Below are 47,596 nucleotides of genomic sequence, written 5' to 3'. Positions count from 1 at the left end.
TGCAACAAATGCTTCAAATAAATTTATAGAATCTTTGCGAGCGCAAGTCCCTGAAGGTTATAGGTTCATCTTAAATCTGAGGTCAGGCGCGCTGAAAGAGGCTAATACCCTGTTTACGCCCGGACCGCCGCAGCTCGCAATGGAGAAATGGATGCCAAGAGCAACGAGAGCGCTTATCCTAGTTGAAGGTCATAGGGGAATTGGTCTGCGATACGTCCAAGCGGCCCAGAGTCTTGGTTACCATCCAATTACCCTGTCGGCTGATCCTGCTCGGTATGACTACCTTGCGGCGGAAAGTGTCGAGACAATCCGTGTCGATACAGACAATCTCGATGCGCTGATTCACGAATGTTCGCGGCTACGTGCGACGTATGACATTGCTGGCATTACTGGCTTTGCGGGCGACGACGAGTCGATCTACGCGACAGTTGGCAAGCTCTGCCTGCATTTCGATCTACCGGGACCGAACCCCGCATCGATTGAACAATGCTGCGACAAATTTACTCAACGTCAGCTCCTCGCGGAGGCCGGCATTCCAATACCTGCTTATCGCTTAGCAGCGAATGCAGCGGAGGTTGAAATCTCTGCCGCCGAGATCGGCCTGCCGGTGATTCTGAAGCCAGTCATAGGCAGCGGCAGCATCGGTGTGCGATTATGCAGCACCGTCGATGAGTTAGCCGAACATACCACCTACCTATTGGGTGGGAAGCATATTTGGCGATCTTCACCGAGGATACTTGTTGAAGAATACGCGAATGGTCCAGACTACGGCGCTTACGCAATGGGAAATGAAATCGTTGGGATAGAGGCTGCTGTATATGGCGGCCAGCCGCATTTCGTCTGTAGTGAAGGAACCTTCCCAGCCCCGCTCATTGATGACGAGTACAAACTTATGGCCGATGTTTCGCTGAGTTGCTTGCGATCTCTCGGCCTTGGCTGGGGGCCAACCAGTATCCAATTCCGATGGACGACACGTGGTCCAGTCGTTATTGAAGTCAACCCGCGGCTTGGTGGTGGTCCTCAACCGGTTCATCTGGCTTACGGAGTCGACCTCGTCACCGAACACATCAAGCTTGTCATCGGTCGCGAATGTAACCTGCGCAAAAGCCATTCACATATCGCGGCCTGGCGCTCATTGTTTCCTGATCGCGATGGCATCCTCGATTGGATCCATGGCGGCAGTCAGGCTGCTGCTGTACCGGGTGTCGCCGAAGTCAAATTTTATGTTGAGCCCAAGACGCCGATCATCAGGAAGGGCGATTACCGAGACTCCATGGGGTACATTATCGCCGTTTCATCCAACCGTTCTCGGACAAAGTCGATACTCCAGCAAGCCATCGACCTAATCGACTGGTCGATCACACCATTTCCGACTGAACAGGAACAATAATCGGTTCCTCGTCTCTCCGCACCAGCGCAGATGTCCCAGCCAAAGAGTGATCGTTGCCGAACATTGGTGCGATTGAGAGCACGAAAGAGATGCGGAGCCATAGCTATACTTTGCGATCCGTGGCGAATCGCGATCGGTTGATTTTTGCTGATTCACAGAAGCCTCGTGCTTTGCTTTCCGCGACACGATCGTGAGTGGCGACTGATTACCTGCGCTCCAAAGGGGCTTTGCGCGAGCTAGGCTTCGCTTGATCAGGCGGCCGCCACCTGCTGAACAAGTCTCTCGGAGACATCTTGCAGCCAGATGACGTCGATATGGAAACTGCATTTGACCATGGCCGCTGGGCGTTCAATCGTCTGACTTCTCTAGCCGCGAGTTGAACAACAAGCACAGGACGATCAAGCCTCAGCGACCGGATTGTGCTGGCCAGTCTTAGCGGAGGCTGTGTCATTGTTGCGCGAATGCAAACCTCAAAAATCAATGGAGTAGACTCATGACGATCCCAAAGGGTGTACAGGCATTTCCACGCACTGAATACCTGCGCCGGCTGTCCGCCGTGAAGGCTGAAATGGAGGGACGCGACGTGGACGTACTGCTCGTTTTGGACGCTTCCAATATCACTTATCTTTCAGGCTATACCACGCCGTCCGGATATGTTCCTCAGGCGCTTGTGATTGACGGGGTGGCTGAGGAGCCGACATTCATCCTTCGTCGTTGCGATGCGCCGGCGGCCATGTACGAATGTTTCATGGAACAGGATAAGATCATCGGCTACCCGGAAGCGCTCATTGGCAATCTAGCCAACGACGGATACGATGCCGTCATCGACTTCCTGAATGAAGCTGGTCTCGCGAAACGGGGGCTGGGTATCGAGATGTCGAGCCTGCCTGCAGCGACATCGGAAAAGTTCAAGTCACGGCTGCCTGAGGCTCGCGTTGTAGACTGCACCAAGCTTGTCAGCTGGCTCCGCCTAGTCAAATCCGATCTCGAAATAGAAGTCATGCGGGAAGCCGCCGCCATTTCCGACGCCGCGATGAAGCGCGCCAGCGAAGTCATACGTGCCGGTGTAGCGGAAGCCGACGCGGCGGCAGAGATCGCGGCGGCGTTAATCCGGGGAGCGAATGGAAAGCCGGGAACGGCGCTGAAGGCCTTCTATCTCTGCGCCTCGCCTCGGATAGGTACCTGTCACATTCCGTGGACGGGGGACGTGTTCCGCGACGGGTCCCAGATCAATCTCGAACTCGGCGGCACTCGCCATGGATATTCCGCGGGCCTCATGCGTACTTTCTCGATCGGCGCCCCGTCCGAACGCCTGCGCCGCATTCATGAGGCCCAGGTCGAAGGCCTTGAGGCGGCACTCGCCGCAGTCCGGCCGGGATCAACGTGCAGCGAAGTGGCCAACGCGTTCTACAAGACGCTCCGCAAACACGGTTTCGAAAAGGAAACGCGCTGCGGCTACGCGCACGGCATTGGCTGGCTCGAACCGACTGCAAGCCTCCGGGATGGCGACACGACTGAGCTGAAGCCGAACATGACCTTTCATTTGATGCTGGGCAACTGGATTGAGGACGACTTCGGTTACGTGATCAGCGAGACATTCCGGGTCGCCGGCACCGGCGCTGAGGTAATCACAAACACGCCGCGGAAGATCTTCGAAATCTGAACGGGCAATCGTGTCCGGTCGCCTATCTATTCGATCGTGTTGATGTCAGGCGCTTCTAAGTTGTCCGAATCGCCGGCGTTTTGATGTCCTCCGGAGGGTCTTGCTTCTCTCCGGATTGGCTCTTGGGATTAGAAGAATGGCGGAAAGATCTGTTCGGCGTCTGATTCAATGATGCGATCAGCACGTGGACCGTAGCGAACTCCCTCCGAAGGACTTCTGTCCGCCAGTTGGCGGATTTGAGGTGACACTAGTTGCGATGGCTTCTGGAGCGATTGCGGTCAAGCTTGTTAGTGCTTCATGTCCTATTCGATTGTTCGATCGGTTGGCGACCATCTCCTCGTCCTGACTTGGCTTCGGCTGTGCCGCGGGGGACTGGCCGGTCGTGTTGGCCGGCAGGTCATCGCGTGCGCGACGTGGCTTTGATGGAGCTACGAGCCCGATGGCTGCGATCGCGGCTGGTCTCGCGGCGCACCGCGACGATTTCCAGATCCGTGCCTTCCTCATCGAACAGGCGCATGGCTTGGCCTCGTGCCACGGCAATACAGTACCGGAGGGAAGCCGACTGTCCGCCGCATCTCAAAACCAGGAAGCCGCTTATCTGCGAATTCTGTTAATCCAGGCGGCCAGCTTCGGCGCATGGCTGCAGAATGCCGCGCCGCGGCTTCATCGCAGCAAGCTCGCCACGGCACTGGCTATCGCTGAAGCGCCAAAGTCCCGACAGCGATCGAAGGCTTCGCTGTGCCGATCGCCGCGACCAGGAGATCATCGGCGCGACGCCGGCACGCTCATCAGGCGACGGCAGTTCGCCTCGTTCTGGCTGATCTCCTCGATCTCCTGGCTGACCGTTTCGATGAGCTCGTCGAGCCACAGCCAGTCCTCGTAGAGTCCAACGATCGGATCGCTCATGCGCGGCGATATCTCGTCGGCACGGTTCTCCAGGATTGCGAACTGCGAGTTGCGAAGTGCTCTCGCGCCGGGCAGCACGGCAATACCGTGCTGCGCAATGGCTGGACATTCGGCAGCACCGAAACGAGGTGACGGCCATCTAAACCGCCACCCCCCAGTGCGCGAGAAGCATGGAGCGAATATGAACGCACCCGGAATCTGTTTGACCCAAATGGTTGCCTGGCAACCTATCCGCTAATGAGATTAACGGTGCGTGCGAATTCCCCATCAAGGCCATGACACGCGAGCCGACCAAAAGGGCCGGATACATATGAGCGACTTCCGCTATCCTCCACGCCTCACTTGCGATCAGCAGCCGGTCCATACAATTGGGTCAGGTGGCCGCAAGCATGGTGTCTTGCCGTTTCCAGCGAAGTTCGGTGGCGTCCAGCCACGTGCGAGGCATGATCACCGCCAGTCTTCTGGCAAGCGCGACAATGGCTTTTTGCGTCCCTCGCCGATTGGCGACGTTCTTCGCCCCGGCCTTAAACCACGACCAATTTGCCAACGCGTCAGCGGGACTGGGCGGCCTCGAAGGCAACGACCTCTTCATGCCTAGGCCCGCAGGGGGACATGCATTCAACGCGCTCCCTTTCTCCCTGCTGAAATTACCCGGTCATGGCCGACTTCATTATCTCCGGAGGGACAACCCCGGTCGCCTACGAAACAAGATCGATCACGACCAAACAATTGCCCTAGCCACCTGACGGCGATCATCGATGCTGTGATTTGCGACAATGACGCTGCTTCCCGGACCCTTTTTCGATCGCAGCCTGATTATGCTCGATGTCGGAGGGAAATCCTAGCTTCCGCCGCCCCGTGACTAGTGCCATCGCCGAGGCCGCGGTCCACGCTGTCATGGATGATCTGGTCAGAGAGGGCCTCACGATCTTAATTCGGTGGGCCGGGCCGACGCGCGAGGACGCAGACATCCAAGGGTCAGTTCCGTAACCGACTTGCCCCACGGCGACCTAGCATGTGCTGGCCGGGACCGACCTCTGTGCTGAAAAGCGAGCCTCGGGTCCATCTCGTTACTAGATGTCGATGATACACAAAAGGCATTTGACGAAATCGTGCTGCGGAATGATGCTCGCTTAAATAAGGCACTAGGACAGAAAAAGCTGGGAACTAATAGATGTACAGCGTCGACACTTTCCGACATCTCCAGGAAGAAGCCACGCAATGGCGCCGCTACCTGCACCAGAATCCGGAACTGGGATACGAGGTGCACAATACGGCGAAGTTCGTTGCTGAGAAGCTGGCCTCCTTCGGTATCAATCACATCGAGACGGGCATCGCCGAGACCGGCGTGGTTGCCCTGATCCAGGGTGAGGGCGGGGAGGGGCCGACGATCGGACTGCGCGCCGATATGGATGCCCTGCCGATCCTGGAAGCGTCGAACAAGGCCTGGTCCTCGCGGATACCCGGCAAGATGCACGCGTGCGGCCATGACGGCCACACCGCGATGCTATTGGCGGCTGCAAAACACCTCGCCGCGACGCGCAACTTCAAAGGCTCAGCGGCTTTGATCTTCCAGCCCGCCGAGGAAGATGGACGAGGTGCTTTGAAGATGGTCCAGGAAGGAATCATGGAGCGCTTCAACATCTCCCAGGTCTACGGCCTGCACAACTCACCCGGCACTGACATTGGCCAGTTCGCCATCCGGGAGGGCGGTATGATGGCGGCGCTTGACGAGTTTGACATCATCGTCAAGGGGAGGGGCGGGCATGCAGCTTCGCCCCACAGGACTGTCGACCCTGTGGTCACCGCCGCACAAATCATCGTTGCCCTCCAGACCGTGGTGTCCCGCAACACCGACCCCACTGACGCCCTCGTCGTTTCTGTCACGAAGTTCACGGCGAGCCAAGCCTACAACGTCATCGCGGACCAGGTCGAAATGGGTGGGACTGTCAGGAGTCTGACCTCCGCCGTGCGCGATCTGGCGCAGCGGCAGATCAGGTTATGCGCCGAGGGCGTGGCCCACGGGATGGGCGCGGAAATTGAGTTCAGGCATCGGCGGCTCGAACCCCTTACATTCAATCACACGGCCGGAACACATTTCGCGATCACCGCAGCCCGCGGCCTCGTGGGCCATGACGCCGTAAACGACAACGTCAAGCCTTCGATGGGATCCGAAGACTTTGCCTACATGCTGGAAGCGCGGCCGGGCGCGATCATCCTCTTGGGGAACGGCTCGACGCCGGGCTTGCACAATCCCGCTTACGATTTCGACGACGAGGCGATCCCGTATGGCGTGGGCTATTGGGTAACCCTCGTCGAGAAGATTCTGGCGGCCTGACTTGTCGGGTTACGGCTCGTGAACCGGGCTGAACGGCGAGAGATGCTTCAGTTGACCGTGAAACGCGCAGGACAGGACCGCGTCGGCACCGCCACGTAGATCACTTCGCGAAGTCTCGATTGCGGCCGTCCGCTGGGTCGGCGAAAATTGCATATTCAATTATGCTCAACATTAAAAAAGGGGAATGGCCATGAGCTTCTCTATTATCATTAACCGCAGGCGTTTCCTGCAGGCAGCATCAACCGCCTTGGCTGCCGGCGCACTTCCTTCCATTGCCAGTAACAAGGCATCGGCGCAGACTCCTGGCGAACTGCGCGTCCTTGTCTACGGTGGCGATACCGGAAAGGCGATGATTGAGGCCTATGTAAAACCATTTGAAGCCGAAACAGGCATTAAGATGACCCCGATTACCGATCAGGGCGACCGGGCATCGATCGAGATGATGGTTGCGCAGAATAACGTCACCGTCGATGTTGTCACCGCTAACCAGGGATCTTCGTTCGAGTTGTCCCAAAAGGGTCTTTTTGAGCCGATCGATTATTCTATTTACAGGAATGAAGACCTAGACGGGCTCGCCGACTTCGCAAAGCAGCCGTTTGGCGTAGCTAACGTAGTTTATGCGTTCGTCATGGTCTACAATACCGAAAAATTCCCAGCGGGTAAGCTGCGGCCGACCACATGGGCGGAATTCTGGGACGTGAACAGTTTCCCGGGTGTCCGCAGTCTTGTCAGCGGCCAATATGGTTCAGAAGGCCCTTGGGAGGAAGCCCTTCTCGCCGATGGCGTAAATCCAAAGGATATATATCCTATGGACCTAGATCGTGTTTTCAAAAGTTTGGACAGAATAAAGCCCGATATTCGCAAATGGTGGGGAACAGGGTCCGAAATCCAGCAGATGATGCATGACAAGGCAGTAGATCTTGTAAATGCCTATGATGGTAGGGCCGGCACGTTGATCAAGCAGGGAGCACCGCTTGAAATTAATCGTAACCAGGCGAAAATAACTTGGGACTACTGGCAGATTGTGAAGGGGTCTCCTAACGCGCACGCTGCGCAACAGTTTGTCGCATTTACCGCGCGCGCCGACCGTCAGGCAGCATTTTCACAACTCATGCCGTTCGGCCCGAGCAACCTCAACGCGTTCAAGGTTCTACCGGAAGATATTGGGCGCTCGCTGGCCAGCCACCCCGACTACCTGAGGTCAAGTGTGCTAATCGACTCGAAATGGTACGCCGAGAAGGGATCGGACGGGCTCACGAACACCGAAAAGCTGGTCCAGCGCTGGAACGAGTGGATCCTGCTTTAAGCCCCTGTCGGCCTTTTGCGACGGCATTTACCGATGACGTGCCGCACCGAACCAGCACGTCATCGTTCGGCTTGGAGTGACGAACATGAATGCACCAGTCAGAACGCTGCATCCGCTAGCTAAGGATAGACCATTGGAGAAACTCGCTCTTTCCGAGCAAATCGAATTTCGGAACGTCACCAAATTATACGGTCAGGTCATTGCGGTCAGGAGCCTGTCGTTGACCGTTGGGCGCGGCGAGTTCCTCACGATCCTTGGTCCGAGCGGTTCTGGCAAGACGACGACACTCATGCTGCTGGCGGGGTTCGAGGCGCCTACCGAAGGTGATATCCGCATCGCTGGGAAGTCCGTCGCCTCGGTACCTTCCTATCGGCGCGATCAGGGCGTCGTCTTCCAAAGCTATGCGCTCTTCCCGCACCTCACCGTTCGCCGCAACCTTGAATTTCCGCTCGAGATGCGCGGCATCAGGTCGGCTGAGCGGGCCGCGAGAGCCGAACGCATCCTGTCACGTGTCCATTTGGACGGCTTGGGTGACCGCATGCCATCACAGCTCAGCGGTGGGCAGCAGCAGCGCGTGGCGCTCGCCCGGGCCCTCATAGCCGACCCTCCAATCTTGTTGCTAGACGAGCCGTTGGGAGCACTAGACCGTAACTTGCGTGAGCAAATGCAGGGTGAGATCAAGGGGCTTCACAAAGAGTTCGGAATCACTACGGTGTGTGTCACACACGACCAGGAGGAGGCGCTCACGCTTTCCGATCGGATCGTGGTGATGAACGCTGGACGAATTGAGCAAACTGACACGCCTGAGGCGCTATATGACCGTCCTGTCTCCCGGTTTGTCGCGAATTTCCTTGGGGACGCCAACATCCTCGATGATCCGTCATTCGCTGTTGAGTCGGATACGCCGCAACCGGACGGCACCGTCGCGATGATCCGGCCGGAACGTATACGGATCTCCGCCCCTGGCGCCACGAAGAGTGCCGACGCCGATCAGCGCCAGCATGTCGCCGGCACCGTGACCGATATGATCTATGCCGGCCCGCTGCGAAGATACCATGTGGCTGTCGGCGATAACGACGTGGTCATACGCGAACACGTCGCCGCGGGGCGTCAGATCTTCCAGATCGGGGACACCATTCAGCTCGACTGGTTGAGATCGGACATCCGCTTCGTCACGACGTGATCTCAGGGGACTCGCAGATGTTGACTTTACAAAAGCTTACGCGGGCCTCTGTTGTGCTGACCTTTCCGGCGCTCTGCCTCCTGCTACTCGTCTTTGCCATACCGATCGTCCAGCTCTTCTTAAACAGCATCAACGCCCCCGCGCTCTCCCTCGTCAATTACGTGACGTTCTTCGTGCATCCTGCGAACGTTCGCGTCCTCATCCAGACCATCGAGGTAAGCATCGTAGCCACGGTCATCTGCGCTATCATCGGCTACCCGACGGCCTACCTGATCACGGCTGCTTCGAAGCAGGTCCGGTCTGTCTTGGTCATCCTCGTCCTGATCCCGTATCTCACGAGTTCGCTGGCCCGAACCTACGCCTGGGTCATGATCCTAGGTGACCGCGGCCTTATCAATAACCTGCTGCTCGATCTGCGCGTCATCACCAGTCCTCTGCCTCTGATTTACAACCGTATGGCCATGTATATCGGCATGGTCCACATCATGTTGCCGATCATGATCCTGCCGCTAGTGAGCGTGATGCTCGGCATCGATAAGTCGCAAGTGGCAGCCGCGCGCAGCATGGGCGCGCGTCCGTTCTCGGCCTTCTGGCGCGTGTTCTTACCGCTCAGTCTGCCCGGCTTACGCAGTGGTGCGTTGCTCGTCTTCATCCTGAGCCTCGGATTCTACATCACGCCCGCAGCCCTTGGTGGCCTGCGCGATGCCATGCTCTCGACTTTCATCGCGGCTGAGGTGCAAAGCTCATTCAATCTCGGCCGGATAGGGGCAGCGTCATTTATTCTCCTCGCGATCGCGATGACGGTGCTCGCCGTCCTCAGACTCAATCCGGCCGGCCCCAAAGGCAATGCTGCGTCGGATCGGCGAAACCGTTTTCCCGCAGCGGGGGCCTTGGTGCGACATCTCACTGAGCTCGGCACGCTTCGGCGGGCGCGTCGCTGGAACATGCATCTTTACCGCGCTGGCGACGCCACCCATGTGTGGAGGTTCATAGGGATCACGGTAGTCATATTCACCCTACTCTTTCTCCTCTTCCCGGGCGTGGTGGTGATCATCGTGTCTTTTAGCGCCGGAACGCAGTTGGAATTCCCTCCATCCGGCTTTTCCGTGCAATGGTATCGTTCGTTTTTTGCCGATCCGTCGTGGAACGGGGCCGCGCTGAGCAGTTTCGAAATTGCAATCTCGGTAACCATAATCTCGACCATACTCGGCACGCTGGCCGCCTATGGACTCAGTCGCAGCGCGCCAATGCTGCGCAACGTGCTCACGTTGGTCCTCCTAGCACCGATCACCTTTCCGGTGATCGTGGTCGGCATCGCAGCCTACCTTGGTCTGGTATCCTTCGGCCTAGTCGGATCGAAGACAGGCATCGTCTTGGCGCACAGCATTGGCGCTATGAGCTATGTCGTAGTTGTCGTCGCGGCAACGCTGGCCAACTTTGACATTAGTCTTGAGCAAGCCGCTAAGAGCATGCGGGCCGGGCCGTTCCGGACATTCATGAGGGTGACTCTGCCTTTGATCCGGCCAGGCATCCTCGGCGGGGCGGTTTTTGCGTTCCTCCATTCGTTCGACGAAGTGGTCATATCCTTGCTCGTCAGCGGTCTATCCATACGCACGCTTCCCTTAAAGATGTGGGAAAACATCCGGCATGAAATCGACCCCACCGTCGCCGCGGTGGCGTCGCTGCTGATGCTTCTGCCCGTGCTCTGGCTCGTCGCCATGTACTTCATCTGGTGGCGGTCAAGATCCAGAATGCAAGCTGCCTCAGCCCGCATGCTCGCCGCGGTCTGAATCCGCACTACTCGTTAGGGCTCCCGGGCAGTGCCAGCGTGTCAACCGCACGGCATGTTACGCGCCTTGGGGCCGCGGTCACTCTGCGCCTGACCATTCAGAACTCTATAGGAAGAAACACGATGACAGAAATCGAACCTACCGTTGCCGTAACAATCGCTCGTGCGTTGTCGCGCCACGGCGTGAAGTTCATATTCGGTCAGAGCCTTCCTTCCGCCGTGATCCTCGCTGCGGAGGAAATCGGAATCCGTCAAATCGCCTACCGCCAGGAGAATATGGGTGGTGCGATGGCCGATGGTTTCGCGAGGGCCTCGGGACAGGTCGCGGTGGTCACCGCCCAGAACGGTCCAGCAGCGGCACTGCTCGTTGCACCGCTGGCCGAGGCCCTGAAGGCCAGCATCCCCGTGGTGGCTCTCATTCAGGAGGTAGAGCGACTGCAGGTGGATAAGAATGCCTTTCAGGAACTCGATCACCTGGCGCTTTTCGCATCCTGCGCCAAGTGGACGCGCCGTATTGGCACCGCGGATCGGGTTGACGACTACGTGGACGCCGCGTTCGTGGCTGCGGCGAGTGGCCGGCCGGGGCCTGCCGTCCTTTTACTGCCGGCTGACCTGCTCCGCGAGACAGCCCAGCCCAGCGCCCACAAGCGCGAGGCATGCCTCAGCGCCTGGCCCCTCGACCGGACCCGGCCGTCGGATGCCAGCATTGCCGAAGCGGCTTTCCTAATCGCGAAAGCCCATTGCCCGGTGGTCATGGCGGGTGGGGGCGCCCTTTCCACCGGCGCGCCATCGGCTCTGGCGAACCTTCAGGAATTTGCCTCGCTCCCTGTATTCACGACGAACATGGGGAAGGGTGCCGTCAATGAATTCCACCCCCTTTCATTCGGCGTGCTCGGATCCCTCGTAGGGCCAACATCGCTTGGCCGCTTCACGCGGAGCTTGGTCGAGGATGCCGACCTGATCCTGCAAGTTGGAACACGAAACAACCAGAACGGCACCGACAGCTGGCGCCTCATTCGTCCGGGTACAAGGATCATCCAGATCGACCTTGACCCGCAGGAGATCGGGCGCAACTACGAGGCAGTCCGCCTCGTCGGGGATGCAGCAGAAACCCTCAAAGCACTCACGCAGGCCCTCAAGACCCAAGATCTCAAGGCAAGGTCACAGGCGCGCCCCGGTCTGGCCGAGCGGATTGCCGATGCCTGGCGCCAGTTCGAGACGGTCAGGGCACCCCTTCTAAAGCAGGCAACCGCAGGGATCAGGCCAGAACGCGTGATGGCGGAACTGCAGAATCTGCTCCAGCCAGAGATGATCATCACTGCTGATGCAAGCTACTCATCGATGTGGGTCGTCGGTCATCTGCGAGCGCCACGGGAAGGGACGCGCTTCCTCACACCCCGTGGGCTCGCCGGGCTCGGATGGGGCCTTCCGCTCGCCATTGGAGCAAAAGTCGCGCGGCCTTCGGCACCTGTTGTGGCGCTTGTCGGGGACGGCGGCTTTGCCCATTCCTGGGCCGAATTGGAGACGATGGTCCGCATGGGAATTCCGGTGACGGTCGTCGTCCTGAACAACGGCATCCTCGGCTTCCAGAAGGACGCAGAAACCGTGAAGTTTGGGGCCTATACCACAGCCTGCCATTTTGCAGCGGTTGATCACGCGGCGATTGCGCGCGCCTGTGGCTGCGAAGGGATAAGAGTCGAGGACGCTGCGGCTCTGCCGGAGGTCCTCAAGCGAGCCCTCGTCGCCGAGCGGCCGACACTCATCGAGGTGATGACGGATCCCGATGCGCATCCTCCGATTTCGCTGTTTGCCGGGACCCTGGATCACTGAGCGGAATGGCGTTACGTGGGCAACCGATGGAACAATAAGCCGGAAGGCGCAAACCGGGGCCTGTTCGGCGCCGACGACGAAGTCGGGCGCCTCAACCTGATCACGGATGACATCCGACTGAAAGCGGCCGCCGAGATCAGGACCGGCCGGGCTTTCTGCCTCAGCTTGCCACTGGATCTCCCCGGCGGGACTGCGCTCAATCCGAACCGCAAGCCGCCGCGTCGTCATGTGGCGATACGCAAGCAGGGACTGCCGGCGGTGAACTATCCCCTATATCTGGAGAACACTCATTACATTGACGCGTCCTGCGATGACAGCGTGACACTATTCACACAATATTCGACGCAGTGGGACGCCCTTAGCCACATCGGGCAGCATTTCAACACCGACGATGACGGCACCGCTGAGATCGTCTATTATAATGGCTTCAGGGGCGGCACGGATGTTCTTGGACCCGATGCCGAAGGCGGAGCTCGCGCGCGCCGATTAGGCATCGACAAGTTCGCCGAGACCTGCGTCCAAGGTTGGGGCGTGCTGCTTGACCTAGGCAGGATCTATGGACGGGACCGAACCCTGGTCGGCTACGATGCCCTAGTGCGTGCTATGCAGACTCAGTCCGTTAAAGTCGAGGCGGGCGACATACTGTGCGTTCACACCGGATTCGCCAAACTTGTTGTCGACATGGACGGCAGCCCGGATCCGCGTGTTCTGCACAATGCCTGCGCCGTACTAGAGGGGCGGGACGACAGGCTGCTCCGGTGGATCGACGACTGCGGTATCGCCGCGCTGGTTGCCGACAACTTCGCGGTGGAGGCGTATCCGAATCGCGTACCGGACGGCTGCGACCACTGCGCCGGCCTGCCGCTGCACCAGCATTGTCTATTCAAGCTTGGCCTTGACGAGCTCTGGTATCTATCGGACTTGGCTGCGTGGCTAAGAGATCATAACCTTAGCCGGTTTTTCCTTACCGCTCCGCCTCTGCGCCTGCCCGGCTCGTTCGGCTTGCCGCTGACACCCGTCGCCACAGTGTAGGAGAAGTAGGTCGTGGACCAGGTTTCGCACGCGACCGCATTCGCCGGCAAGGTGGCTCTGGTGACAGGCGCCGCGCGGGGCATCGGACTTTCGATCGCCACCCGGTTTCTCAACGCCGGCGCCAATGTTGTGCTGGCGGACCTCTCCGAGAGTGACCTGAACGCCAGCATTTCGACCCTGTCTTCGGACTGTACTGGGCGGGCCTTGGCGGTGCGCGTTGATGTGTCCACAGACGCTGATGTCACGCGAATGGTCCAGGCTACATCGGCTCGATTCGGGCGGGTCGACATCCTGGTCAACAACGCGGGAATCTCTCCGAAACACGGCGGACGGAAGGCAACGGTTGAGGAGATGCTCGCCGTGGAGTGGCGTCAGGTTCTCGAAGTAAATCTGACAGGCGCCTTCCTCTGCTGCCGGGCTTGTCTTCCCCACATGCGGGCGGCGAAATGGGGCCGGATCATCAACATCGCATCGGTGGCCGGCCGAACGAAAACCGAGATTGCAGGAGCACACTATGCCGCGTCAAAGGCCGGCATGATGGCCCTTGCCCGCACCCTTGCGGTTGAAGTCGGCTCAGCGAACATCACGGTGAATTCCATTGCGCCGGGTCGCATCGAAACTCCGATGGCTGCCGCGGCTGGTGCCGAACTTAACCAGGCCTACGTCGCCAGCATTCCTGTCGGCCGACTGGGCACCGGTGACGACATCGCCGCTGCGGTCGCCTACCTGGCATCTGAAGACGCTGCCTTCCTCACGGGTGTCACGCTCGACGTTAACGGCGGCTCATTCATGATCTGATCCGCCTGGCGGCTGAATACTTACAAGACTTGAAAGTGGAGCTCTGGGTATGGGTGTACTTACCATGATGCCGGAGGGACTGGCCGTTCCTTCTCTTCTGATCGAACGCGCCTATGTCGCCGGCGAATGGATTTCGGGCGGACGTCGCTTTGACATGACCAATCCCCTCGACCGGCGCGGTCGTTTCGTCGGTCCCCGATGTCGGAAGGGATACGGTGGAGCAGGCCATCGACCCCGCGCACCGCGCGTAACGGGAATGGACCCGACGCACAGGCAAGGAGAGAGCTGGGGTCCTGCGCGCCCTCCATGACCTCATGGTCGCGAATGCCAACGATCTCGCGGCCGTCCTCACCGCCGAGATGGGCAAACCGTTCGCCGAAGCGCGCAGCGAGATCCTGTACGGCGCGTCCTACGTCGAGTGGTTCGCCGAGGAAGCAAGCGTCCTACGGCGACGTCATTCCCGGACATCAGGACGACAAGCGCATTATGGTAATACGCCAGCCGGTCGGCGTGGTCGGTGCGATCACCCCGTGGAACTCCCCGGATGAGATGCTAGCGAGGAAGGTGGCGCCAGCGCTTGCTGCGGCTGCGCCATCGTCTCCAAGCCCGCCGCCCAGACACCGCTCTCGGCGCTGGCACTGGCGCTGCTCGCCGAGCGCGCGGGACTGCCGGGCGGACTGTTCTCGGTGATCACTTCGAAGGACGCGGTCATGGTGGGCAAGGCGTTCTGCGAGAACACCAAGGTTCGCAAGATCACGTTCACAGGCTCTATGCAGGTTGGCCGCACGCTGATGCGGCAGGCTTCCGGCCGGATCAAGAACCTTGGCCTCGAACTCGGCGGCAACGCCCCTTTCATCGTCTTCAACGACGCGGACCTGGATGCTGCCGTCGAAGGCGCGATCCTGTCGAAACTCCGCAATGCCGGGCAGACCTGTGTGTGCGCCAACCGCCTCTACGTGCAGTCCGGGATCAATGATGCCGCCGCGGCGGCGTTGACGAAGCGCGTCAGGAGCCTCAAGGTCGGCGACGGCTTCGAGAAAGGCGTGGCGATCGGACCGCTCATCGAGGAGAAGGCCGCCGCCAAGTGAAGGAGCACATTGCCGACGCATGTGCAATGGGTGCTCAAGTCGTCGCCGGCGGCGAACCGCACGAAAGAGGTGGGCTGTTCTTCACGCCGACGATCCTGACCGATGTAACGCAGGAGATGAAGGTCGCGCGCGAAGAGACATTTGGGCCGGTCGCGCCTCTCTTCCGATTTGATACGGAAGAAGAGGTCATCAAGCGCGCAAACGCTACCGAGTTCGGTCTCGCGTCCTACATCTACACCCGCGATGCATCCCGGATCTTCCGTGTCTCCGAGGCGCTGGAATAGGGCATGGTCGTCATCAACACGGGGCTCATCTCCACCGAGGTTGCGCCGTTCGGTGGCATCAAGCAGTCCGGCATCGGCCGCGAAGGTTCGAGTACGGCCTCGAGGACTACACCGAGTTGAAGTATCTATGCCTGTCCCTCCAGGATCCCGGGCAGAGAGTTATCTCCTGCACTAAGCCGGGTAGGGACCGCGTTGCTGCAGGTCATGAGCGGTCTGGATGATCCCAAGCTGTCGACCTCGAGCGCGGGACGCTTGTTGCCGGTCCGGCCGGATTGCGTCTCCTCGAAGATCTACTCGCAGCCGGCGCGCATCAGAGCATCAGAGCATTGCAGGTCCAAGTTCTGGCCGTCGAAACGTGCGCGTAGCCGATCTGCATGTCCGGATTGAATCACAGAATTACAGAATCGATTCCGTAAGAGCTCACGTCCGGACATACAGACGTTATTTCGGCCGGATGCCGCCAACGCGCATGACGCTCCGCAGATGCCGGGAAACGGTCGCTATGCAGATATGCGGCTGGTTTGCTGCGGGGAGACAGCCGCGACGTCGCCGGGAAAGCCATCTGGCCTCACGATGGTGCCGCCTGCATTCGATATTTGACCGGCCGGCACAAGTGCGATCACATGGGCACGTGACCACCCGCAAGGGCGGCGCTGCCTCCGATGATGATGATATAGAATACTGCTCGAGGTTCCCCGCGTGACATCACATAGACCTCCTGCCTCCTTAGGCTTTCTCGAGCTTGAGCGCGGGCTCGCGCCGGGCGAGAAACCTCCGCAAACGTATCCCGGTTCCCTGCTCAATCCAGATACTTACGACTTTCCGATCATCATCGAGACAGTGGAGGGTGCTTGGGCGGATCGCGTCATCCGAGGCGATCCGTCGCTTGAACCGGCCTACGTCACGTCAGCGCAACGCTTGGTCGAACGGGGCGCCGTTGCCGTGATCGCCAACTGTGGGTTCGCCATCCGACATCAGGCAGCGGTGGCCGCGTCGGTGAACGTACCCGTGGCGCTGTCAAGTCTCCTGCTTATACCGACCCTGCTACGTCAGCTTCCACCCGGCGCCAAGCTCGCGGTACTGACTGCCGATTCCACGCATTGCAGCGAAGGCCTATTCGGGATCGACGACCCGGCCGAGCGTGCGCGGATAGTGGTCGGCGGTATCGAAGGTGGAAAGCTCCTGGATAACGAAATGCAGCGCCCGCCGCGGCGCACGCTAGTGTCTGAAATCGAGGACGATGTCACGGCGTGCGTCACGCGACTGAGAAGGAGATATCCGCACATCGCGGCTTTTCTGTGTGAATGTACCGCATTCCCTCTGGTGTCCCCGATCATACGCCGGTTGACTGGGCTGCCTGTTTTCGACACGGTGATGCTGAGCCGAATGTTATTCACCAGCGCGGCGTGGACCGAATCATTCGAAACCAATCAGCGGACCCTCGCAGAAATAGTGAAGGACCGGGATGAAGGCGCTTATCTGGATAGGCGAGTGAAAGTCTTCACGGCGTCGCGATGGGCACCAGCGGCCGGGTCGCCAGCTCCCTCAAGCGACGCCTGTCAGTCGACGTCGACCATGAGCGATGGCAAGACATCGTAGTTATAGCGTCACCTTTAAGCGTTGGCCGTGCAGGAAAATCTGTCGGGCGAGACGCTGCACATTTGGGGGAACGGCATGACATCACCCGCACCCTGATCCTTGTCTGGATTGGCAGAGGCAGGTGGAGTGGTTCGATGAACATACGGCTTCGGCCGCTCTGATCACGGAAATGAGGCGCGAATCGCCGCAGCTGATCGGCAAGCAGGCTCAGGAGCTGGAATTTCTAGGGCGATCACGGCCTGCAACCGAAGGTCAGACGCCGGTTCGTCGCCGCGACCGACAGCATTCATAGCAGTCCGATCTACTCCAATCTGGCAAAAGGACATTGTCCCGACCTGCCAACCAACTCTAGGTCGGCGATATCACCTATGCCGCGCTACCGGCCCGCTTCGTCTACGTCGCCGTCATTCTCGACGTCTGGTCGCGCATGATCGTCGGCTACGCCATCGCCCGCGCGATCGATGCCCCCCGACGGTCGCCGTTGCGCCGCAATCGAGCGCAGAAAGCCGCCGCCAGGCCGCGTCCAGCGGCTCCCGGCCCGCAACGATCGAGGATTAACACATCCGGCAGACGAGCAAAACCGCAGCCCGATCGGTGTAACCCTAGAGCGCACTCCAGATCGCGGTCAGTTTCTGCAGTCGAGCATTGCGACCAACATCTCATGTCGACCGCCGTCATCACCGCCGCCTCGCACTCGGCGCAGCACCGAAATCGGTTGGCGACGTCTCGGCTGCCACGCTGATGGGGCACCGAGTGGGCGCCGACTCGACGCGTGACCGGCTACGGGATGCCGATCCCGAAATACCGCTTGTGGGCCACATCAAGGATGCGATTGATCAAGCTCGAATAGCTGTGCCCAGCGGCGATTGCGGCTAGGACATATTCGGATTGCATACTGAGCCCAGGCATCGTGTTGATCTCCAGCACAAAGGGTTGGCCGGAGCGGTCGATCCGGACGTCGAGGCGTGCATAGTCCCGGCACTCGCAGGCACGGAAGGTTGCAATCGAAATATCCCGCAGCAAAGTCGCAAGACTGCTCCCGACTCGCGCCGGGCAAATCGTCGACGCCTGCTCGGCAGGCAGGTACTTCGCTTCCCAAGTCAAAAGGCCAATTTCGCGTTCGCCGAAGTCGATCTCTGCGAAGGGCAACACCTCGGGTTTTCCGTTTCCCAGCAGCGCGACATGGATTTCCCGCCCATCGATGTATTCTTCCACTAGCGCATCCTGCCCATATTGCCCAATGATCATTTCGACGGCTTGCGCCAGCTGAGAGGGCTCATGCACGAGTTGCAAACCGAAGCTGTTGTCTTCACGGCGCGGCTTCACCACAAGTGGGAATCGCAAATCGCCGGTGCTGTCGGTGCCGCAGCGCATGATGCGAAAGTTCGGCGTCGGCACGCCGCAACTGCGCATGAGCGTCTTGCTGATAACTTTGTCGTCCGTCAGTCCATGCCCGAGTGGGCTCGATCCGGTGTATGGAACGCCGGCCATCTCAAGCATGCCCGGAACGTGCGTGAAACGGTAATCTCCTTGAATCCCCTCCGCCAGGTTGAAAACAAATCCTGAAGGGCGGGCTTGCGGATCGGGTGGCATGAAGCGCTCGAGCGTATTGAGCAGTCCTTTGTCGCCTTCACACAAAAGCGTTTCATGGCCGCCATCTTGCAGTGCCGCCACCGCCCTTTCGACTGTCTCGCCGGGCGGCCAAGGCTGCGGGGGCTGTGGATAAGGCTGACCGAATCGGTTGATCACGCCTGTAAAATCACGATTCCGGACGACGGCTACTCGCATGACGTACTCCTTGATGGTTCGGTTCTGCACTTCATTCGCTCGGATTTGTTTTCTCGAGGGAACAGCCCGCTTTATCCGCGCTCGCCTTCACGGAGTCCTATGCAATCCGCGTGCCACCAAGAGACGGTGCGAATAAAGGGGCAAGCGCTATGTGTCTCGCGGCGCGCCCGCGCGGGACACTTGTGCCTATGCCGCCGCTTGACTTCTGCCGAGGGACCCAGCCCGAGCCAGGCGGCGAAATCGCGACCGCACTTGAAGGGTTCCATCGGTGGCGAAAATGCCAAGGGCAGCAATAGGGCCGACACCGGGCATGGTTTGCAAGCGCCGAGATGTTGCAGCTTGCTTGGACAGCATGTCGATCGTCTTCTTCAATGCCGCGAAACGGCTGCTCAACTGTTTGATTTGGTCAAGAGCGCTGCAGATGTCGCGGACCAGATCCGGCAGGTCTGCACTCTCGTCCTCGACGATCTCTGCCAGACGTGGCAGGTGGCCGATGCCTTGCGGAACAACATAACCGAACTCCTAGAGGTGCGCGCGCAACGCATTCACCCATTCGGTTCTCTGATTCACGAACTGCTCTCTGGTGCGAAACACGATAGCCCGGGACTGCTACTCCTTGGTCTTCGGTTCGACAAAGCGCGTTGTCGGTCGTTGCGCTGCTTCGACGATCGCCTCCGCTTCGGCGACGTCGTTCTTCTGCCGCTTGACGGACGGTTTGGGACATAGGCCGGGACAATCAGTCTTGGCTCATGGCCAAGCCGAGCCATCTGACAGGTCTGTAGTGGGAGCTGCCGCACGCTTCCATTGCCACGACACATGCCGGTTGACTCGCCATGAACTTGCAAAACTGCAGGCGCGACAGCTTCTTGCGGAATACAACCGATCCATCAGCTGCCGCCCCCTGCAGCTGAATGCCGTTCTTTCCCAGATCGACCCCAATGATAGTAACTTTTCCATCGATGCCTGCCTCTCCTTTGCGTGGCGCTAACACCACCAACTTGGCACATTGCGATGCCGTCGGAGAAGGCTGGCATCCACCCCATCAGTAAAATGGGACAGCCATGGTGCTGGTCGCGCGGCTTGGCGCAGAGCATGTTTCTTGTGCTCACGCAGATCGTCCATGTTGATCTAGCGGTTGGCGCCATCCGTTTTCGTTGGTTTCGACAGCCAATGTCCTGACGGGGGCGGCATCTCTATGTTTTGGAAAGATGAGCACGACACAGGTGCGCCGGCGGATTTCCTCGTTGAGGCCGCCCTCGTCCATCTCGGCCTCGAGCACCTCCTGCATCCGCACGGATCACTTCGTGCGGACCTGCGGGGCTGGAAGCAGAATGTCTTTGGCGGCAGCGCTGGTCGATTACCGGGGAATCAACAGGTGCGATTTTCAGAGCTGCACCGTCGACAGAAAGCGTCCATCTGGGCGGGGAGAGTCGTTAGCCATCTACTTATTAGATGGCGATTATATCGAGTCTCTATTTGCCAATTCAGCAGCTGTCGAAGAAATCTAACTTAAGACTATAAAGGGGAACCGCCACACCAATTACCTTGTGCACGCGCTGGCCATCAGTTCCAAATGGGCGCGACGAGGTGCGGGAATGCGGCGTGGCGAGGCTTAAAGGAGGACCAGAATGATGTGGTCTATGAATCGCCGTGCGGTCGTCAAAGCAATGCTGGTGGGATCGGTTGCCCCGTGGGTCATTAACTCAAGGGCGTTCGCTTCGTCTTGTAGCGACCATATTGTGCGTGTCGGCTCGATGGGTGCTCCCGATTCCATGAATCCATTCGCCACCTGGAGTTCGTTCTGGCCGCTTGTCTTGTCCTACGATTCGCTGGTCGGCGTTGACGCCCAGCGACACCCTGACCGGAGGGGGTTTGCGAAGGCGTGGGCCGTTGCTGATGACGGGCTCACTTGGACAATCAAGGTATGGCCCGGCATGAAGTGGTCGGACGGCCAACCCGCCACCGCCAGAGACGCCGCGTTCACCTATAATTATCTGCTTGGCTCCGTGGGCAAGCCAGACGAGCTGAATATTGGCCAAAACAGCACAGACGGCATGGAACAAGTCGCATCCGTTACGGCCATTGATGACGAAACTCTGCGGATCGTGACCAAGGCTCCTACGCGCTGGCCAATTGACAACTTCGTTCTAATGGTCCCTGAGCACGTTTGGAAGGACATCGGCTACGCGGATGCGCGCAGCACTTTTCGCAACGACCCGCCGCTGGTGGGAACTGGGCCTATGATCGTTGCGGAGTTTCAGCAAGGCCAATTTGTGCGCCTTACGCCAAACGCGTATTTTCGCACTGAGCAGCCGAAGACGGCCGGGATGATTATCCACTTCTTCACCACGCAGGATCCAATTGCCCAGGGTCTGAAGAGTGGGAGCTTCGATTGTGGGGGCGTGACAACCGCACAGTGGGCTGCCTTCTCGAAGGAGAGCGATATCGGGGTCTATGAATCTCGCGTGGAGCAGCGGGACTATCTGGCATTTAATACGGCCTCCGGGAAGGGGGCGGGCAGCACCAAGGCCCTGCAGGATCCAGCGTTTCGCGACGCGATCGGCTATGCGATCGATCAGAAAGCGATCGTGGATCGCGCCTACCGCGGGCACGCAGACCCTGGTGTCGGAATTGTGATGCCGGTAGCCGCCGACTATTACTCAGACCTAAGCGACATCAGGCGCCGCTTCGATCTAGCCGAGGCGGGTCGTCGGCTAGACGCGGCCGGATATCGGGACACGAACGGCGATGGTGTCCGGGAGGACAAGGAGGGAAAGAGCTTACAGCTTGAGCTAATCACAGGAAAGGCTTCGGGTGTGAGCGAGATTCCGATTGCAGCCGTGCAGCTTGTTGCGGGCTGGCTGGGACAAATTGGCATTCCCGTGTCGGTGACCCAGCTCGATTCCGGTGCGCTCACAGCCCGCACGACAGCGCCGACGGACGGCGGCGGAAGCTGGGATCTGCTAATCGCCAGCAACTGGCTGTCTTCCTCGCCTCACGACCTGCTCGTCTTGGGCAGTAGCAAGTCCATCGGCCTCACTAACAGATCGTACTGGACAAATGAGAAGTTCGACGCGCTCCTGACTGAGGTCGACCGTACCGTCGACCTGAAGAGGAGCCAGGAGCTGGTCGATCAGGCAGCGCGCCTCATCTATGCTGAGGCGCCGTATATCATTCTGAGTCACCCCTTAACGCTCGGTGCCTATCGTAAGGACTGCTTCCAGGGCTGGGGACCGGAGGACGCGATATCGGATTGGAGCTATTTCCCGTTCGATCGGTTGAGGCCGATCTAACGTGGCTGGCAACGCACAGGAAGGGCGAACAAGCCGCATTGGGAATGTCCTGATCAGGGCGGCCATAACTCTTTCGATGGTGGCCACACTGAACTTCGTCCTGTTCAGGGTCATTCCCGGTGACCCTGCAGCGCTTCTGCTTGGCGGTGCTCGGATGAGCGTGTCCGCTGAACGGATCGAGGCGCAGCGCCAGAACTGGGGACTCGACCGGCCGCTTTTCCCGGACCAGATACTTGACTACCTGTCGGCAACTCTACATGGCGATCTCGGCTACAGCTTCAAGTTCAGGGGTAGACTTGTCTCTGACCTTATTTGGGAGCGCTTGCCGGCCACCATCGCCCTGGTTGGCTTGGCCCAATTAATCGCCATGCTATGCGGTGTCATGCTTGGGCTCTATGCGGGTTGGCGCAGAGGAGGAGCTGTCGACCGTATCGCCATGGGAGCATCTCTAGCGCTCTATTCTACGCCGTCTTTCTGGCTTGCTATGGTACTAGTAGTCATTTTTAGCACGGCATTGGGGTGGTTTCCGGGTTATGGCATCTATTCACCCGGCGCTAGCATAGGTTCAACTGATAAGATCCTAGACTACTTGCGACATCTCGCACTTCCGGTCGCCGCGGTAGCCCTTGGGCTGATCGGGCAATACGTTGTGGTCGCGCGTGCAGCGATGAGTGACGTCGTTACTGAGGACTACATGGTGACCGCACGCGCCAAGGGACTTACCAACGGTCAGATGCTGATGCGCCATGCATTTCGTAACGCAATGCTGCCGCTCGTGACCTTGATTACTCTCAATCTTGGCTACGTGGTCGCTGGTGCGATCACCGTCGAAGCCGTCTTCGCCTGGCCGGGAATTGGTGGTCTCACGGTCGAAGCGCTCAACGCGCGGGACTACCCAGTTCTTCAAGGGATATTCCTGTTGCTTGGTGTATCGATCGTTGTCGCGAACCTCCTAGCCGATCTTGCCTACGGCATTCTTGATCCGCGAATCCGGCAATGAGTGAAAGTATCGTGCGATATTCCTCGCGTAGCCGGGCGAGAGCGATCAAGAGCTTTCTATCCAATCTTCTTGGTCACGCCGGGGCTCAGCTCGGCCTGTTGTGTCTGGTGTTTTTCCTTGTCCTCTCTGCTGTGCCCAATATCCTCGTAGGTCCACTTGAGACCGTAGCCACCGCAACTGGTGATTTCCTCGTTCCACCATCAAGCCAGCATCTGCTGGGGACCGATGAGGTGGGGCGTGACGTGCTCAATCTGGTCGTCCATGGTGCCCGGATATCGCTCACGATCGCGCTGCTGGCGACCGTCATCAGCCTCGTCGTCGGCACTACGGTTGGTATCATTGCTGGCTACTACGGTGGCAGAGTTGACGTCTGGCTGATGCGGCTGACGGATTTCTTTTTCGTCATGCCGTCCTTCGTCCTTGCGCTGGTCATCACACCCGTGGTGCTCGAAGTAATGGGGCGGGGCAGAGAAATCCTCGGCTTCCGTCCTTCCCTCTTCGTGATCCTTGTCGTCATCGGCATAACAAGCTGGGCGTTTGTCGCCCGTATCGTTCGCAGTCAGACACTATCGCTTAAGGAGCGAACATTCATTGATCGCGCACGAGTTGTGGGCAGCAGCAATTTGAGCATCATGGTGCGGCATATCCTCCCCAATCTCGTTCCGCAAATCGCAGCGAATGGTGCGCTGGTCGTCGCTGGCGCAATCTATGTCGAGACGTCGCTCTCGTTCCTCGGGCTTGGCGACCCATTGCAGCCTTCATGGGGCACTTTGCTTTCGCTCGCTCAGCGCGCCGGTGCGGCCAGTACCGGAGCTTGGTGGTACCTCGGCGCCCCCGGGCTGTGCGCCCTCGCGGTTTCCCTTAGCTTCGTCCTGGTCGGCAATGCCCTCGACGACACGTTCAATCCACGGCAGAGGGTGATCCCATGACAAACCTCTCCCAAGACAAGGCATCGCTTTTGGAAGTCGACGGGCTTTCTGTTGAGTATCGGCTCAAGGGCGTTTCATTGCGAGCGATCGACCGCGTGAGCTTCGCGCTCCAGGCTGGAGAGGCCGTTGGCCTCGTCGGTGAATCGGGCAGTGGCAAGACTACCACCGCCATGGCGATCGCTGGTCTACTATCGCCCAATGCACGGGTCAGCGGCGGCCAAGTGCGCTATCGTGGTAACCTGCTGTCGATCGACAATGATGCGGCGATGCGGCCACATCGCTGGACCGAGACGTCCGTCGTTTTCCAGGGCGCGATGAATGCGCTCAATCCCGTTCACCGCATTATCAAGCAAATCGCCGAGCCATGCATCCTGAAGCTCGGCATGTCGCGTGCCGAGGCGACCGCGCGGGCACGGGAGGTTCTAGAACTCGTCGGCATTCCGACGGATCGCGGCACTGCCTATCCCCACGAGTTGTCGGGCGGTATGCGTCAAAGAGTGATGATTGCCATGGCGCTCGCATGTCGCCCCTCGATCATCATCGGTGACGAGCCGACCACGGCGCTCGACGTCATCACACAGGCTCAGATCCTCAAGCTGTTGGGGAAGTTGCGATCGCAGCTTAACCTAGCGCTCATTTTAATCACCCACGACCTGTCTGTCGTCGCTGAGTCGTGTGATCGCGTGATGATCATGTACGCCGGCCGGATAGTCGAGGATGGAACCGTCGCGGAGATCTTCGCTAAGCCCAAACATCCCTACACTCGCCTGCTGATCGAATCGATCCCCAACCCGGCGAGCGGCATACGGATAATTCGCCCTATCCCCGGTGATCCTCCCAACTTAATGAATCGACCGTCAGGCTGCGCCTTCCATCCACGTTGCCCGTCAGCAACGGGGGTCTGCACGACCGAAGTTCCCAGCCTCGAAAAGTTCGGGTGGGGACGCGTCGCCTGTCACCTTCACCGTTCCTCGCAAGAAGGCAGGGTTGCAGTTCATGCCTGACACCTCCGACATCCTGAGTCTCGAGAGCCTGAAGGTCCATTTTCCTATCCAGGGCGGACTGTTCGACCGGGTCCTGGGGCGATCTGCCGGGGCGGTGCGTGCGGCGGATGGAGTCGACCTCAACATTGGACGAGGTGAAATCGTCGCCCTGGTTGGAGAATCCGGAAGCGGCAAGACGACAGTGGGCCGCGTCATCACCAAGCTAGCCCAGCCCACAGGAGGCAGGTTGCTGTTTGAGGGCCGCGATATGACGTCTGCAAAGGGCTTCTCGGCTCTGCGTCCCTACCGGCGACGCGTGCAAATGATCTTTCAGGATGCTTATCAGGCGCTCAACCCGCGACACACCGTGTTCGACAGTGTGGCAGAGCCGTTGCGCTCCCTGCGGCTGGTCAAGAACCATGCTCAACTCACAGAAAGGGTCAGCGAAGCGCTTTCGGCGGCCGGGCTCAATCCTCCCGGTGATTTCTTCGCCCGCTTCCCACACGAACTCTCCGGCGGCCAGCGCCAGCGCGTCGTGATTGCCGGAGCGCTTGCCGTGAAGCCGGAGCTCATCGTTGCCGACGAGCCCGTGTCGATGCTCGATGTATCGATACGCGCACAAATTCTTCAGGTCCTGGTTGACCTGCGCGCCAAGCACAACATGGCGCTACTGTTCATCACCCACGACCTGCCGCTCGCCTGGCTGATCGCCGACCGGATTGCAGTCTTATATCTTGGGAGATTGGTCGAGATCGGCAGCGCCGATGACATCACATTCAACCCCCGGCATCCCTATACGGTCGCGTTGCGCAACGCCACGCCGCAGATTCGCAGCGACGCAAGTCGCTTCGAGCTGCCGGCGTTGCAAGGAGAGGTTCCAAGCGCCGCACGCGTGCCGAAGGGCTGTCGTTTCCATCCTCGCTGCCCGCTTGCTTTCGACCGGTGCAAGGAGGAGGAGCCGCCGGCCATCGAAGTCGGGCCGCAGCATATGTCCGCATGCTGGCTGCCGACGTCAGGTGCGAAAGCAGAATTGTCGACACCCAACCTGAAAAGTGCCGACCATGGTTCCGTCTGACAGTAAGTAATAATAGGGCACTCGAAGCGCTATTCTGCCAGAACGGAATTAACGGATGTTGGTAATAACGCACCGTGGCTCGTTAAACGGTTTACACTATATCGCCTAGGAGCAACATTGATGCACAAACTGTCTGCTCGCGGACTGCCGCGCCAATTCCTTGCTCTTTTTTCCTGAGGGCCTTGTGATGGTAGACAAGCACCTGCAGCCACCGCTTCCTCGTTCCGAGGCACGGATCCGGGTCCTTCATGGCGACGTCACGATAGACTCGTATGGCTGGCTCAGGGACTGGGAGAATCCCGACGTCCGCGCGTATCTTGAAGCCGAGAACAGCTACGCGCAGCAAGCGACAGCCCACCTGGAAGGGCTCAAGGCGGAACTTATCGCCGAGATCGAAGGGCGTCACACCTGCGAGGGCGCCCCACCAACCTTCCAGGTTGGGCCTTTCGAGTACTTCGAAAGACACGGGCGGGGCCTGTCTCATCCTGCGTGGTGGCGCCGGCCGGTGACCGGAGGCTCGGCCGAGCTTGTTCTCGACCCGAACGCGATCCCGGGGGCCGAGATCTTCTATTCGCTCGGTGTCTTCGAGCCGAGTGACGACGGGCGTTACGTGGCGTTCAGCTTCGATGTCATCGGGGACGAGAACTTCGAGCTTAGGGTGCGGGACATAGAGACCGGCCATGACGTCTGGACGGGCTCGAGGCGGGCTGGGATGGTTACTTGGACCGCGGACGGCAACACGCTCTTTTTCACGCGGGAGCGGGCGGACCGGCGGCGGCAACGCCATGAGCTTATACGCCTGGACGTCAACGATTCGCACTCTGAGGTAGTGTTCGAGGAGGCGGACGAGCGACTGAACTTGCGGATTTGGCGCTCTGATAGCGGCGCCTGGCTGCTTTTGGACGTTATGGACAACGCCGGGGCGGTGGAGGTGTGGTGCCTTCCTGCCGACCAGCCGGGCGTTGGGTGGCGCCGGATTGTGGCGCGTGATCTTGGCCACCATGTCTTTGCCGAGCACTGGGGCGACAGGTTCTTGTTTCGGGTAAACGACGCTGGACCCTACTGGCGGCTCGTGTGTGCGCCGATAGGTGACCCGTCACCATCGTGCTGGGAGGAGGTCATCCCGCATCGAGCGGGCGTGACGCTTGAGGAGGTCCACGTGCTCGACCAGCACCTGGTTGTCCTGGAACGAGAGGGCCTTCGTCCTCGCCTCGTCTCGCATAACCGAAGCGGGGGGGTCGCCGCCACGATCGTTCCCGACGAGCCGAGCTGCACTCTTAAGGTCGGCTTGTCTGCAGGGGGTAGCTATTCGGTCGCACGGCATCCGTTCCGAAGCTCGAAGTTGGTCTACTCGGTTAGCTCATTCGTGACGCCCGACACGTTTGTAGAGCATGATCTCGCCGACGACCGATCGGCAGTCCTGTACCAGGCCCGCGTTCCCGGATATGACCCGGCTCAATACGTGGCGACGGTCGTCATGGCGCAGGCGGAAGACGGGGTGGATATACCAATTTCGCTCGTCGCGCGGCGCGATCGAACCACCCCAGGGCCGGTGTTATTGAATGTCTACGGCTGTTATGGAAAACCGAGATGGCCCTCGTTTTTCACTTGGCCCTCATCCATGACCAAACGTTTGAGCCTGCTCGATCGCGGAGTTGCTTTCGGCATCGTGCACGTACGGGGAGGCGGGGAGCTTGGACGTCCGTGGCACGAGGCGGCTACCCGCGATCGAAAACGTATCACCCACACAGATCTGATCGTCGCTGTCGAGGCGCTTGTTAGGCAGGGGGTCGCCACCGGCGACGGCATCGTCATTGAGGGAGCGAGCGCTGGCGGGGGTACCGTGCTTGCCACGGCCGACTTGCGGCCCGACTTGTTCCGCGCCGTACTCGCCGAGGTTCCGCTCGCCGACATCATAGATACCGAGCTGGACTTCACGATGCCGTACGCGCTGCCGGAAATAGCGGAGTACGGCGATCCCCACATAGCCGACGAATATCGGCACCTGCGCAGCTACGATCCTTACTACAACCTCAGTGCCGATCGCCCGCGCCCGCCAACTTACGTCGACGCCGCGCTCGACGACAGCCAGGTGCTCTACTACCAGCCTGCTCGGTACGTTGCCCAGCGACGTTCCTTTACGGCCGGTCGAGACCCAGGTCTTGTTTTCCACATGCGTATGGTCGGTGGCCACGGCGGCGCTTCACATGGGCCTAGTGTAGCCGAAGAAGCAGCACTTCGTATGGCTTGGATTCTAGACCAGGTCCGATGCTCGGGCAATTAGGCATTTCTATGTTACAATCGGAATCAAAGCTAGGGTCAGGACCCATAATCTATTGAGTTGATATCTGTTTGGTGATTCAGGGTGGCAGGAGGTGCTGCCTTGAGTGATTTGCTGATGTTGACGCCGGAGCAGATGCGCCGGATCGAGTCCTATTTTCCTTTGTCGCATGGTGTTCCGCGTGTGGATGACCGCCGGGTGCTGAGCGGCATCCTGTTCGTGATCCGAAATGGCCTTCGCTGGCGAGATGTCCCTTCCGACTACGGTCCGTACAAGACCATCTACAACCGCTTCATCCGCTGGAGTCGGCTGGGTGTGTTCAACCGCATCCTAGCGGAACTGGCCGCGCAGGGCGGCGAAACGGACAATCTGATGATCGATGCCACCCATCTCAAAGCGCACCGCACTGCCGCCAGCCTCCTTAAAAAACTCTATCCCGATGTATCGGACGCAGCCGAGGCGGACTGACCACCAAGGGACGTCCGCGGCTGCTGCATCTGAGCGAAGGGCAGACCAATGATCACAAGACTGCTGCGGCCGTGATCGAGGATTTGCCCGCCGCCAACGCCCTGCTGGCCGATCGGGCCTACAGTTCAGCGGCCTTCCGCCAGGCGCTCGTCGAGCGCGGTATCAGGCCATGCATCCCACCCCATGCCAAGCATCGTGTTCAGCACAGCTATGATCCTGTCCGATACCGGCAACGTCACAGGATCGAGAACATGTTCGCACGCCTCAAAGACTGGCGACGCATCCACACCAGATACGACCGATGTGCTCACACCTTCCTGTCGGCTATCGCCTTCGCTGCAGCCTTCATCTTCTGGATCAATGAGTCCTGACCTAGCTACATGTTTGATCCGGGGCTTTGATGGGGCATCCTTATCTTTCGAATCAAAGGATGCCCTATGGACCAAGTTCTCCATGGGAGCGCCATAACGAAATCAAAGGCGTGCCTTGCCATCATTCATCTCGCTGCTGCCATCAAAGTCTAACGCCTTATTCCTAGGGGTCGTAGGTAACAAGGAAGAATTCAGATACCGTCTTGTGCAACCAGCACCTAGGCGGGTTAAGACTTCGTGTGGGCTGAGGCCCACAGCTTCTGCAAGGTCATCTAAGGTAAAATCATTTCCCAGTAATTCCACAAAGTTACCTGGCCCACAAAGCGCTTCTGGAACATCTGTTATATCAATTGTCATGTTCTCCATGCATATTGTTCCGATTAGAGGGGCCGAATAACCTGCGAACCGAGCTGATATCTTGTTCGCGCAGGCCCATGGAAGGCCATGTGTGTAGCCGATCCCGACGGTCGCTACGCGGGTAGCTCGACCCGTACGAAATGTCGCACCGTAGCCAACAGCCTCCCGCCTAGCGACATTGCGCACGTCGAGTATTTTCGCTCGGAGCCTTGCAACCGCTTGCAGCGGATTTGGTCGAATGCCAGCATCGTTGAGCCCGTACAGGGCTGAGCCCACCCGTACCATGTCGAAATGATAGGATTTACCTAGCCAGATACCGGCGGACGCTGCGAGACTGCCGCAGGTGGGCTTAATCAGATCGTAGATCGCCCGGAAGCGGTTCCGTTGCAACACATTAGTTGGGTCCGCAACGGTTTCGCTGCACGCTAGATGGCTGAGTACGACCGAAGGGGGATACATGTCGAACGTACCAGAAAAATACGCGCGACGCACGTCCGCAATGGCGAGCCCAAAGCGGGAAAATCCCGTTTCCACGTTAAGAAAATATGTCTTCGTTCCTGTTGCAATAACGGCTTCCAATTCGGCGCAATTGTTCACAACCGGTATGAGGTTATTGGATTGGTAGAATCTACCAAATTTCGCGAAATCATCGCAAAAAACCGCGATTGCCTCGTCTACATGGGACGATCTTAGAAGCAGCGCTTCCTCAAGATTGCCGACGAAGAGCAGATCGCAGCCGACATGAATAAGCGCCCTTGCAATCTCTACAACACCAAGTCCATAGGCGTCGCTCTTGACGACAGCGGCGACCCTTACGCCTAACCCAACGAGGGCCGTGATGGCCCGGAAGTTCGCCTGAATAGCCCCAAGATTGATTTCAAATATAGCATTTCTGGGGCGAACTAACGGCAACATCTTTTGCTCTCCAACAGTCCCGTTTTTTATAAACCTCGCCGCCCCGCGATGCAGCCTACTATCCTAGGTAGGCGCGCGAGCTGAGATTGCCGTTTAAAAAGGGGCGCCGTCGAAGCACGGATTAGACACTGGTTAAAGCGGACTGAGACGCAAGCAGTCGCTTCGGCAGGGCACTTGCACGCAGATGACAAAGCATAGTCGTTCAACTGACTAGTAAGCTGTGTTCTGGATAGGGCAGTTGCTGCGCAGCTCTTCGTGCCAAAATCCGCCACAAGCTACTGCTGGTTTCACGCAGTCAGGGCGAAAATCTCGGCACCGGCTGCGAATACAAGGTATTGCGTAAGCTTAGATCAATCAATTTTTGTTAAGGGGTTGGCATGAGCGAACAATCTGAGATCCTTTACGTTAGTGAGCCGAACCTTGACCCGGCCGAATTCTGCCGCGTGTTGGCCGAATCCGGCTTCGGGGCGACCCATGGCGAGCTTCGGCTGCATGCGATGCTCCGCCAAGCCGACTTGGTGCTGACGGCCCGGCTCCATCGGCCGGGGCGGAAGCTGGTCGGAGTACTTCGATGCGTTACTGACTTTTCCTGGATCTGCTACGTCTCCGAGCTTGCCGTATCGGCGTCGGCGCAAGGCCTCGGCATCGGCAAGGGCCTCCTGTATGAAGCCCGCCGGCAACTCGGGCCTGCTGTGGCCATAGCTTTGATCTCTACACCCAACTCTGTCGGCTTCTATGAAGGGATTGGATTGACGCGCATTTCAGACGCATTCTGGTTAATGCGCGAATGCTAACCCAAATGAGGTGAGTACGACGTTGCAATGTCCACCTATACAATAATTCGACGTTCGTCGAATGCTTGCCGGAATACGGGGTGCATGTGTCTGACGCCGGCCATCTGAAAACGCGATGGGACCGTCCGGGACATTATGTTGGCGAACTCAAGATCAAGTGGTGCATAGTCGGCGCAGCAAATCCAACTGCCATCAACGATGTCCGAAAATCGAGCGAAGTGAAATGCAGATCAAAGACGTCCTCCTTGCGCCTGGCAATGGCGCTTTTTTCTATGACGATCAGGGTGCCATCAGGGCCGGCGCGCCCCAGGACGGTTTCGTCTATAGCGGCGAGGCGACAGCGATTGGGTTCACGTCCATCCGCGTTCCGGCATCTTCGCTCAGCATCGGGCTTGCTCTCACCGACGGGGCCGTGGTTTGGGGTGACATGATGAGCGTTCAATATTCTGGTGCTGGAGGACGAGATCCTTTGTTTGAGAGTGCTCAAATCTCGGAGTTAACCTCGCGTATAGTCGTGCCCCGGCTTCTCAATGTCGACGTATCTCGTTATCTCGATGCCTGTGCAAAGGTTTTTGAGCCTCTCCAGCACCAGCGGTTACCTCTCGCGATTGAGTATGGCGTTAGCCAGGCGCTCCTTCGCGCCTCGGCCCATCTTCAAAGTACCACGATGGCGGAAGTCGTTTGCAGTGAATTTAACCTGCCGCTGCCAATTCGCAGGGTTCCGATCTACTGCCAAAGCGGCGATGCTCGCGAAATCAACGTCGACAAAATGATCTTGAAAGCGGTAGATATACTTCCCCACGGCCTGATCAACTCACGGCAGAAATTCGGCGTCGAGGGCCAGGCCTTCATGGAGTTCGTGAAGTGGGTTGCGGCGCGGACGCGCGAAATTGGCCGCCCGGGGTATCATCCGGTGCTGCATTTCGATGTGTATGGCTGGATCGGCCAGGAAATCAGCCTGGAGCCGCAACTCATCGCCGACTTTATCTGCAGGGTCGCCGACGCTGTTCCGGGTTTCACCCTCAATGTCGAGTCCCCGGCGGATTTTGGTTCGACGCAAGCTCAAATTGAGAACTACGCCAAGATCGTATCAATTTTGGACAACCGGGGTTCCACCGCTCGCATTGTCGTGGACGAAAGGTGCAACACGCTCGAGGATATTCGGCTCTTTGCCGAAGCGAAGGCCGCGCATCTCATTCAAATCAAGACGCCTGATGTCGGCTCATTGGCTGACACGGCACGTGCAGTGCTCCTGTGTAAGGAGAACAAGGTAGGCGCGTACGTTGGAGGAAGCTGTACCGAGACAGATCTCTCTGCCCAGGCTTCCGTCCACATATCGATGGCGACCCAGGCAGACATGATGCTTGCGAAGCCTGGAATGGGAGTCGACGAGGCATTCTCGATCGTGGGCAATGAACAGAATCGGTTGCTTGCGATGCTGAATCGTCGTCGGGCTCAAAACGAAAATGTTGGATGAAGAGCGCGGTGTTGCATGCAGAACTCTCTTGAGGGGATCACTGTCGTAGCTGTGGAGCAGGCCGTTGCTGCACCGTATGCATCGTCTCGTCTTGCCGATGCAGGCGCCCGGGTGATCAAGGTTGAGAGGCCTGAGGGAGACTTTGCCCGGAAATACGATAAGTTGGTGCGGGGGCAAAGCGCCTATTTCGTTTGGCTCAACCGGGGTAAGGAGTCAGTATGCTTGGATTTGAGGTTGGAGGCGGACCGTGCTGTGCTGGACACGCTTGTTGCTGCTGCTGACGTCTTTATCCAGAATCTGAAGCCAGGCAGCATCGAAAAACTCGGCTTCGGATCTGCGGATCTGCGTCGCCGTTTTCCGCGGCTAATCACCTGCGACATTTCGGGATTTGGGGAGGGGGGGCCATTTTCTCACCTCAAGGCCTATGATCTCATCGTCCAAGCCGAAACCGGTCTGTGTGCGATCACCGGGACGCAACAGGGACCCGCCCGTGTGGGTGTGTCGGTTTGCGACATCTCGGCAGGCATGACGGCACATAGCGCCATACTTCAGGCGCTGTATCATCGCGAGGTCACTGGCGAAGGGGCTAGCATTCAGGTGTCCCTGTTCGATGCCGTCGCCGATTGGATGAACGTGCCGGTCCTGCAACACGACTACAGCAGCTACCACACGGTACGCGCGGGCGTGAAACACCCCTCGCTGGCGCCTTATGGCGCCTATCGCTGCGCCGATGGCAAGGACGTCATCTTTTCCGTGCAGAATGACCGGGAATGGGTGAATTTCTGCGAGAAATTCCTGAAGCGGCCTGAGCTCACGCGTGCACTTGGTTTCGCCGACAACATGGAGCGCCTCGGCCACCGTCCTCAACTTGATGAGATAATTGAGCTGCGGTTTTCCGAGCTGTCCTGCCACGAAGCGATGCAGGAGCTTGAGGCGGCCGGTTTGGCATATGGGCGACTGAACGAAGTGGCGGACATTTCAAAGCATCCACACGTTCGCAGGGTTGAGATTGGCACACCTGAAGGAACAGTAGAGACGATCGCCCCGGCGGCGATCTTCAACTCTGAGCGCCCCTCGCTGCGCCCAGTTCCGGGCCTTGGTGCGCATACGGAGGCTGTCCGCGAGGAGGTTCGAGCAGGTTTGCGCGCAAGAGCCGCGTCAGCATGAGCGTGCCTGTTGTCGGGAAGGAAGCGCGATCGCGATTCACAGAGTGCATGCCTAGTCCTGGCCCCTCTGGGTGCCACGGCCGCCCAGCAAACTCACTGACAGCGCCCACGCTAGAATCGACCGCAGAGGCGACTTCATGAATGACGCCGTTCAGGCCGTTGAAAGCCCGATGTCTGTTCCCCGCTGGAGATCTCTGCTCTTTGTTCCCGCTCATGTTCCGCGCTTTGTGGAGGCGGCTCATGAGCGCGGGGCAGATGGCGTCATACTCGACCTTGAGGACTCCGTTCCCCAGGATCAAAAAGGTGAGTCACGGCGCCAGCTTTCTGCATCCGTGGCAAAGGTGGGCCGCAGGGGCGCTTATGTTTTAGTTCGCGTGAATCGCGGTTTGCGTGCCTTGGCGGCCGATCTCGATGCAGCCGTAGTAGCGGGTGTTGATGCACTTGTCCTTCCGAAGACGGATTCGGCAGCGTGGGTAATAGAGATCGCAAATGCGGTATCGGAACTTGAACGAGAAAGAAATCTTGCGGTGGGTCGAATCCGGTTCCTTGCCTTGATCGAGACCCCGGCAGCATTACAAAGTCTCTCAGCCATTGCGTCGGCCCATCCCAGGATGGTTGCAATGGCGCTGGGTCCTGAAGACTTCAGTGCCTCCGTTGGCGGTGCCCCGGAACTCGACCTTCTTTTGACACCGAACCTTTCTGTTCTGTTTGCCGCTCGCGCCGCTGGCTTGCTACCGCTTGGTTTCATAGGAAGTATCAGCGAGTTCTCAGACAATGATAGACTTCGTGAGGCCGCGGCCCATGCGCGGCGGCTTGGCTTTACCGGGGCTTTGGCGATCCATCCAAATCAGGTTGCCATATTCAATGAGGCTTTCTCACCAAGCCCACAGGAACTCGAGTGGGCCCGTCGTGTCCTCGCGGCGGAAAAAGATGCGACGGCGCAAGGCAGAGGCGCGTTCGCATTGGACGGAAAGATGGTCGATCCACCGGTTATTCGAAGGGCCCGAGAAATCATCGCGACGGATCCGGGCGCCGAGTTGGCCGTTTGAGTCCTCAGCGGGTTGATCAACAAGACTGGGACGACGACAGCAAGCGTCAGCAGCTCGGCACAATTATTGCTGTCGTGCCATCACATTTTAAGATAGATTGCGTCAATTGCAGTCCGCCCTCGGAAGAGTACCCGTGGAAATCAGGCAGTTAAGATACTTCGTCGGCGTGGTCGAAGCAGGCAGTTTCACGAAGGCCGCTGGCTTTCTGAATGTCGCCCAGAGTGCGCTGAGTCTGCATGTACGCCAATTGGAGGAAGGCTTCGGCACTCAGCTGCTGATACGCGACAGAACCGGCGTGAGCGTGACGGCGTCAGGAGCCAAACTGCTCGAGCGGGCGCGGGCAATTCTCAAAGAAATTCGACTTACCGAGGTGGAATTGACCAACACAGCCGCTTCCCCTGCCGGGGAGGTGACTATTGGGATTCCGTCTGGAGCTGCTCGCGTCCTGAGCGGTCCGCTGCTTGAGGCGGTGAGACACGAACTGCCCAAGGTGTCCCTCAAGATGGTCGAGGGTATGACGGGACCGCTAGAGGAATGGATGGCGGCTGGACGCTTCAATCTGGCGGTTCTGTACCGCACAGCAGACAGTGTGGGGCGAATGACGGTGCTAGCGCGCGAAGACCTTTGTCTGGTGGTTCCGTCCGGCGAGCCACCGTTTGAAGATGCGATATCGCTGGTCGACCTGCATGAATTCCCCCTGGCGGTTCCCATGCGCAACAACAATGTCAGGCGTTCGGTGGCTGATGTCGTCGCACAACACGGTTGCGCGCTGGACGTCAGGTTTGAAGTGGACTCCCTCTCAACGATCATCAACATGGTCGTAGAGGGAAAAGCGCATTCTATTCTCGCCCCGTCTGCGGTTCAGAAAGAAGCCTCCCAAGGGCTGGTCCGGACTGTCAAGATCGTCGATCCGGTGATTACTCGGTCCGTGGTGCTCGCTGTAAATCCCAAAGATGAGCGTTCTGCGGCCGTTTCTGCGGTCTGCAAGCTCATTCCGAAGGTCGCCAGAAAATTGATTGAAATCCGGGACTGGGCGGCGGTGGCGCCTGAGGCGACCTGACAAACTAACCTGTAAAGCTGGGCATGATCTTTTGCGGCCATAAGGACCAGCCCGATCTGGATTCCAGATGGATTTCGGCAATATTCGATATTTGACCCGCCGCGACCATCGCGATGAAACTGGCTCAAGCGAGTTCAGCAGTTTCGATATCGAAACTGCGCTCGTATGCAAGAATTCAGTCAAGTGGAGCCCGTGATGTCCGACGCCAAGAGCTACGAGCTCTTCATTAATGGCAAATGGCGAGCCGGTGGTAGCCGAGCCACTTTGCCGGTGATCAACCCGGCGACGGAGAAGGTATTTGCCTCAGTGGCCTCGGCTACGGTTTCAGACTTGGATGAAGCTCTTGCCTCGGCAGAACGCAGCCGCAAGGCGTGGTCCTCACGACCCGCCAAAGAGCGTGGCGAGATCCTCGTCTCTGCCGCCAGCATTCTGGCAGAGAAAGCTGGCGCCGCAGCCAGGGACCTGTCGTCCGAACAGGGAAAGACGATTGCCGAAGCGACAGGAGAATACGCGCGCGCAGTCGAAACGCTGGAATGGAATGGCCGGCATGCCGATGAGTTGTCGGCCCCGATTCCGTTGGGCTCGAACAGGATGATAGCCCCCGAGCCGCTCGGTGTCGTCGCTGCATTTACGCCATGGAACTATCCGGCCGTTCTTATCGCCCGCAAGCTCGCCCCCGCGCTGGCGGCAGGCTGCCCGGTGATCCTCAAAGGGGCCGAGGAGACGCCAAGTGTGGCTGTCCATATCGTGGAATCTTTGCGTCAAGCAGGGATACCAGAAGGCGTGGTCAACCTGGTGTTCGGTGTTCCTGTGCATATATCGCGGCATCTGCTCAGTTCGCCAATTGTGAAAGTCTTGACGTTCACGGGGTCGACGGCTGTTGGAAAACAGCTAGCCACGCTGGCCGCGAATAATCTGCAGCGTTGCATCCTTGAGCTCGGTGGACATTCCCCGGTTATTGTGTGCGAAGATGCGGATCTGGCAAGGGCGATACCGGCTATTTCGGAATACAAATTCGAGTGCGCGGGCCAGAGCTGTAATGCGCCCAGCAGGATTCTTGTCGCCCGGTCCCGCTATGAGGAACTCCTGTTCCGGATGACGGAGGCGGTCCGAAGAATCAGGATCGGACCACCGGATGACCCTGCAACGCAAATGGGGCCAATGGCAAACGCGCGGCGAATAGAGGCCATGCAGCGCCTGACCAAGGATGCGGTAGAAGGCGGCGCCCGCATCGAGACCGGTGGCATCCCCCTTGACCGACCGGGGTTTTACTGGCCGCCAACCATCCTGACGGGCGTACCGAAGCAAGCGAGAGTGCTTCATGAAGAGCCGTTCGGACCGATTCTCACCGTGGCGCCTTTCGATACGATCGAAGAGGCGATCGAGGAAGCCAACGCCACCGAGTACGGTCTGGCCGCCTACTTGTTTACTGGCGCGGCCGATACGCAACAGAAGCTTATCAATGGTCTCTCTGCGGGCGCAGTTAGTGTGAATTACCTGAAAGGGGTTTCCGCGGATGCGCCTTATGGGGGCGTCAAGCAAAGCGGCTATGGATATGAAGGCGGCGAGCAGGGGGTGCGAAGCTTCCAGATTTTGAAAATGGTCAATGGCCTCGGTTCGTTTGGATAAAATCCGGTGGGAAACAGAACACGGACCATCGCAGGTCGCGACATCACAAGGAGCGTCGCCGACGCCCTTCAGTACATCTCGTACTATCATCCTCCAGATTATATCCGGTCTCTTTCTCACGCATACACGCGAGAACAGAGCCCGTCGGCGAAGAATGCCATAGGTCAGATTCTGCTGAACTCCCGCATGGCGGCCTTTGGGCGGCGCCCGATCTGTCAGGACACCGGACTTGTGGTTGTCTTCGCAAAGGTCGGCATGGATGCCCGCATTAAGTCAACAGCCAGTTTCGCTGATCTTGTGAATGAGGGCGTACGTCAAGCCTATCTCGATCCGGACAATCCCCTTCGGGCATCGATCGTTGCGGATCCCCTCGCTAGACGGGTCAACACCCGCGACAACACGCCGGCAGTTGTCCATGTCAACTTGGTGCAAGGTGACCAGATTGAGATCACTATCGCCGCAAAAGGCGGCGGGTCCGAGAACAAGGCACGTTTTACCACCCTTAATCCCAGCGCCTCCGTTTCCGACTGGGTGGTCAATACCGTTTCGACCCTGGGCAGCGGATGGTGTCCGCCTGGGCTGATCTCTGTTGGTATCGGTGGTAGCGCTGAAAAGGCGATGCTGCTGGCCAAGGAAGCCATGAACGAGCCCATCGATATGGCGGAACTAATCGCAAGGGGGGCGTCAAGCCCGGAAGAGGGACTGCGGATTGAGCTTTATGAGCGGATCAACGCGCTTGGCATCGGCGCCCAAGGGCTTGGTGGTCTGACGACAGTCGTTGACGTCAAGGTTGCGACCTATCCTACTCATGCGGCGTCCAAGCCTGTGGCGCTCATCCCGCAATGCGCCGCCAACCGGCACCTGAAGTTTACTTTGGACGGCTCTGGACCCATCAGGCTCCAGCCGCCCGATTTGCGCGAATGGCCCGACATCGGAGCCGACGAATTGAACCCAGCCGGCGTCCGGCGGGTCAATTTAGATACGCTGACGAAGGAAGAGACGGCATCGTGGCGCTGCGGTGAAACGCTCCTGCTGTCTGGAAAGATGCTGACGGGCCGTGACGCTGCCCACAAACGAATGGTCGAGCTGATCGATGCCGGCAAGCCGCTTCCGGTCGATCTGACGGGACGCGTGATCTACTATGTCGGTCCCGTCCGGGCAGTGAGGAATGAGGTCGTTGGACCCGCCGGTCCAACAACCTCCAGCCGCTTGGACGATTTTACGGACAAGGTGCTCGCCGAAACCGGCCTTTTTGCGATGATCGGCAAAGCGGAAAGGGGACCGGCGGCCATCGAGTCGATTATAAGACACAAAACGCCCTATCTTGCTGCAGTGGGTGGCGCTGCGTACCTGATTTCAAAATCGATTAAGAAGGCGCGGATCGTTGCCTTTGAAGACCTGGGCATGGAAGCCATCTATGAATTCGATGTGCAGGACATGCCTGTTATCATGGCCGTCGATGTTGAGGGAAACTCCATTCACAATTCCGGGCCTCTCGAGTGGCGTAGGCGTATGGCGGCCGACAGCATCGCACGCAACATCGGCGTTTGAATCTTCCCAGTTAGGCGATTTCGGCCAGACACCAGCGTCAAATTGTTGGGCACGCCGTACGACGAGCGGCATTTGCGGTGCCTTGCGCCTCGGCGAGCCGGACGAGCAAGGCCTTCAATTCACCCCAATAGCTGAATGTGCCACTGAATACTGCATTGAGTATGCCGTCCACGCGATCGAGGCTCGAATGCAGTCGCGCGTCTATCAAGTACGGTAGCGGGGATTCAAGAAAATGGGTTATCTATTTTATTTATCAGAAGGTCTCTGCCGCCGCCGACTTCCTCTCCAGCTGCACCATTGCCCGTTAGGCGCTGGGGCGATAGCCAAATTACTTCTGCAGCTTTTCTCAGCGGATCGCTCTCCTTAGCTGATTTTCATACCCATTCTAGCACATCTCGGGCCTGGAACGGATGCCTTCCACTGCTACATTCGGTCGTTTCAATGATAATAGAATTGATCGGCACACGGCGCGCTGTCGATCGCTGCTTGAGAGCAACAGGTTATGAAGTCGAAACCCGATCCCGTGCAACTCGACAGTTGGGACGTCCGGATTCTCTCCGAGATTCAGGCAGACGGTCGGATTTCAAAAAGTGAGCTTGCAAAACGAGTTCATCTTTCGGCGTCGGCCTGTTCGGAGCGGCTCCGAGCACTCAAGGCCGCAGGAATTATTGAGGGATTTTATGCGCGACTGAGTCCTGCACTCGTCGGCGGCATGATCTTTGTGATGGTAGAAGTCGTGCTGGATCGCCATCGTCTTGAGGACCAACGAGTCTTCGAAACTGCAATCCAAGAGATTCCGGAAATCCTGGACTGCTGGGCAATTGGGGGGCGCGTGGATTATTTGATGCGGGTCGCATCTCGTTCTATGGCCGCCTATCAGGATTTCATGGAGGGACTGCTGCAGGCAGGCTTGGGGATTGATCAATACTATAGCCTTGTCGTCACGAAACCAGTGAAGTCCAATTCACCGATACCTTTGTCCGCCCTGAGGCAACGGTGAAAGCGAAAGTTTAAGTTTCAACGGCGTTTGGCACGGATCCCGTAGATTCGTCGGCAAAAGGCGCCCATTCCGACGAAACTCAAGGGACATTTGCGGTATACTAATTGCTGGAAAAAGGTGGCCGAGCGCTATCCGCCAGTTGATGGCGAGGAAGGACGATGCGCTTGAGCAATCTGGAACCGATCATTCCAGGAGACGGATCGAAGCAGCCATCGGACGCACTTGGCCAGCACGGTTACGGCGAGAAGCCAAACCGGATCGTGCCTGGTTGAGGAGGCGTCCATATCTAAGATGCGAAGTGCCGAAAAAATGCCTCTACCGCTACTTCAAGGGGGGAACTTTCGCCCTGGATTGGCGATCAGTGGCGATTGAGCTTAGTCGCGGTCAGCGCATCCGTGTGGGGGGGGCGAAATCTACAGCGAGGGTTTGGCAAGCCGACGGGTAGCGGGAGTGCAAGCTGGCCCGCTCGGCCCTGGCGACCAACCCGGCCCTCGACGCCTGCGGACATTCGGAGATCGCTCCATCGCGTTTTTACGTCGTAAGTTCGTTGCTGATCGAGATTAGGAGATCGTCTGTCCTGTTTGACATCGCTGGTCTCGCAGCCTTCTAAGCGAGGAGCATGGCTGTGCCGGGGTCGCGTAGGTGGGTGACAAGGCCGGTCACTCCTGCCAGCCGACGTGGTCTTTGAGAAGGTGGAGGTTGCGCTACCGGCTGGAGAGCATGGTGCCAGTTTTCACAAGACAAGGGTCGCTTAATCGAATGGGCGTCAAGTTCATAGATTGCGAACAGATCATGGGGGATTTGAATAGTGCTACTGACCGAGGCAGAGCTGAAAAGAGTTGCGAATGCCAGTCGAGGACATAGAGCCGCATCGATCGTTCTAAAGGAAGAGACGGCCGCAGCTACAGCCAGATCTTCATTCGACGTTTTTCTGTCACATTCTTTCAAGGACGCAGAGATCATTCTCGGTGTGAAGCGAATTTTCGAGGAGCTTGGGTTCACTGCTTACGTAGATTGGGTCGAAGATTCACAACTGGACCGCACAAAGGTCTCCTCGGCCACCGCCGAGTTGCTGCGGACCCGTATGAGGCAGTCAAAGACGCTAATCTATGTGCATTCAAACAATTCTCCAGAATCCAGATGGATGCCTTGGGAGCTTGGCTTTTTCGATGGGTTTCGGACCGCGGTAGCGGTTCTGCCCGTGGCAAAAAATTCTTCGGAAACATTCTCCGGGCAAGAATTTTTGGGCCTATACCCTTACATTGATGGGACAGGACCTGCATTCCTGTTTATGAACAGAGGGACCGCGCCTCGCTCAAGAATAGGCTCTGTAAGCTCGACTGCTAACCTCACGTTTGCCAAATCCTGGCTTAAAGAATTTACCGCCACAAAATAGACTGGTGTGCTTCAAAAATGAAATATCCTGGACTCTATAATAGCGCCGACGTGGCATCCAACGAGCAGCAGGCGACGTTTCTCCGCCTGATCCGGGCAGAGTACGTTCTTCTTTTTTTAGCGTCGGTGCTCTCTTTGGACTTGTCGCCATCAAAAGCCTATTTCGGTGTCTATGCTGCGGTATTTCTTTGCTCAATGGGAGTCCTCATTTTCCGGTCGGTCACAAAGCCCGAGCAGGTCTGGTATCAGGCTCGAGCTCTTGCAGAGTCGGTGAAGACATTGACTTGGCGCTTCGCGATGCGAGCACAGCCGTTCGATGACGCGCGCGCCGCTGACGCCAGAGCTGATTTTCGAAAGCTCATGGAAGGTATCCTTGATAGCAATCGTCACCTTGGTAGCGCGTTGAGCGGCACCGATTCAGCATCCCCCCAAACAACCGACCAGATGATGTCGATAAGGGACTCCCCGCTAAAAGAAAGAAAAGACATATATCTGCAGAGACGAATCTGCGACCAGCGGAAGTGGTACGAGAAGAAGGCGCGCTCGAACAAGAGGTCCGCGAAAGTCTGGATGGGCCTTGGTATTTTTGCATACGCTCTGGGATTCTCGTTCATCGTAGTACGCATCGCTGACCCCGCGATGCCTGGCTGGCCGACCGAGCCGCTAATTGTCATCGCCGCCTCGCTTATCGGGTGGACCCAGATCAAGAAATTTAACGAATTGGCATCGGCTTACACGTTGACAGCTCACGAGATCGGCTTGACTGCCGACCTTATTACGGACGCCAACTCGGATGAGGCATTCTCCGCCGCGGTGAACGAAGCCGAACTGGCTTTCTCACGGGAGCACACCCAGTGGGTTGCTCGTCAAAACAACTAAGAGACAACAATGGCATACAGCGATCCGACCTATGTAATATTTGACGGCGATGAAGACGCTTGGGCATACCGCTTTATGAAAGGGTGGAATGCCAGCGAGAATGTGAGTTTTGAATTCGCGAACGCTCACGATCTGGACAATATGACGAGCCGAGCACAGGACGAAGATTATGTTAAACGCAATCTTCGCAACAGAATGAATGGATCGAGCCAGGTACTTGTCCTGATCGGTGAGAAAACGAAAAACCTTTTTCGCTTCGTGCGCTGGGAAATGGAATTGGCCCTTGATCTAGGTCTGCCGATAATCGCAGCAAACCTTAACGGCTCGCGGCAACAAGATGCGAGCTGTCCGCCTATCATCAGGGACAAATGTGTTGTGCACGTGCCGTTCAAGATGAAGGCCATCAAGCACGCGCTAGCCAATTGGCCCAGCGAATTTCATCGGCTTTCAAACGCTCAGCGTGGCGATGGCGCCAGGAGCTATGGCGAAAGCACCTATCGCGATCTCGGCTTATAATCGCCCACCTAAAAGCACTTAGCCGCCAAAACATCCTCGCCATCCGCTGGCGGCGACTAGCCTTAGCAACGTCCCCCAGCGTGTTCCGAGCTTGCCGAGCGATGATAAGAAGAGACGTCCGATTTGCTGAGTTTGGCTGAAAGCTGCAGGTCATGTGCAACCTATTAGAGGAGCCCCGCTCGAAGCGTCGGATCGTCAGACAAGATCATGTCGCGCGAGGGCGCTGGTTTCGCGAGGAAAAGGAGCGGCTGTTCGATGTTTGAGGCTTGATCCAGCGTTTCGAGACTGCACGAGCGGCCAGCATTGATGGAGGCAGCTTTTCAGGCCGCGCAATTCTGTCGGCTCGCCCCCTCCTGCGAGCCGCAGCTCGGCTCGCCCTGCGCAGCAACCACGAATTTGCGATCGCAAGAAAGGCAACACGCTCACGATAGAACTTGGCGGCGCTGGTCGGCTGCGAATCAAGATGTCAATGGCAAGGAGCTCTCGCCGCGCGTCTTTGCCGGGCCGAACCTTCTGGCTATGCTCCTTCGAGAAGTCTGCCGAGCACCAGCCGCCGCACCGCCAAAGCGATCAATATGCGCGAGGGCACGACCTCAGCCTCTCAGCGCTGGCCAACCAGGTTGGAGCCTGTGCCGCGGCACGGAACCCGCTGCCTGCTGATCGAGGCGAATGTGCTTTGCCCCTGATCACCTGCATTACCACCCTTGGGAACGGCAAGACCGATCCGGACCGTCAGAATGTAAGGGATGACCGGCAGTTCGGCGGAACATGGCCGCCGGCGCTCTATCGTGCCTCGCGCGGCCGGCGGGAACAGCGTCCCGAGCGCTATTCATCCGTCAATATCGCCCGCTAATCGGGCACTATGCTGGGCGCATGCGCGTCGTAAGCTGTTCGTGTTTGCATGACGCGCCCCCGACCCTCGGCTAAGGCGAACGTGACGCCTTAGTTTTCACGGCAATTCGGGCCGATCCCGCGAATTTCACGGCGAATAACCTGCATTCCCGAGAAACTCAAGGGACGTTTCCGGTATGCTATTTGCTAAACAGGTGGCTGGCCGAGTGCCCTCCGCCAATTTATCGCGAGGAGAGGGACATGCGCTTGAGCAATCTGGGAACCGAGCAACTCCGGGAGAAGGATAGAAGCTTCGTCTTCCATCCTTCTACGCATTTGGCCAAGCACAGCCGAGGCGAAACGCCAAATAGGATTATGGCCGGTGCGGAAGGCGTCTATATCTGGGACACCGAAGGCCGAAGGAGCCTCGACGGTTTCGGAGGACTCTACTGCGTCAACATGGGATATGGATGCACGGAGATCGCCGAGGCCATTGCCAGGCAAGCACACGAATTGCCGTTCGCACACGTCTATGCCAGCCAAGGTACGGAGCCGGTCGCCCTGTTGGCAGAGGCCGTGGTCGAGTATTTCGGTCAGAACATGCGAAGGGTCTATTTCGGCCTCTCCGGTTCCGATGCCAACGAAACCAACATCAAGCTGGTCTGGTACTATAATAACATTCTTGGCCGGCCCGAAAAGAAAAAGATCATCTCGCGAAATCGCGGCTATCACGGGTCTGGATTGGTCACGGGTAGCCTAACTGGCCTTCCCTTCTTTCACAATTTCTTCGACCTGCCTCTGGATTTGGTGCGCCATACAACCACGCCGCACTATTACCGCCAGGCGCGTGTCGAGGAGAGCGAGGAAGCGTTCTCCCGGCGCTGTGCCGATGAGCTTGAAGCCTTGATCCTGGCCGAAGGACCGGAAACGGTTGCAGCTTTTATCGGAGAGCCGGTACTTGGGACAGGAGGTATTGTGCCGCCCCCCAAAGGGTACTGGACGTCCATTCAAGCGGTGCTCGACAAATACGATATCCTTCTAATCGCGGATGAAGTGGTCTGTGGCTTCGCGCGAACCGGCGAGAAGTTCGGTTCCCACCTGTATAACATGCGTCCGGATTTCGTGACCATCGCAAAGGGTTTGAGTTCCGCCTACCTCCCCATCTCCGGGTCAATCATTGGCGACCGTGTCTGGTCGGTTTTGGAACAAGGAACTGAGAAGCACGGCGCACTCGGCCACGGCTGGACATATTCGGGGCACACGCTTTGTGCCGCAGCCGCGCTCGCCAATATTCGACTGCTTAAAGAAAAAAATATTCTGGAGCATGTCCGCGATGTTGGACCGTATTGGCAAGACCGGATGAAGGCCGAGCTGGCGGGACATCCCATCGTTGGTGAAGTTCGCGGAGTGGGTATCCTGTCGGCCGTGGAGATGATGCGGGACCCAAAACAAAGGATACCATTCGAACCCGACCTTCAGGTCGGGGTGCGCACTGCAGCTGCTCTGTTTGAGAATGGCGTCATCGGACGGGCCATGCCGCATGGCGACATCCTCGGTTATGCCCCCCCCCTGATCATTACCCGAAAAGAGATCGACATCATTGTCGACGCGACGGTAAAGTCGGTCGATACCACCTATCGCGCGCTGAAGGCCGAGGGTGCCGTATGATTTTGCGATCGCGAAGGAGCGAGTCCGGAGGCAGGCATGTCCCTGCGCGCTACTGCGCCGAGCAGACCCAAAACTGTTGAATTCCAGATATCTGATCTTGAGCATGCTCCGGGCTATTTCAGTCACGATTTGTAACCGAATCAGTTCTGCCGCCGCTGTCCTGTTGCCCAACGACCAGGACCTCTGTGCGGCGCGCCCTGCGGGTGTACCTCCCCGCCGGCAGGGCGCCCTTTTTGACCCACGTAATCAGTATCATTATGGCCCGTGCGGGATCGAGGGTCTGGTAAAGGTCATCTGCACGTTCCGATGCAGATTGAGCTTAGACGTGCCCTTTACATCATTGCAGCGGGCCATAATCATTGCGGTGAATTTTATCACGTCAGGTATATAGAAGGACGATACTCACACGCCACCCCGTTCACAAGGAAAGGCATTTTAATATTGTTGAGACGATTTGCCTATCAAAGAAAAGAAAGCATCGCAACACTTCTTTGCGGATCACGGCGCCCCGGGTGGGGGATGAGCGGCTATCCGAATTGTTATGCTAATGCCGACCCAAATTCCTGCAAAAGCTGGGGTCAATGATGGCTTTTGGTCAGCGCAGGATGATTTCTCCTGATTTGGTCGGTGCAGGGGCGGTCATGATTTAATGCATGGAGATTCTCTGATTGAGCTGTTGAGATCATGAGGCGTCTGCCAGACGCCCATCGGGTGAGCCCAGCATGATTGGGATGACCGACGAAGATCGAAAGTGTGGCAGCATTCTGGAGCCCGGTCAGCCCAGCGACGCCCGCGAATTCAATCACGTTTGTCGGGACATACACGACGCAGCCGGAAGGCGTGCAGAAAGAGGAAGAATCGAGCGCGACGATGACGAGGCACATGCCACTTGTTTTCGAGACATTCCTTGAAAGACTGTCACAGAGTATCGATGAGGCAGATTTCCGGGATGCCATGGCTGAGGCGGCCGGACGACTTGACCTAATCTTCTTTGCCTACCTCTCCTTGCCAGCACGGCCTTCCGGCAAACCGAGGTTAATTTCAAACTATCCACCCCGCTGGACCAGACAGTATCTGGAAAATCAGTATGAGAAACTCGATCCTGTGGTCTTGCGTGCTCGAAATGGCGGCTGCCCGTTTCACTGGGGATCGAATTTGGGAGGCGATAAAATGTCGCCGGCTCAACAGCAGCTATTCGATGAGGCGGCTCAATTCAGCATCTGCTGCGGTTTGACGATCCCAATTGTCGATCTCCGCGGCCGCATCGCTGCGGTTACTTTTGCCGCCGATGAGCCTCGTCCAGTATTTCTTCGGGTCGCTGAGCGGTACGAACAAGCTCTTCAACTGATGGCGGCCTGCTTTCATCGTTGCGTTCGCCGCAAATTGCCGAGCGATCGAACAGTGGATGGGGTTTCGCTGACATCCCGCGAATATGAGTGCCTGAGGTGGGCAGCGCGGGGTAATTCAGCCTGGGTGACCGGCCGCATCTTGGGTATCAAGCCACGCACGATCGCTTTTCATTTGGACAATGCCAAGAAGAAGCTAGGCGTGCGAACCCAAAATCAGGCTATAGCCCTTTTGGGGTCCGAAGGGTCCTCAATTGTCTGAGAAGCTTTTTGATCCCCTTGTGCTCGGGCCATTCGATCGCGCGCTTTGTATCGAGCGTTGACTGGATGCCGAGATCTTCTGTTCCGCCGGCTCGGGCGATGCAGCCGTATTCTTCCAGTCCGCGCCGGTGATCATAGTCTATGGGTGCTCGAGCGGGTGTGTCGTCGCTGACGAGCTAGTTGTGGAGCCTCAACAGGTTGTCCTCGGTTAGAGCGAGGCGACTGATAGGTGTTTTGGACTTTAGGCTCCCGTGGGGACGGTGCCAATTGTATCTGTGCAGCCAGACCGGCAACTCTGCGGCGCGGTG

General features: G+C 58.2%; 34 protein-coding genes and 5 pseudogenes. 34 read left to right on the top strand and 5 right to left on the bottom strand.

Annotated features, from left to right (window positions below; genetic code table 11):
• Positions 1-151 precede the first annotated feature (151 nt).
• The 3 genes and pseudogenes from EOA38_RS01725 to EOA38_RS01715 form a co-directional block, all read left to right on the top strand.
• Positions 152-1,390, top strand: a complete 1,239-nt coding sequence (locus EOA38_RS01725) for an acetyl-CoA carboxylase biotin carboxylase subunit family protein (protein ID WP_126080650.1) — start codon at positions 152-154, stop codon at positions 1,388-1,390.
• A 493-nt stretch (positions 1,391-1,883) separates the two neighbouring features.
• On the top strand, positions 1,884-3,053 hold the full coding sequence (locus EOA38_RS01720; protein ID WP_126080651.1) for a Xaa-Pro peptidase family protein: 1,170 nt from the start codon (positions 1,884-1,886) through the stop codon (positions 3,051-3,053).
• A 513-nt stretch (positions 3,054-3,566) separates the two neighbouring features.
• Positions 3,567-3,669: pseudogene (locus EOA38_RS01715) on the top strand (transposase); the annotation flags it as partial.
• Positions 3,670-3,815: 146 nt separating this feature from the next.
• Here the strand turns inward: EOA38_RS01715 and EOA38_RS01710 are convergent.
• Positions 3,816-4,037: a hypothetical protein gene (locus EOA38_RS01710; RefSeq protein WP_127256907.1), complete on the bottom strand. Its 222-nt coding sequence runs from the start codon at positions 4,035-4,037 to the stop codon at positions 3,816-3,818.
• A gap of 1,096 nt (positions 4,038-5,133) precedes the next feature.
• Between EOA38_RS01710 and EOA38_RS01705 the strand changes: the two genes are divergently transcribed.
• From EOA38_RS01705 to EOA38_RS01665, 9 genes and pseudogenes are all read left to right on the top strand, one after another.
• Positions 5,134-6,297 carry a M20 aminoacylase family protein gene (locus EOA38_RS01705; protein WP_126080652.1) on the top strand — a complete coding sequence of 388 codons (1,164 nt, stop codon included), beginning with the start codon at positions 5,134-5,136 and terminating at the stop codon, positions 6,295-6,297.
• A 190-nt stretch (positions 6,298-6,487) separates the two neighbouring features.
• Complete coding sequence (locus EOA38_RS01700; protein ID WP_126080653.1) at positions 6,488-7,603, top strand: ABC transporter substrate-binding protein; 1,116 nt, start codon at positions 6,488-6,490, stop codon at positions 7,601-7,603.
• Positions 7,604-7,688: 85 nt separating this feature from the next.
• Positions 7,689-8,786, top strand: a complete 1,098-nt coding sequence (locus tag EOA38_RS01695) for an ABC transporter ATP-binding protein (protein WP_126080654.1) — start codon at positions 7,689-7,691, stop codon at positions 8,784-8,786.
• Between the two features lie 17 nt (positions 8,787-8,803).
• A complete protein-coding gene (locus EOA38_RS01690; RefSeq protein WP_126080655.1) occupies positions 8,804-10,576 on the top strand; it encodes an ABC transporter permease subunit in 1,773 nt (590 codons plus the stop codon).
• A 122-nt stretch (positions 10,577-10,698) separates the two neighbouring features.
• Positions 10,699-12,405, top strand: coding sequence for an acetolactate synthase catalytic subunit (locus EOA38_RS01685; RefSeq protein ID WP_126080656.1), 1,707 nt, complete (start codon positions 10,699-10,701; stop codon positions 12,403-12,405).
• 15 nt (positions 12,406-12,420) lie between these two features.
• Complete coding sequence (locus EOA38_RS01680) at positions 12,421-13,437, top strand: cyclase family protein (RefSeq protein ID WP_126080657.1); 1,017 nt, start codon at positions 12,421-12,423, stop codon at positions 13,435-13,437.
• A gap of 12 nt (positions 13,438-13,449) precedes the next feature.
• A complete protein-coding gene (locus EOA38_RS01675) occupies positions 13,450-14,235 on the top strand; it encodes an SDR family NAD(P)-dependent oxidoreductase (protein WP_126080658.1) in 786 nt (261 codons plus the stop codon).
• 64 nt (positions 14,236-14,299) lie between these two features.
• Positions 14,300-15,741, top strand: a pseudogene (locus EOA38_RS01670) (NAD-dependent succinate-semialdehyde dehydrogenase); the annotation flags it as partial.
• Between the two features lie 565 nt (positions 15,742-16,306).
• Entirely contained in the window at positions 16,307-17,206 is a 900-nt protein-coding gene (locus EOA38_RS01665; RefSeq protein WP_245466449.1) for a hypothetical protein, read from the top strand.
• A 780-nt stretch (positions 17,207-17,986) separates the two neighbouring features.
• On the opposite strand, the gene EOA38_RS01660 is transcribed toward EOA38_RS01665, so the two are convergent.
• A complete protein-coding gene (locus tag EOA38_RS01660) occupies positions 17,987-18,994 on the bottom strand; it encodes a hypothetical protein (protein WP_126080659.1) in 1,008 nt (335 codons plus the stop codon).
• A 252-nt stretch (positions 18,995-19,246) separates the two neighbouring features.
• Here EOA38_RS01660 and EOA38_RS01655 point away from each other — a divergent pair, with 252 nt between their 5' ends.
• The gene (locus EOA38_RS01655) at positions 19,247-19,720 is read left to right on the top strand and encodes a hypothetical protein (protein WP_126080660.1); all 474 of its coding nucleotides are present in this window, start codon (positions 19,247-19,249) and stop codon (positions 19,718-19,720) included.
• Between the two features lie 402 nt (positions 19,721-20,122).
• Here the strand turns inward: EOA38_RS01655 and EOA38_RS40125 are convergent.
• A pseudogene (locus EOA38_RS40125) lies at positions 20,123-20,243 on the bottom strand (IS256 family transposase); the annotation flags it as partial.
• 379 nt (positions 20,244-20,622) lie between these two features.
• Between EOA38_RS40125 and EOA38_RS01650 the strand changes: the two are divergent.
• From EOA38_RS01650 to EOA38_RS01620, 7 genes and pseudogenes are all read left to right on the top strand, one after another.
• Positions 20,623-22,287: an ABC transporter substrate-binding protein gene (locus EOA38_RS01650; protein WP_245467327.1), complete on the top strand. Its 1,665-nt coding sequence runs from the start codon at positions 20,623-20,625 to the stop codon at positions 22,285-22,287.
• Between the two features lies 1 nt (position 22,288).
• Positions 22,289-23,287, top strand: a complete 999-nt coding sequence (locus tag EOA38_RS01645) for an ABC transporter permease (protein WP_281013029.1) — start codon at positions 22,289-22,291, stop codon at positions 23,285-23,287.
• Positions 23,284-24,216, top strand: a complete 933-nt coding sequence (locus EOA38_RS01640; RefSeq protein ID WP_126080661.1) for an ABC transporter permease — start codon at positions 23,284-23,286, stop codon at positions 24,214-24,216. The genes EOA38_RS01645 and EOA38_RS01640 overlap by 4 nt, the downstream gene beginning before the upstream one ends.
• On the top strand, positions 24,213-25,220 hold the full coding sequence (locus EOA38_RS01635; RefSeq protein ID WP_126080662.1) for an ABC transporter ATP-binding protein: 1,008 nt from the start codon (positions 24,213-24,215) through the stop codon (positions 25,218-25,220). Before EOA38_RS01640 ends, EOA38_RS01635 begins: the two co-directional genes overlap by 4 nt.
• Positions 25,213-26,274: an ABC transporter ATP-binding protein gene (locus EOA38_RS01630; RefSeq protein ID WP_126080663.1), complete on the top strand. Its 1,062-nt coding sequence runs from the start codon at positions 25,213-25,215 to the stop codon at positions 26,272-26,274. Before EOA38_RS01635 ends, EOA38_RS01630 begins: the two co-directional genes overlap by 8 nt.
• 187 nt (positions 26,275-26,461) lie before the next feature.
• The gene (locus tag EOA38_RS01625; protein ID WP_126080664.1) at positions 26,462-28,558 is read left to right on the top strand and encodes a S9 family peptidase; all 2,097 of its coding nucleotides are present in this window, start codon (positions 26,462-26,464) and stop codon (positions 28,556-28,558) included.
• 99 nt (positions 28,559-28,657) lie between these two features.
• Positions 28,658-29,394: pseudogene (locus tag EOA38_RS01620) on the top strand (IS5 family transposase).
• Positions 29,395-29,496: 102 nt separating this feature from the next.
• On the opposite strand, the gene alr reads toward EOA38_RS01620, so the two are convergent.
• Positions 29,497-30,666 (bottom strand): alanine racemase, encoded by a 1,170-nt coding sequence (alr, locus tag EOA38_RS01615; protein WP_126080665.1) that lies wholly within the window; start codon positions 30,664-30,666, stop codon positions 29,497-29,499.
• Between the two features lie 377 nt (positions 30,667-31,043).
• Here alr and EOA38_RS01610 point away from each other — a divergent pair, with 377 nt between their 5' ends.
• The 14 genes from EOA38_RS01610 (at position 31,044) to EOA38_RS01550 (ending at position 47,289) form a co-directional block, all read left to right on the top strand.
• Positions 31,044-31,460, top strand: coding sequence for a GNAT family N-acetyltransferase (locus EOA38_RS01610; protein ID WP_126080666.1), 417 nt, complete (start codon positions 31,044-31,046; stop codon positions 31,458-31,460).
• A 223-nt stretch (positions 31,461-31,683) separates the two neighbouring features.
• Positions 31,684-32,937, top strand: coding sequence for a methylaspartate ammonia-lyase (locus EOA38_RS01605; RefSeq protein ID WP_126080667.1), 1,254 nt, complete (start codon positions 31,684-31,686; stop codon positions 32,935-32,937).
• Positions 32,938-32,952: 15 nt separating this feature from the next.
• Entirely contained in the window at positions 32,953-34,104 is a 1,152-nt protein-coding gene (locus EOA38_RS01600) for a CaiB/BaiF CoA-transferase family protein (RefSeq protein WP_126080668.1), read from the top strand.
• Between the two features lie 136 nt (positions 34,105-34,240).
• Complete coding sequence (locus EOA38_RS01595; RefSeq protein WP_126080669.1) at positions 34,241-35,152, top strand: CoA ester lyase; 912 nt, start codon at positions 34,241-34,243, stop codon at positions 35,150-35,152.
• Positions 35,153-35,285: 133 nt separating this feature from the next.
• Positions 35,286-36,212: a LysR family transcriptional regulator gene (locus EOA38_RS01590; protein WP_126080670.1), complete on the top strand. Its 927-nt coding sequence runs from the start codon at positions 35,286-35,288 to the stop codon at positions 36,210-36,212.
• 195 nt (positions 36,213-36,407) lie between these two features.
• On the top strand, positions 36,408-37,841 hold the full coding sequence (locus EOA38_RS01585) for an NAD-dependent succinate-semialdehyde dehydrogenase (RefSeq protein ID WP_126087044.1): 1,434 nt from the start codon (positions 36,408-36,410) through the stop codon (positions 37,839-37,841).
• Between the two features lie 6 nt (positions 37,842-37,847).
• Positions 37,848-39,392, top strand: a complete 1,545-nt coding sequence (locus tag EOA38_RS01580; protein ID WP_126080671.1) for a fumarate hydratase — start codon at positions 37,848-37,850, stop codon at positions 39,390-39,392.
• A 502-nt stretch (positions 39,393-39,894) separates the two neighbouring features.
• Entirely contained in the window at positions 39,895-40,392 is a 498-nt protein-coding gene (locus tag EOA38_RS01575) for an Lrp/AsnC family transcriptional regulator (protein WP_126080672.1), read from the top strand.
• An 808-nt stretch (positions 40,393-41,200) separates the two neighbouring features.
• The gene (locus tag EOA38_RS01570) at positions 41,201-41,788 is read left to right on the top strand and encodes a toll-Interleukin receptor (RefSeq protein WP_167508689.1); all 588 of its coding nucleotides are present in this window, start codon (positions 41,201-41,203) and stop codon (positions 41,786-41,788) included.
• Positions 41,789-41,805: 17 nt separating this feature from the next.
• Positions 41,806-42,666 carry a DUF4231 domain-containing protein gene (locus tag EOA38_RS01565; RefSeq protein ID WP_126087045.1) on the top strand — a complete coding sequence of 287 codons (861 nt, stop codon included), beginning with the start codon at positions 41,806-41,808 and terminating at the stop codon, positions 42,664-42,666.
• 9 nt (positions 42,667-42,675) lie between these two features.
• Positions 42,676-43,182 carry a TIR domain-containing protein gene (locus tag EOA38_RS01560; protein ID WP_126080675.1) on the top strand — a complete coding sequence of 169 codons (507 nt, stop codon included), beginning with the start codon at positions 42,676-42,678 and terminating at the stop codon, positions 43,180-43,182.
• A gap of 676 nt (positions 43,183-43,858) precedes the next feature.
• On the top strand, positions 43,859-44,035 hold the full coding sequence (locus tag EOA38_RS38915) for a hypothetical protein (protein ID WP_164781893.1): 177 nt from the start codon (positions 43,859-43,861) through the stop codon (positions 44,033-44,035).
• A gap of 239 nt (positions 44,036-44,274) precedes the next feature.
• Positions 44,275-45,681, top strand: a complete 1,407-nt coding sequence (locus EOA38_RS01555) for an aminotransferase (RefSeq protein ID WP_063169303.1) — start codon at positions 44,275-44,277, stop codon at positions 45,679-45,681.
• A gap of 870 nt (positions 45,682-46,551) precedes the next feature.
• Positions 46,552-47,289, top strand: a complete 738-nt coding sequence (locus EOA38_RS01550; protein WP_082826574.1) for a LuxR family transcriptional regulator — start codon at positions 46,552-46,554, stop codon at positions 47,287-47,289.
• A gap of 175 nt (positions 47,290-47,464) precedes the next feature.
• Here EOA38_RS01550 and EOA38_RS01545 read toward each other — a convergent pair.
• Positions 47,465-47,596 (bottom strand): annotated as a pseudogene (locus EOA38_RS01545) (IS481 family transposase); the annotation flags it as partial.

Origin of the sequence: Mesorhizobium sp. M1E.F.Ca.ET.041.01.1.1 (genome assembly GCF_003997355.1) — a bacterium.
GTDB lineage: Bacteria > Pseudomonadota > Alphaproteobacteria > Rhizobiales > Rhizobiaceae > Mesorhizobium.
Note: the sequence above shows the minus strand (reverse complement) of the source record. Positions and strands in the feature narration are given on the sequence as shown.

Coding starts and splice junctions, on each gene's coding strand:
- EOA38_RS01725 (WP_126080650.1), top strand. CDS start 152: ATGCCAAGAGCAACGAGAGCGCTTATCCTAGTTGAAGGTCATAGGGGA.
- EOA38_RS01720 (WP_126080651.1), top strand. CDS start 1,884: ATGACGATCCCAAAGGGTGTACAGGCATTTCCACGCACTGAATACCTG.
- EOA38_RS01705 (WP_126080652.1), top strand. CDS start 5,134: ATGTACAGCGTCGACACTTTCCGACATCTCCAGGAAGAAGCCACGCAA.
- EOA38_RS01700 (WP_126080653.1), top strand. CDS start 6,488: ATGAGCTTCTCTATTATCATTAACCGCAGGCGTTTCCTGCAGGCAGCA.
- EOA38_RS01695 (WP_126080654.1), top strand. CDS start 7,689: ATGAATGCACCAGTCAGAACGCTGCATCCGCTAGCTAAGGATAGACCA.
- EOA38_RS01690 (WP_126080655.1), top strand. CDS start 8,804: ATGTTGACTTTACAAAAGCTTACGCGGGCCTCTGTTGTGCTGACCTTT.
- EOA38_RS01685 (WP_126080656.1), top strand. CDS start 10,699: ATGACAGAAATCGAACCTACCGTTGCCGTAACAATCGCTCGTGCGTTG.
- EOA38_RS01660 (WP_126080659.1), bottom strand. CDS start 18,994: ATGCGAGTAGCCGTCGTCCGGAATCGTGATTTTACAGGCGTGATCAAC.
- EOA38_RS01650 (WP_245467327.1), top strand. CDS start 20,623: ATGATGTGGTCTATGAATCGCCGTGCGGTCGTCAAAGCAATGCTGGTG.
- EOA38_RS01640 (WP_126080661.1), top strand. CDS start 23,284: ATGAGTGAAAGTATCGTGCGATATTCCTCGCGTAGCCGGGCGAGAGCG.
- EOA38_RS01635 (WP_126080662.1), top strand. CDS start 24,213: ATGACAAACCTCTCCCAAGACAAGGCATCGCTTTTGGAAGTCGACGGG.
- EOA38_RS01630 (WP_126080663.1), top strand. CDS start 25,213: ATGCCTGACACCTCCGACATCCTGAGTCTCGAGAGCCTGAAGGTCCAT.
- EOA38_RS01625 (WP_126080664.1), top strand. CDS start 26,462: ATGGTAGACAAGCACCTGCAGCCACCGCTTCCTCGTTCCGAGGCACGG.
- alr (WP_126080665.1), bottom strand. CDS start 30,666: ATGTTGCCGTTAGTTCGCCCCAGAAATGCTATATTTGAAATCAATCTT.
- EOA38_RS01610 (WP_126080666.1), top strand. CDS start 31,044: ATGAGCGAACAATCTGAGATCCTTTACGTTAGTGAGCCGAACCTTGAC.
- EOA38_RS01605 (WP_126080667.1), top strand. CDS start 31,684: ATGCAGATCAAAGACGTCCTCCTTGCGCCTGGCAATGGCGCTTTTTTC.
- EOA38_RS01600 (WP_126080668.1), top strand. CDS start 32,953: ATGCAGAACTCTCTTGAGGGGATCACTGTCGTAGCTGTGGAGCAGGCC.
- EOA38_RS01595 (WP_126080669.1), top strand. CDS start 34,241: ATGAATGACGCCGTTCAGGCCGTTGAAAGCCCGATGTCTGTTCCCCGC.
- EOA38_RS01585 (WP_126087044.1), top strand. CDS start 36,408: ATGTCCGACGCCAAGAGCTACGAGCTCTTCATTAATGGCAAATGGCGA.
- EOA38_RS01575 (WP_126080672.1), top strand. CDS start 39,895: ATGAAGTCGAAACCCGATCCCGTGCAACTCGACAGTTGGGACGTCCGG.
- EOA38_RS01565 (WP_126087045.1), top strand. CDS start 41,806: ATGAAATATCCTGGACTCTATAATAGCGCCGACGTGGCATCCAACGAG.
- EOA38_RS01560 (WP_126080675.1), top strand. CDS start 42,676: ATGGCATACAGCGATCCGACCTATGTAATATTTGACGGCGATGAAGAC.
- EOA38_RS01555 (WP_063169303.1), top strand. CDS start 44,275: ATGCGCTTGAGCAATCTGGGAACCGAGCAACTCCGGGAGAAGGATAGA.
- EOA38_RS01550 (WP_082826574.1), top strand. CDS start 46,552: ATGACGAGGCACATGCCACTTGTTTTCGAGACATTCCTTGAAAGACTG.